The following is a 56,486-nucleotide window of genomic DNA, read 5'->3' on the forward strand; positions in this document are numbered from 1 at the left end:
GCAAAAAAGCTTACTTGGCTGTCAGCGCCGCGTAGCTGTTCATCAGGTTGCGGTAGTTGGGGATGCGCTGCGACAGCAGGTTGCCCAGACCTTCAATGTCGTTGCGCCAGTCGCGGTGCAGCTCACAGGCCACCGCGAACCAGTTCAACATCTGCGCACCGGCCTGGGTCATGCGGTTCCACGCCGCCTGTTGCACGGTATCGTTGAAGGTGCCGGAAGCGTCGGTCACCACGAACACGTCGAAGCCTTCAGCCAGGGCCGACAGGGTCGGGAACGCCACGCAAACGTCGGTCACCACGCCAGCGATGATCAGTTGCTTGCGGCCGGTGGCCTTGATCGCCTTGACGAAATCCTCGTTGTCCCAGGCGTTGATCTGGCCGGGACGGGCGATGTACGGCGCGTCCGGGAACATCTCTTTCAGTTCTGGAACCAGCGGACCGTTCGGACCCTGTTCGAAGCTGGTGGTCAGGATGGTGGGCAGGTTGAAGAACTTGGCGCAGTCGGCCAGGGCCAGCACATTGTTCTTGAACTCGTTCGGCGAGAAGTCCTGTACCAGCGAGATCAGACCGGTCTGGTGGTCGACCAGCAGAACCACCGCATCGTTTTTATCCAGGCGTTTGTAAGGAACGTTGCTCATTTCGAGGCTCCATCGTAGGGAAGGACGCATTGTGGCGCCGGCCGGAACGACCGGCGCCGTGGGGTGGGAAATCAGAAGGCGAAGCAGGAACAGCCGAACGCGCCCCAGAAACCCTGGAAGTCGCTGACCGGCACGTTCGACTGACGGGCCCGCTCATGGCTGTGGGAATGCACGGCACACGGGCCACTGCAAAGGTGAACCTGCGCCTGCAGCGGCGCGCCCGGACGCCAGTGTCCCGGAACCTTGGCCACAGGCGACCAGTCCGGCAGCACCGGCAGGTGGCCCGGACCAAGCTTCTCGAAGTCGTCGGCGGCGTACACCACCTTGCCGCCGACCACGGTCAGCACCGACTCGATCCACTTGATGGCTTCTTCCTCGACACTGAAGAAGTCGGCGCTCAGGGCCGCCAGGTCGGCCAGTTGACCGACCTTGATCTGGCCCTTCTTGCCCTGCTCGGAGGAAAACCAGGCGCTGCCGTGGGTGAACAGTTCCAGCGCGGTCTCGCGGGACAGGCCTTCCTCGTAGAGGGACAAGCCGCCCACGGTACGCCCACTGACCAGCCAGTACAGCGAGGTCCAGGGGTTGTAGCTGGACACGCGGGTGGCGTCGGTGCCGGCACCGACCGGCACGCCTTCGGCCAGCATGCGCTTGATCGGTGGCGTGGCTTCGGCGGCCTTGGCACCGTAGCGATCGACGAAATACTCGCCCTGGAACGCCATGCGGTCCTGGATCGCGATACCGCCGCCCAGGGCACGGACCCGCTCGATGTTCTGCGGGGTGATGGTTTCGGCATGGTCGAAGAACCAAGGCAGACCGTTGAACGGGATGTCGCGGTTGACCTTCTCGAACACATCGAGCATGCGGCTGATGGATTCGTTGTAGGTGGCGTGCAGGCGGAACGGCCAGCGATGCTCGACCAGATGGCGGACTACAGGCTCCAGGTCGGCCTCCATGCTGGCCGGCAGGTCCGGACGTGGTTCGAGGAAGTCCTCGAAGTCGGCGGCGGAGAACACCAGCATCTCGCCGGCACCGTTGTGCCGCAGGAAGTCGTCGCCCTGGTGCAGCTTGACGCTGCCGGTCCAGTTCTTGAAGTCGGCCAGCTCTTCCTTGGGTTTCTGGGTGAACAGGTTGTAGGCGATGCGAACGGTCAACTGTTCTTCCTTGGCCAACTGCTCGATCACCTGGTAGTCATCGGGGTAGTTCTGGAAGCCGCCGCCGGCGTCGATGGCGCTGGTCAGGCCCAGGCGGTTCAGTTCGCGCATGAACTGGCGGGTCGAGTTGACCTGGTATTCCAGGGGCAGCTTGGGGCCCTTGGCCAGGGTCGAGTAGAGAATCATCGCGTTCGGCCGGGCCACCAGCATGCCGGTCGGCTCGCCGTTGCTGTCGCGCACGATCTCGCCGCCCGGCGGGTTCGGCGTGTCGCGGGTATAGCCGGCCACGCGCAGGGCGGCGCGGTTGAGCAAGGCACGGTCGTACAGGTGCAGGACGAACACCGGGGTATCAGGCGCGGCCTGGTTGAGCTCTTCCAGGGTCGGCATGCGTTTTTCGGCGAACTGGAACTCGTTCCAGCCACCCACCACCCGCACCCATTGAGGCGTCGGCGTGCGGTCGGCCTGGTCCTTGAGCATGCGCAAGGCATCGGCCAGGGATGGCACGCCTTCCCAGCGCAGTTCGAGGTTGTAGTTCAGGCCGCCACGGATCAGGTGCAGGTGGGAGTCATTCAGGCCCGGAATCACGCAACGACCCTTGAGGTCGATGACTTGGGTGCCCGAACCACGCAGGGCCATGGCCTCGGCATCGGTCCCGACCGCCACGAAGCGGCCTTCACGGATGGCCACGGCGCTGGCCCGGGGTTTCTCACGGTCAACGGTATGGAATTGACCATTGAACAGAATCAGATCGGCGTTCATCGCGTCTCCTTCGTCAGGGTAGGAATGGAAAAGGCTCGCCAGCGGCTCAGGCAATGCGCCAGATCCCGGCGAAACGATGGTTGAGCGCCAGTCGCCCGGGACCGGCGATGAAAAGGCTGGTGAAGAGGATCAGCAGCAGCCACGCGAACTGACCTTCGGCGAGCGTCCACTCCGGGTGCACGAACACCAGAGCCACCAGCAATACACAGAGAATAGGCAAGCAGGCCAGGCGTACCAGTACGCCGGCGATGATCAGCAGCGGGCAGAACACTTCAGCGAAGATCGCCAGCAGCAGGGTCAGGTTCGCCCCCAGGTGGAAGGGGTCTTCGATGTTCTGCAGCTCGCTGCTGTAGTGCAAAAGTTTCGGCAGGCCATGGACCCACAGCAGAAACACCGCGGCGCTGACGCGCATGAACAGCAATCCGAGGGCCTGCGCCCGTTCATTCCAGCACGAAGCGTTCATGATCCACCTGTCTCTATCAGAATCCACCGGCATCGGGACGCCGGATTGTTGACCGATAATGCGGGGGCGGACGACGGAAAAATTGAATGCACGTGCTCTCTTTCCAGAAGAGCGGCGCCTGCTGGGCAGAGCCGAGCGCTCATGAACACCGCAGCTCCTGTAGGAGCCGGCTTGCTGGCGATAGCGGCGTGACAGGCACCACGGGGTTCAGTGAATGGCCGCCTGCGGCGGATCGCCAGCAAGCCGGCCCCCACAAAGGATCGCAGGCGCCAATGGATTCAGTGAACGACCGCCTGCGGCGGATCGCCAGCCAGCCCCTCTACAGGGTCAGCGCCGCACTTTTTGTGGGGGCGGAATTTATCCGCGAACAGGCCCCCACCTGACCGCTAGGGCACCGGGATATCCAGCGGCGCGGACATGAACTGGGCGATCCGCGAGCGCAGCCAGCGTTCGGCCGGGTCGTTGTCATGCACCCCGCTCCAGGCCATCGACAGTTGCGCCGCGTCGATTTCGAACGGTGGGTCCTCGGCCCGTAGGGCACAGCCTTCGACCAGGGCACAGGCGGCATAGTCGGGCACGGTGGCGATCATCTCGGTGCCCGCCAGCAGCGCCCGCAACCCGCTGAACTGCGGCACGCCCAGCACCACCCGGCGGGTGCGGCCGATCTTCGCCAGGTCCAGATCGATGTTGCCGCTCAGGTCGCCGGAGAACGACACCATCGCATGGGGCCGCTCGCAGTACTCGTCCAGGGTCAGCGGGCCCGGGCGGTCGTCGCCACGCAGCACCTTGCAGGGAATGTCGCGCAACATCTTGCGCTTGGCGTTGGCCGGCAGGTCGGTGGTGTAGCTCACGCCGACGGAGATCTCCCCGGAGGCCAGCAACGACGGCATCAACAGATAGTTGGCCCGGCGCACCACGACGATGATCCCCGGCGCTTCCTCACGCAATTGGCTCAGCAACGGCGGAAACAGGCCGAACTCGGCATCATCGGACAGCCCGATACGAAAGACGTCGCGACTGGTCGCCGGATCGAAGTCCTTGGCCCGGCTGACCGCACCGGAGATGGTGTCCATCGCCGGCTGCAATTCCTTGAGAATCGCCAGGGCCCGCGCCGTCGGCTCCATGGCGCGGCCGTTGCGCAACAGCAGCGGATCATCGAACAGGTCGCGCAAACGCCCGAGGGCGGCGCTCACGGCCGGCTGGCCCATGAAGAGCTTTTCCGCGACCCGGGTCAGGTTCTTTTCAAACATCAGGGCTTCGAAAATCACCAGCAGGTTCATGTCGACGCGGCGCAGGTCGTTTCGGTTCATCGGCACAGTCTCCTCATCGGTCAGCCGGGGGCGATCCTCCAGTATCCATCGGCGCCCGCCCTCGACACTTGAAAGGATGTGCTGAGTTGCCAGCCCTGTGCCCCCGAGTGGCCGGGCAAGGAATTAACAACGTTTAACTCGCCGCTTAACGGCCCTCGCCCAAGAATGATGACCTCAACCCCTACCGGTATTCCCCGTGGGACGGTGCTGGCTCGACGTGCTGTGCGCCAGCGCCCTTCCACCCGACACGGACTTTGGTCATGGTTCAAACACAGCACATCGCCGCTGCGCCCTGTGCCAGCCAGCCCAGAACTTCCACCACCGGCGGTCTGTCGCCCTGGCGGGAAAACCTGGTCAAGCAATTGATCCTCGAGCGACTGGGCGAAACCCTGGAGATCAGCGAGCTGGCTCGTGCCTGCTCGTTGTCGCGCAGCCATTTCTCCCGGGCCTTCAAGTGCAGCACCGGGCTCTCGCCCCAGGACTGGATTCGCCAGCAGCGGATCGAGCGGGCCAAGCAACTGATCCGCGGGACCGACCTGAGCCTGACGCAGATCAGCCTGGAGTGCGGATTCTGCGACCAGGCGTACTTCTGTCACATTTTCACCCGCAGCGAGGGGATCAATCCGTTTGCCTGGCGCTGCCAACAGTTGGCCGGCAGGCCCGCCCGACGGGGCGAGCGTCATTTGTGCTATGTCGAGAAGCCTTGCGCCCGGTAGTTCCGGGCCTCATCACTTGCCGCCCTGCCCCCATGGCTGCCATCCGTCGTGAAACGGATGGCCGTTGCCTCCGCTTCCAGGGAGTCAACCTGCCACCACATTGCACAACCGCCAAAACCTGAGGAATATGCACGGATATTGCGTGATAGACAGGGGCCTTGCGTGCACCCGGATCATCCGCCGCCCCCGTCGCCGAACCGTGGGGGACGATCAGAAGAAAAAGCGAGCAGGAGCGACCCGTTGACCCTTTCACTCGAGCAGGCCGTGCGTTTCGGCCCCTATCGAACCTACCCTGGACAACGCCTGATCATGGAGGGTGAGCGTCCTCTGCGACTGGGCCGACGTGCCATGGACATCCTGCTGATCCTGCTCGAGCACGCCGGGCAACTGGTCAGCAAGCACGAACTGATGGCACGGGTCTGGCCCGACAGCGTGGTCGAGGAGATCAACCTGCGGGTACACATGGCCGCGCTGCGCAAGGCCCTGGGTGATGGTCAGGCCGGACAACGCTACATCGTCACCGTCGCCCAGCGCGGCTACAGCTTCGTCGCCCCCTGCCAGCGGGACATGCTCGAGCAGCAGCCGCAAGGCGATGCACCGGTCAGCCATAACCTGCCCGTGCGGCGCACAAAAATGATCGGTCGCCAGACACTGCTCGCCGGCATGGTCCGGCACTTTCTGCATCAGCGCTTCATCACCCTCGTCGGCCCCGGAGGCATTGGCAAGACCACCGTGGCGCTGAGCGTCGCCGAACAGTTGATCGGCCATTACCGGGACGGCATTCGCCTGCTCGACCTGGCCCCCCTCGACAATCCGGCGATGGTCGCCACTCACCTGGCGACGCTGCTCGGGGTCCCGGTCCCGGAAACCGAGCCCACCGCCAGCATCGTCGCCTTTCTGCGCGAGCGGCAGATGCTGCTGGTGATCGACAACTGCGAGCACCTGCTTGATGCCGTTGCCCCCCTGTGCGAAAGCCTGTTGCGCGGTGCGCCGCAGGTGCACATCCTGGCCACCAGCCGTGAAAGCCTGCGGGCCGAAGGCGAGTTCGTGCAGCGCCTGGAGTCGCTGGACTGCCCGCCCCCCCAGGTGCCCCTGGACCGCAGCCGGGCGCTGGACTTCCCCGCCCTGCAACTGTTCGTCGAACGCGCCATGGCCTGCCAGGACAGCTTCGAACTGACCCAGCAGCAATTGCCGTTGGTCATCGAGATCTGCCGGCGCCTGGACGGCATTCCGCTGGCGCTCGAGCTGGCGGCCGCCCAGGTCGACGACCTGGGCCTGGACGGCCTGCTCGCGCAGTTGCAGGACAGTTTCCGCCTCTTGACCCGGGGCGGACATGCACCGCTGGGTCGCCACCAGACCCTGCGCGCGACCCTGGACTGGAGTTTCGAACTGCTCACCCCTGTCGAACAGACCTGCCTGCGCCGGCTGGCGGTGTTCCGTGGCGGATTCACCCTGGCCTCGGCTGCCGCGGTGATCATGGGCGCCAACGTCGAGGCCACCGAGGTGTTCGCCGCCATCACGCAACTGGTCGCCAAGTCGCTGCTGAACGTCGAGGTCGGCGACGAAGAGGTGTTCTACCGGCTGCTCGACACCACACGCAGCTATGCCCTGGAAAAGCTCGACCTGGCCTGCGAACTGCCAGGCACCCGTCGACGCCATGCCGAGCGCTGCCTGGCGTTGATGGAACAGGCACAGGCCGAATGGGAAGGTACCCCGACCGACCGCTGGATCGAGCGCTATGCCCGGAGCCTGGAAGACTTGCGCGCCGCGCTGGACTGGGGACTGGGAGCACCAGGGTCCGAAAACCTGGCGATCCGCCTCACCGCCGCCTCGACGCCCCTGTGGCAGGAGCTGTCCCTGCCCAAGGAGCACGGCGACCATGTACGCAGGGCGCTCACGCTGCTTGAAGGCATGGCCCGCCCCTGCCCGCACCTGAGCATCACACTCAAGCTGGCCCTGGGCAACGCCTGTTACCACATCCATGGCGGCAGTGCCGAGACCGTTGCCACCTTCAGCAGTGCCCAGGCCCTGGCCGAGTACCATGGTGATCTTGGCGGCCAACTCAAGGCCGTCTCCGGTCACATGACCGCCAACCTCAGCAGCGGCAACTACCGGCTGGCCCTGGAACAGAGCCGGCAATTCGACCGATTGGCGCTGAGTGATACCCCCCTGTCGCTGGGAACCCAGCGCCTGCGGGTGCTGGCCCTGCATTATTCCGGTGAGCAGACGCTGGCCCGGGCGCTGGCCGAACAGGTGTTGCAACGCCTGGCCCATAGCAATCACGTCAACCGTTTCACCCGTGATTTCGGCGTGCAGTACGATCAGGGCGTCGCCGCCCTCACCGTCCTGGCGCGAATCCTTTGGCTGCAGGGCCAGCCACGGCAGGCCTGGCATACGGCCCGCCAGGCGCTGGATCTTGCCCTGCAGGTCAACCATGGCACGTCCATCTGCTACACCCTGGCACTCTCCGGCTGCCTGATCCCCTATTACAACGGTGACACCGAAACCGCCCGGCAACTGCTGCAAATGCTGCTGGAGCAGGCGCAGAAACATGCGGTTCCGCTGTTCCAGAACTGGGGCCTGCAATACGCCCAGGTGATCGCGCAGCAGCCGCCGGCCAGCCTGGTGCCGACCAACAGCGGCCTGGTCAGGGAAACCATGGTCACTCTCGACAGCCGTTTCGTCGACGATGCGTTGTTCGAGCGCGCCGAAAGCGGCGCGGCGGGCTGGAGCAGCGCGGAGATCCTGCGCGCCCAGGCCGAGAAGCTGCTGGCCCAACGTGACCCGGACGCGGCCCAGGCCCTGCTGCTCAAGTCCATCGACGTGGCCCGGGCCCAGGGTGCCCTGACCTGGGAACTACGCAGCGCCACCTCGCTGGCGCGGCTATGGCAACAGCAAGGGCGCTACTGCCCGGCCCATGAACTGCTCGCACCGGTTCATGCAAGGTTCAGCGAAGGCTGTGCCACGCCAGACCTGCTCGGGGCTGCGCAGTTGCTCGACCAACTGGAACCACGCCTGTCAGCCTGAAACCCGTTCAGCCTGGCTCAGATAGTCGGCATGACGCCTCTTCAGCAGGCGCGATTGCCCGCTGTGCTCCAACTGCTCCAGCGCGTAGCTACGGGTGGTGTTGAGCAGGCGGTAGCGCGGCACGGCACCGCCCTGCTCCAGCCCCAGCAACGATTTGTCGACCAGGCTGGCCAGCAATGGCGGCAGTTGCGCCGGCTCCAGCGGGTCAAAGCAGACAACCGCGATGGCCGCCTCCAGGGTAAAGCCCATCTTGAAGACCGCCAGGCGCTGCAACAGGATCCGTTGCGCAGGCACCAGGCGCTCGTAGCTCCAGTCCAGCGCCGCCTTGAGCGTGCGGTGACGCGGTTCGGCCGTGCGGCGGCCCTGGGTCAGCAATGGGACACAATTGTCGAGTTGGGCCTGCAGCCCCACCAGCGCCAATGCACCGATGTGCATGACCGCCAGCTCGATCGCCAGCGGCAGGCCGTCGAGCCGACGACAGATATCGCGGACCGCGACCAGATCCCGCTCACGCAGGGAAAAGCCTTGCTGGCAAGCACGCGCCCGGCTGACGAACAGTTGGACCGCCGAGTAGCCCATGGCTTCCTCGACGCTGTTCAGCGCCGACACCGGCGGCACCGCCAGCGGTGGCAGGCGCCGCACGCATTCATCGCGGGCCGCCAGCGGCTCACGGCTGGTGACCAGGATCGACAGGCGCGGTGCCGTCGCCAGCAACTGCTCGACCAGGGCCCGACAGCCGTCATGCAGGCGATCGCAGTTGTCCAGCACCAACAGGGCATGCCGTTCGGCCAAGCCATTCAGGTCGCTGTCCAGCTCCAGGCTGCATGCCAGTTGCCCGACCGCCTGCGCCGGATCATCGAGCATGGCCAGATCGATCATCCACACGCCATCGCGGTAGTACTGCAGCAGCAGTTCCGCCACCCGCAGCGCCGTCGTGCTCTTGCCGACACCGGCAGGCCCGGTCAGGGTCATGAAGCGGCGTACCGGCAACTGACGCACCAGGCTGCCCACCAGCGAATCGCGGCCGGTCACCGGTGTCAATCGGGCCGGCAGGTTGTGCCGGGGCTTGAGTGCGGCTTCCAGCGAGACCGGCAGCACCGTCTGTTCGCGCCGCACCGGGGCGATGAAACTGTAGCCGCGTTGCGGGATATTGATGATGTAGCGCTGGCCACCCTCACCATCGCCCAGGGCCCGGCGCAAGGCGGCGATATGCACACGCAGGTTGATTTCCTCGACCACCGAGGTCGGCCAGACACGGGCGATCAGTTCGTCCTTGCCGACCACCTGGCCCGCCTGTTCGAGCAGCACCTGCAGAATGTCCAGCGCACGCCCGCCCATGCGCAGCGGTCGCTCACCTTCCAGCACCAGTCGCTGGCGCAGGTGAAAGGCATAGGGGCCAAAGCGCAGCAGCGCATCGCCATCCTGTTGTTTGAGGCTGTTCATGTCCACTCGCGGGCCCGAGCCGGGCCCGACATCGACGCGGCAACAGCCGACACGCGAAGTGATCCAGCGGACCCACGCCTCCCTTGCGAAATATCCGCCTCCATCTTGGCAGGCATGAATGACGGAACAACCGCCTGTAGGGGAGCGTTACGGACTTCCCGGTGCCCTAAGCGGACAAACGCGCCTTAGCTGAACTGCTCGCGGTACTGGAGAGGCGTCAACCCGAGCTTCTCGCCGAACAGGAAGCGCATGTGCCGCACACTGCCGAAACCGCTCTTGTAGGCCACGGTCTTGAGTGGCAGGTCGGTGCTTTCCAGCAGGCTCCTGGCATAGTCGACGCGGGCGCTCTGGACGAACGCCATGGGCGTCATGTTCGTCTCGCGCAAGAACATCCGCGAGAAATGACGTGGGCTCATGTTCACCAGGGCGGCCATGATCTGGACACTGAACGCTTCGTCAAGGTGTTCGAGCACATGGTTCTGTACCCGGGTCACCGATGTCTGCTGAGGTGCGACCGCCGCGGTCAGGGGGCTGAACTGCGCCTGCCCGCCATGACGCTTCATCACCACCAACAGCACTTTCGCCACGTCCTGGGCGACCTTCTTGCCGTGATCCTCGGCCACCACCGCCAGCGCCAGGTCGATACCGGCGGTGACGCCACCGGAGGTCAGCAGCCTGCGGTCGCGCAGGTAGATCCGATCGGTCTCGACCTTGGCGGCGGGAAAGGCCTTGATCAGGCGCTCGGTGTAGTTCCAGTGGGTCGTCACGCGGTGGCCGTCGAGCAGCCCGGCATGCCCCAGCACGAAGGCCCCGGTGCAGACCGAACCATAGCTGCCGGCCTTTTCGGCAGCCTCCCGCAGCCAACTGACCAGTTGCGGGTGGGTCCTGTTGTAGCCGCCCGGGCCGCCCGGCACCAGCAACAGGTCGTACGCCGACGGCGGCTGGTCGATGCCCTGGTCGGCCTGCACCCTTACACCATTGGACGCGCGCAACGCCCCCGGCTCGCTGCCAATGGTCAGCAGTTGATAGTGGTCCGCGGGCTTGAGGTAGCGGTTGGCCATGGAAAACACCTCCATGGGCCCGGCCATGTCGAGCAGGAGAAAGTCAGGAAACAGCACCATAGCCACGGTTTTCATTGCTGGACATCACTTCAGTATCAACGGGGAGCGCCCACGCGTCCGTCAGGGTATGGCTACCCGGCACCGCCGTGGTGAATGAGAAGCATACAGGAGGAGCGACCCAAACTGTCAACTGGAGGGAGACGGTCTTTCAGTTTTCATCTACTTATTGAACCAATGAGTAAACATTAAGCTTCTCCTCACTCGGACGAATCAACGTCCCCCAAGGAGAATTCATCATGCTCACTGTGCGTAAAGCTTCCGACCGCGGCATTGCCAACCATGGCTGGCTGAAGTCGTTCCACACCTTTTCCTTCGCCAACTATCGCAACCTCAACGAGCAGGGTTTTTCCGACCTGCTGGTGATCAACGATGACCGCGTCGCGGCCGGCAAGGGCTTCGGCCAACATCCTCACCGGGACATGGAGATTTTCTCCTATGTGCTCGAAGGGGCCCTGGAACACAAGGACACCCTGGGCACCGGCTCGGTGATCCGCCCTGGCGATGTGCAACTGATGAGTGCCGGCACCGGCGTGGCCCATAGCGAGTTCAACCACTCCCACGACGAGTTGGTGCACTTCCTGCAGATCTGGATCGTGCCCGAGGTCAGCGGCGCCACCCCGCGTTATCAGCAGCAGCACTTCAGCGCAGAACAGAAACGCGGCCGTCTGGCCCTGATCATCTCCCCCGACGGCGACCAGGGCTCGCTGAAGGTGCGCCAGGATACTCGGGTCTATGCCGGCCTGATCGACGGCCAGGAGAGCGCCAGCCTGGAACTGGCCGAGGACCGCTACGCCTATGTCCACGTCGCTCGCGGTAGCGTCGAGCTCAACGGCCTGGTGCTGCAGACCGGTGACGGCGTACGGGTGCGCAAGGAGCGTCTGCTGACCCTGGCCAATGGCGTGGATGCCGAGGTCCTGGTGTTCGATCTGCGTCCCGAAGAATTGCCGCAAATGCCATGAGGCTGACCCGGCCCGGGGGCTTGCCGCCCTCGAGCCGTGCCTGTCGCAATGCCAGGCATTCCCCGCCCTGGAAAGTAAATCCTAATTTATCAATGACCCCCATTGGTTTTTCAAATTGCCCCTATCCCCACGTGATGGCCTAATTGGAGCTTTGTCATGGAAGGCTTCCACATGGAAAACGTTAGAGCTTCAAGCGCTCATGCCGTCTGGCTGATGATCAGCGTGGTACTGGTCGCGCTCAACCTGCGGCCCTCGATGGCCGCTGTCGGTCCGTTGCTGTCGGCGATTCGCGGCGATATCCCGCTGAGTTTCAGTGCCGCCGCGCTGCTGACCATGCTGCCGGTGATGGCCATGGGCTTGGCGATGTTTCTCGGCATGCGCCTGGCCCTGCGCTTCGGCGAACACCGCACCATCGTCCTGTCGCTGCTGGTCATCGGCCTGGCCACCGCTTCGCGCCTGTACCTGAACAGCACCGCCGAGCTGATCCTCAGTGCGGTCCTGGCCGGCCTCGGCATCGCCCTGATCCAGGCAGTGATGCCGGCGCTGATCAAGTCACGCTTCAGCAACAACGTGTCGCTGTTCATGGGCGTTTACGTCACCTCGATCATGGGCGGTGCGGCGATCGCGGCATCGTTCTCCCCCTTCGTCCTGGCCCAGACCGGCAATTGGCGGATCAGCCTGGCGGTGTGGGCAGTACTGGCGCTGGTGGCGCTGGTCACCTGGTACGCCCAACGCTCGGCGGTACCGGCCTTGCCACAGGCGCCCGGCAAGACCCGGCAGGAATCGTTCGTCGGTAACTCGCGGGCCTGGCTGCTGGCGATCTTCTTCGGCCTCGGTACCGCCTCCTACACCTGCGTGCTGGCCTGGCTGGCTCCCTACTACGTGGAGAAAGGCTGGAGCGAGCAGAGTGCCGGCCTGTTGCTGGGGCTGCTGACCGCGATGGAAGTGGTATCCGGTCTGGTGACCCCGGCCCTGGCCAACCGCAGCCAGGACCGGCGCCTGGTGCTGGCCGTATTGCTGGGCCTGATCATCGCCGGCTTCTGCGGCCTGATCCTCAGCCCGCAGCACTTCACCCTGCTCTGGCCCTGCCTCCTGGGCCTGGGGATCGGCGGCCTGTTCCCGATGAGCCTGATCGTCTCCCTCGATCACCTGGAAGACCCGCGCCGCGCTGGCGGCCTGACTGCCTTCGTGCAGGGTATCGGCTACCTGATCGCCGGCCTGTCGCCGCTGATCGCCGGGGTGATCCGCGACCAACTGGGCAGCTTCGAGTGGGCCTGGTGGTCGCTGGCCGCGGTGATGGCCGTGATGATCCTGATGGTGCTGCGGTTCAACCCCAAGCACTACGCCCAGCATATCCGCTAGTCATCGGCGGTCCTTTCAGGCTTGACCGCCAGGCTGCCAGGCCGGCCCTGGAAGGCTCGCCTTTTCTCCTGCGACACCACTCCTGCCCCGTCTGTCCCGGTTCAAACCGGGCACGGGGCATTCGCCCACCCGGGCCACTCACACTCATTCCTGGAGAGACTCATGAAACAAGTCGGTTTCGCTGCCGCGCATTGGGGCATGCTGTTCTGGGCGCTGCTGATCGCCGCGTCGTTCTTCGCTGCCGCCGAGGTCGGCCAATCGATTGATCCGATCCTGCTGACCGGGTTGCGCCTGCTGTTTTCCGCGCTGCTGTTCCTGCCGCTGCTGCTTCTGAACAACAAGTCCCCGCTGACCGCCAGGGGGCTGCTGGCCCACGCCGTGCTGGGCCTGCTGCTGGCGGCGTATTTCGGTTCGCTGTTCGAGGCATTGCGCTATACCACGGCGGTCAACACCGCGACGCTGTACACCCTGGTGCCGCTGATGACACTGGGCTTCGAGGCCTTTCTGCTGCCCAGCGCCAGCCTCAGGGCCCGCCTGCTGCCGATGACGCTCGCGGCGATGGGAGCCGTGCTGCTGATTCTCAAGGGGGCCGCCCCGGGCGAGTTGCCCGCGCCCTACCCGGTGATCGTCTTCATCATCGGCTGCCTGGCGATGGCGCTCTACTCCCCCCTGAGCCAGCGCTTCAAGGGCAATGTGCTGAAAGGACGCGACCCGGTGGCGATGACCTTCTGGAACATGCTCTTCGGCTCGCTGTTCCTGTTGGTGTTCTGTGCGTTCAGCGGGGGATGGCGCAGCGCTACGCTGCTGACGGGACGGGATCTGTTCTGGCTGGTTTACCTGGCGCTGTTCGGCACCCTGGCGACCTTCTGGCTGCTGCATCGGGCCATCGGGGTGATCGCCCCGTCGACCGTGATTTCCTATGTCTACCTCAATACCCTGTTCGTGACGCTGTTCCACTGGTTCTGGCTGAGCCAGCAACCGACGCTGGTGGAAGCCGTCGGTGCCGTGCTGGTCGGGGTCGGCATGGGCGCGTTGGTGCTGAGCAGCCGCAGCGCCAGGCCGGCCCTGGCCTGAACAGCCTCAGTTGAGCACAGCGCCCCGGGGGGCCACCGGGGCCCAGCGTTCCAGCTGACGCTCAAGGAACGCCGCCACCGCCAGCAGCCGATCCTCCTGCCAGTGCGGCCCCACCAGTTGGATGCCGATCGGCAGGCCGGTTTCGGGATCATGGCCGGCGCGGATGACCACCGCCGGCGAACCCGACAGGCTGAACGGGAACACGTAGGCATATCGATCACGATCGTCCAGCGACGCACCGTGGGCGAAGGCCACGTCCGGATACACCGGGCAGATGAACAGGTCGTGCTCGGCGAAGAACTTCGCCAACTGGTAGCGGAAGGTATCGATGGCGATCCAGTCCCGCTTGAGTTCATCCACGCTCAGCTCGACCTGCTCACTGCGCCGGACCAGCTCCGCCGTGGCCGGGGTACAGGCCTGCTTACCCATGGCCTGGAACAGTTTCTGCCAGCCACGACCGGCATCCGCCCCGGTGATGAACACCCGCCAGAGGATGTCGCAGGCCTCGTCGAGCATCGGCGGCACTGCCGGGCTCACGCCGGCGACCACCCCTTGCAGGCAAGCCTCGACACGCTGCAGCACCCGTTTCACCCCAGCGCAGGCCTCGGTCCGGTCGGACACCCAGGACAGCGCCACCCGCAGCTCGGCCAAGGGCTTGCTCGCGGCGAATGGCACATCGACCGTATCCGGGTCCTGGCCATCGGCGCCGCTGATCAACGGCCCGAGCAACGCCAGGTCGTCGACATAGCGACCCATCACGCCAAACGCCGAGGTCAGGTGGAACAGCCCCGAGCGATCGTTGGGAAACTGCCCGGTCAGGGGCACCCGCCCCTGGGTCAGCTTGAGCCCGCAGATACCGTTGAAATGCGCCGGAATCCGCACGCTGCCACAGGCATCGGAGGCCAGTCCGGCCGGTGAACAACCGGCGGCAATCGCTGCCGCCTCGCCGCCGCTGCTGCCACCGGCGGAGCGCCGGGCGTCGTAAGGGTTGAGCGTGCGGCCATACAGCAGGTTCTCGGTCTCGAACGCCATGCACAGCTCGGGCACGTTGGTGATGCCCAGAATGATCGCACCGGCCTCACGCAAACGGGCGACCACCGTGGCATCCTGCTGGCTGGGCTCGCCGAGCAATTCCTCCAGACCGCGTGACATGCGAAAGCCGCGCACATGGCAGACGTCCTTGATCGTCAACGGCACCCCATGCAGAGGGCCAAGCCAGCTACCGCGGCTGGCCAGCTCATCGGCTTCCCGGGCCTGGCGCCGCAACTCGTCGAGGGATTGGAGCTGGATCACGGCGTTGATCGCCGTGTTGCGCTCGGCGATACGTTGCAGATAGAACTCCAGCAATTGGGCGCTGGTCAGCGCGCCACGCCGCAACAGACCGGCCATTTCCCGCAGGGTCAGGGTATCGGGGTTGAACATGCTCATCCCTCCGCCTTGCCGCGCAGCAGCTTGTTGGGAATCTGGTACATGTTGCGCACCACCAGGGAGAACGCCTTGACCCCCAGCTTAGGCCGCCGGGAGATGGCCTCCAGTGCCTCTTCGGTCATGGTCAGCACGTGGCGCAGGGCCTCGGGCGTGATGTTCAACGGCGGGTAGAAACGCAGTACCGGACGCCGGGCCTTTTCATTCATCGAATGCCCGGCATGGATGCCGCGCTTGCCCAGCTCCATGCTCATCAGCGCCTCGTAAACCGAGCCGCGCAGGCGCAGGCCGGTCATCAGCCCCACCCCCGGGACGTCCTCGATGATGTCTGGATAACGCTCGGCCAGACGCTGCAGGCCATGGCGCAGCAGGCCGCCGTTGATTCGCGAACGCTCGACCAGATCGTGCTCCTCGATGTAGTCGATGGCTGCCAGCGCCGAGGCGCAAGCCACGGGATGCCCGCCGTTGGTACGCTGGTCGGGCTCGATTTCGAGCAGCGGGAACTGCTGGGTCAGTCGCTGGCTGTACATCGCGCAGGCGAACGAGGTGTAGCCGCCGGTCAGGCCCTTGGAGAGGATCATGATGTCCGGCACCACCTCGTCATACTGCACGGCGAACCACTTGCCGCAACGGCCGAAGCCGGTCTGGATCTCGTCCGCCACCAGCAGGGTCTCGGTCGCATCGCACAAGGCGCGGATGTTGGCCATGTAGCCCACGGGTGGCACCTGCAGGTGCGCCCCGCCGAGGATCGGCTCGACGTACACCGCGCACACGCCCTCGCCCACCGCCCTCTGCAGGGCGGCGAAATCGCCATACGGCACGTAGGTCACCTGCGGTGCATGGGTGCCGTAGCTGCGGTGGTGCTGTTGCTGGCCGAGGATGCTCATCGCCGCCAGGGTCTTGCCGTGGTAGGAGTCGCCCATCACCACGATGCCGCGGCGGTTGCGCTGAACCTTGAGCACATAACGCAGGCTCTGCTCGATGGCCTCGGCACCCGACACCATGTACTGGATATCGCCCCATTCACCCGGCACCACGTCCCGCAGGCGCTCGGACAACGCATGCTGCAACGGATGGACACGACCCTCCGGAACCCAGGCCATGCGGTTCAGTTGGTTCTGCACCTGCTCGCGGACCAGCGGGTTGCGGTGACCGACGATGAACACGCCATAGCTGCAGGCACAGTCGATGAAACGCTTGCCGGCATGGTCGGTGACATAGATGCCGTCGGTGTGCTGCTCGACGCTGGTCTTGCCCAGGCGATAGAGCTTGGCCGCCGAAGCGCTCCAGTGGCGCTGGCAATCGTCCAGCAGTTGCTCATGCGGCAGAGTTAAGGACATGGCTGAGAGTCTCCTTGATGATCTGGGCGGCACGCTGGATGGGTTCGGGACGCGCGGTAACCGGGCAACGCAGGATCAGTTCGCGCGCCCGTGGCGTGGTGACGTAGACACCACGCTCGTAAAGGGTCTGGCACAATTCGGTCGGTTTGAGATCAGTCGGCAGCGGCAGGCTGACCCAGCCGCCATGGGCCACCGCCCCCAATGGAGCCAGCACCTTGGCCAGCAGTTGGCCGTTGTCCTGGCACTGTCGGGCACACTGGTGCTCACGCACATAGTCGAGCGCGGTCAGCGCCGCCACGCAGGCCATCGGGTTGCCCGCCGTGGTGCTGCCATGCTTGGCCGGGCTGCTGCGACCGTAGACCTGATAGGCCATCTCTTCGCTGCAGGTGTAGGTACCGATGGGAATCGCCCCGCCGCCCAGTGCCCCGCCCAGCACCACGATATCCGGGGTGTTCCGGTAGAGCTGGAAGCCGAACAGTTGGCCGAGGCTGCCCAGGCAGGTCTGGACATCGACCGCGATCACCGGCGCCGAGGCCTTGGCGGCGCGGGCATACAACTGGTCGAGCAGCGCCTGGTCGATCAGCCGCAGGCGACCGCCCTCGTCGATCACCGTGCTGGTGTGGCAAACCGCAAAGCAGTCGGCCCAGTCGACCTTGTCCAGATCGGCGACCTGTCGGATCGCCACCTGCTCGAAACCGAGAAAGCGCTGGATCTCCTGGTAGTCGGCCGACGCATTCAGGCAGCGTCCGTAGCTGAGCGAACCATAGTCACCGCCCTGGATGAAGACGATGGTGTTTCCCCTGGGCTTGAGGCCCTTGCACAGTTTCAGGGCCCCTTCGAAGGCCTCGTCCCCGGAACTGCAGACGTAGGAACTGACCAGCGGCGCCGGCAGCAGTCCGGCCAGGGTACGGCACAGGCCGATCAGCGGCTCGGACATCAGCACGCGGTTGGACAGGCCCATGATGCCCGCCTGGCGACTCACCGCCTCGATCACCTGGGGTACCTGGAAACCGAAACCACCGCTCAGATCGACGATCTTGCGACCGGCGCCATCGGTATAGGTCTCGTACTGGCCGGTGATGATCTGTTTGTCATTGTTCTTCATGAAAAGGTCTCAACGGTAGCTCAGGGCATTGAAGATGCGGCGACGGTCATCGACGATGGCTTCACGACCATGCATGACCCGACGGTTGTCGATCATCACCATGTCGTGGTCGCGCCAGCCGACCGGGTAGGTTTCCTGGGCGGTCACCGCGGCGATCTCGGCGAGGAAGCCGGCCGGGATTGGCGCGCCGGAGACGGTATCGATCACCGGCGCCTCATAATTGAAGGACGGCCCGAGAATGCTGTTGGCAAACGCCGGGCGTTGGCTGAAATCGGAGACCAGGATCGCCGGCGTGCTGAAGGCGTAGTGGATCGAGTCGTCCGCCGGGTTGAAGGTGATCTGCGTACGCGGGTCGTCACCGGTGATCCGCAACAGGTCCTCGATGGTTACCGCGGAGGGATCCGAGAGTGCCGTCGAATAGTGGCAGACCAGCCGACGCCACTTGTCCCCGGCCACGGTGCGGCTGTAGCGGATCGCGTTCTGTTCGAAGAACTCACGGCACTCGGCCGACAGTTTCGCCAAGACCTTCTCGCCATCGCACAGGGTGGTCTGCGACCCCTTGCGCGGTGCTTCCTGGCAGTAGAACCAGGTGATGTCGGGCCAGAACGGCGAGTTGCCGTTCTCGCAGTGCAGCCCGACCGCATCGCGTCCGGCATCCACCAGTTGCGCCGCACCGCCGACCATGACCCGCGCCGGGTCCAGGCTCAAGCGCGAGCTGTTCTGGCGGACAAAGGCGCTGAAGTCTTCGGCACTGTGGATGCAATTGCGAAACAGCACGACACCGTAGTGACCCAGCAGTTCGTACAACTCCGGCTTGCCCAGACTGGTGAAATGACGGGGCTCGATTATCGAGATGGCAGGACTTTCAGAGTGATAGGCAGGCGAGTTCATGGGTTGCATTCCCTTGCAATGTGGAGAAAACGGTGGCGATGTCGGCGCGTTTCGGGCGGCCGGTCACGGTGTAGAGTTGTTCGAGCAGCGGATCGTCCTTGGTCAGCAGCCACAGGCGGCTGGGCCGCTCGATATCGGAGAAGCGGCGGCCCGACCAGCGGGCCAGTTCGGTGCGGTCCGGCAGCGACTCGACGCAGAGCAAGGCCACCAGGCCCTGCCCTTCGTCGAAAAACACCGCGGCGTCGCGTACCCCCGGATACTCGCGGTATTCCAGCTCGACCTGCTCCGGGCTGACATTGCGGCCATTGGGCAGGCAGATCACATTCTTCTTGCGCCCATGGACGTACAGATAGCCATCGGCATCCAACGAGCCCAGGTCGCCGGTATCCATCCAGCCGTCCTCGGACATCGAGCAGGCACTGGGGTCCAGCCCCGAGTAACCGCTGAACAGCGAACTGCTCCTGACCTCGATGGTCTGGTCGGCGCCGATGCGCACCTGAACATGCGCCAGCGGCTTGCCGACGCTGCCCAGGCGCTGGTGCAAGGCCGTGTTCATGCTCACCACCGAGGCGTTCTCGGAGAGCCCGTAACCCTGGAACACCGGGATCCCGTCCTCGGCCAGGGCCTTGAGGATGTCGACGCTGACCGCCGCCCCGCCACAAGTGATGTGCACGCCCGAATGCAGGTAGCGCGACAGCCGCTCACCCGGCTCGTCGCCCCGGGCCAATTGTTCGTAGAAGCGGTTGAGCATCACCGGGGGCACCGTCATCGCCGTCGGCTCGATCCGCAGCAGCCAGTCGATCAACCGTTGTGGCGAGGCCCCCGGCTCACCCAGCAGAGGCTCTTCTTCCGGCAGGAAAAACACCGTACCGCCCGCGAGCAGCGGCAGGTATGCAGCGGTGACCTGTTCAAGCAGCAGACTCAATGGCACCAGCGACAGATAGCGACGGTGGGCATCGACGGGCATGCCCTGGCGCAGCGAAGCCAGCACGGCTCCCACCGCCGCGGTGCTCAGGCGCACGCCCTTGGGCCGGCTGGTGGTTCCCGAGGTATGGATGATCTTGCAGATCCATTCGCCATCGTCCGCCCCCGCCAGCAGGGGTTGCTCGATGGCAGGCCGCTCGATCAGGCGCAGGCGTTCCTCGGGAAAGTCCAGCAGCCAACGCTCGCTCAGGGTACGCAACCCCGCATGATCGACCAGAAAGCCATCACAGCGCGTGGCCAGGTGTTCGGCCTGGGACTGGCTGAAAGCCAATGGCAAGGGCAATGCGGTGATCCCGGCGAACAGGCACGCCAGGTCGGCCACCAGCCAGTCACTACTGTTACGCGTCGCAATCCCCAGCACCACGCGCTCGCCAGCGGTGCCGGCAGTGAAGCGCCGTTGCAGCTCGGCGGCCAGGTTCAGGGCGCGATGCTCCAACTCGCCATACGTGAGGGTAACGCCCTGTTCCGGGCCGTCCGCCGCACAATCGACCGCGCAGAGGGCCTCGCGGTTGACCTGCAAGGCCCGCCGCAGCTCGGCAATGAAGGTGGCGCTCATGGCTGCGCCCTCGCCGGCAGGTCGGTGGGCAACTGGCTGAACAGCGTGTTGAGGGTCAAGGCGGCGAAGCGCGAGCGTTGTGGGTCGACGCGAATGAAACCGGTGACCGGCTGCTTCGAGTAGTAGCTGCCCCAGCTCTTGCCGTCGTCGTTGACCAGACGATCCGGATCGGCGGCCAGCAGCGGCTCGAACACGATCTGGCAGCTCTCCATCATTTCCCGTACCCGCGGCGTGACCGTGCACAACAGGTAATGGGCGCCCATGCACCAGGCCAGCAGCGGGATCATGTTGACCATGATGATGCCCGCGGTCAGATGATGGGAAATCAGGTTGCCAATTTCGGCGATGTTCGCGCGATCGATGGTTTTCTCGAAACGACGTGACAGAATCGCCTCGATCGGCTCCGACAGGTATTGCTCGGAGAACAGCGTCCGATGATCGGCAAAAGTTATACCGGCGCAAGAGAGAATCTGCTCATCGGCATCCTGCGTCAGAGCAAAGTACTGCGGATTGGGTTCCACACTGGCCTTATAAGAGCTTCGAAATTTTTCTTTCACAACTTCCGTCGCCTGTATCCACAAAGGCGTCTGACTTTCCGTGACACGTACCAACATTTCGTCCTCCTCCGTCCCTGTGCAGGGGTAATCAAAATGTGAGACGCGAATATATGGAGGAGGCTTCGCCGAGGCTATTTAAAAAATAAATTGTATCCGCTAATATACAAATAGAATGAATCACTGGAAATGTGACAAAAAAGCTAGCACCAATGGATTTTCATCGAGACGGATCTCTTATGCTCAATAGCAATCTGCTTAGAAAGCTGGACATGCAGGACCTGGTGGTATTTGTCGCGATATATGAACAGAGCAGCGTTACCGAGGTATCCGAAACCCTTTGCGTCAGCCAGTCCACCGTCAGCTACTGCCTGAAAAAGCTGCGTACCAGCTTCGAGGACGAGCTGTTCATCCATACCCGCAATGCCATGTGGCCAACCAGCAAGGCCACCAGCATGTACAGCCATGTCACCAACATCATCAGAAGCATCAACCTCTGTCATTCGGAAACCAAGCCATTCGATCCGGCAAAGAAAGAGATAACCTTCAATATCTGCGCCCCCGAATATTTCGAACTATTGATACTTCCGACACTTTTGAAGAACTTCATAAAAAGCAGTTTCCCGGTCATCATAAACGTTCACAAGTTCAACAAGGACATTCCCGCGGAAAAACTTTCAGACGGCCGCCTCGACCTGGTCATTTGTTCCGGACCAAACTTCCATCGCGACGCCAGGAACTTCAAATCAAAAGTACTACTCGACGATGACCTGGTCTGCGTCGTCGACAAAAACTTCAAACCCGCCGGAAACAAGTTCAACATGGAGAGTTTTGTTTCCCGCCAGCATGTATTTCCCACTCCATGGATATCGGATACCAACATGGTCGATGGTTGGCTGGGCAAACAAGGCTATACCCGACAGATAGTCGCCCGTTCCAACAGTTATGTTGCGGCACTGGAAATGATCAACGGGACGGATCTGGTCCTGACCCTGCCCCGGCGCATCCAGATGCTCATCTGCGACGAGACGAAATTCGCCTTCTGCAAGCCGCCGGTGGGCCTGCCCAGCTTCACCATGGACATGCTCTGGGACCGCAAGAGCGGCCAGAACAGCGCCAGTGCCTGGCTGCGCGAGCAGATCGCCAAGGTCTGTACCTGAACATCCCGTCCCACTTCGGACCAGTGCCCTTGCCCGGCACCGGTCCCGCTTCGCTGGAGTTGCACACATGAGTACGATTGATTAGCAACAGCATATGTACTTTTAAGCAACAGCGAGTATTAGTTGAAAAACGTCGGACAATCTATCCATTACGATACCCAACCACACCGAAACGCGACATCACTGTGCACGGCGCCGGAAGATCGCCTTTTAAGCCTCTTGCGTCGGGTTCGAATCACCTGCCCTTTTTCAAATAGGTTTTCCCCGGTGAACAGGCGATCTCGGCAGTATATTGACGCCACAGCCTTGTTAATAATCCTCGGCAAATACTGCCCGCCCTTGTTGGCCAAATCGTAGGACAACCGTACTCCGATACGGCAGGTTCAATAAGCCTGAACGGACCGGCCTCAGTCCTTCGACCAGCGCTGGGGGGAGGAAACCGTTCCTTTGAACGCAACACGCGAAGTATTTTCTTACACTCACCGGAGAATGAACTGACTATCTCGGCTGGGGGCAGGGTCAATTATGTGATCAGGCTTGTTGTCCAGGGGTAGAACGCCCCTTTAGTGGCTTCAATCTTCGAGGCCAGGATATGAACGACGTGCTGACACCCCGTGCACGCGTCACCAGAAGGACCAGGAGCCATCGCCAGGGCCTGGGAGGCGATATGCAAAATCCCGCATCAAGATCCGCCCTGATTCGTGTCGAGAAGCAGATGAATCAGAAGATTGCCGACCTGGGCCAGAGCCTGCGAGCCTCGATCAGGGAGCTGCAAGGCTCGGTCAGACAGCAAGGTGAGCAGATAGCCACCTTGGCCAAGGCCGTTTCCGTGCAGGGGGGCGAGCTTCGAGCGGAAATCAGGGAGCAAGGCAGTGAATTCCGGCTTGCGATGGAAAGACAAGGCCACGAATTGCGTGGAGAGATGGAAAAGCAGGGGCATGAGCTGCGAGCAGCGGTCAAGGATCAGGGCTTCATGCTGAAGACATCGATCATCGAACTGAAAATGGATACCGAATCCAGGTTCAAACTGGTGTACTGGCAGCTAGGCATTATCTTTGCGGTTCTGATGCTGCCGCTGGGGCGGCTCGCCTTCGACATGATTTTTGGCAAATAGCGCTTCAACCTGACAACCCGATCCTTGTTGGCTGTCATTTTTCCTGCCTGCCCGACGGGTGACAGCCGCGAATCAGGATGTACGCGCTTCGCTGCCTGGAGCGGTCCGGTCGATCAGGCGAATGCTGTCACGCCCACCACGCTTGGACTCGTAGAGTGCCACATCACTATGTTCGATCAGCGCCGCCAGGCTGCTGGGCGGCTGGTCGAACAGATTGGCGCCGATGCTGAGGGTCACCGCCTGCGGCGTGTCGAACGTCCGGCGAACAGCCTGGTGAAACTGGTCACGCAGCGTGCTGCCCAGGCTCACGACCTGCTCGTTCGACGTGCCGCACAGCAGGATGATGAACTCGTCCCCCCCCAACCGGGCAGCCAGCGCCCCTTCGGGCAACACGGAACGGATCATCTCGCTCAATGTCACGAGCAGGCGGTCGCCGGCAGTATGCCCATAGAGGTCGTTGATCAGCTTGAAGTTGTCGACATCGATCAGCAGCAATGCCCCCGGCCGGGCACCCGAGACCTCTTCAAGCAGGCGCGGCGCACGCACTTCGAGGGCGCGGCGGTTGTACAAGGCGGTCAATGGATCGCGAGCCGCGAGCCGGGCAATGCGTTTCTCCCGGCGATAGCGTTCGGTGCCGGTCATCGACAGGGCAATCAGCATGATTGCCATCGCCCCCTCGACCAGCGAGATCTGGATGATCTCGCCACGAAATGCGGCGAGGTCGATCAAGGTCCCGGGGATGATCGTCGACAGGGCCTTGACCAGATAGAAAACCCCATGGATCAGCAGCACATAACGCAGCTGCACCGCCCCCACGCTCAACGATTTGCCGTGGGGACGCAGCAGGAAACTGGCACGCAAGGTCACCAGGGAAACCATCAGCGAGTTGACCAGCATCATGATCTTCGAGCACGACGGATCATTGGGCAGAAACAGCATGGCGAACCAGGCCACGACAACCAGGAACCAGTTACGGGAGAGCCGCGTTTCGGTGAATCGCGCAACCCCCATCAGGAAAAGCCAGTGCGCGGTCACCAGCAGGCCGTTGGCGAACCAGATACCCAGCAGCAGAAAACCGCTCCCACGCAGCAAGGCGAGGCTCGAGCCGATGCTGATCGTTGCGAAGCCCGCACTCCAGAACAGCAGAGATGGCTCACGAACGCTGCGCCACTCGACCGCCAGATACAGCGCGGCCGCGGCCGCCAGGGCGATCGTGAGTACCAACAACGTGAGGGGGTCAAGCGACATATACGGGCTAGCCTTTCTGACTTACGGGACAAAAGTGTCAATCATAATGCTTTTCATTGCAGCCAGCCCTCCCATAGATGGCTTTTTGCCAACTTTCTGACGGACAGGCTAGATCGGAAAGCCTTCGATGACTTGCCGGACCCGCGCCAATACCGCTGGCAACTGTGCCGAGGGCACCGAACCCAGCCCCAGACGCAAAGCATGCGGCGCATGCCGGGTACTGGCATAGGCCTCGGCCCTGGAGACGGCAATGCCGTTTTCGGCCAGGGCAGTGGCGATCCGGTCCATGCGCAACTCGTCGGGCAAACGTAGCCAGAGAAACAACGAGGCCGGATGAGCGACGATCTCCATCCCGGCCAGTACCTCCCGGGCGAGGACCTGCCGACGGCGGGCCTCACCACGCAACCAGCTTTCCTGGCGGGCGGCGGTGCCATCGGCGATCCAACGGGTGGCCATGGCGGTGACCACACTCGGCATGCTCCAGGAACTGGCACGAATCACTTCCTTCACCCGACCGGCGAAAGCCGCGGGCACTACCACGAAACCGAAACGCAGCCCGCTGGCCAGGCTCTTGGACAGGCTGGAGACATACAGGGTGCGCTCCGGGGCCAAGGTCACCAGCGCCGGCGGCGCCTCTTCAGCCAGGTAGGCATAGCCGGCGTCCTCGATCAGCAGGCAATCATGCCGACGGGCAATCGCCACCAGCCGCTGACGCTGGCGCGCATCCAGCACCCAGCCCAACGGGTTGTGCAGCGTGGGCATGGTGTAGATCGCCCGAATCCGTTGCTGGCGGCACAGACCATCGAGAGCGTCCAGGTCCGGTCCGTCGCGCAAACCCGGAACAGGGTGCAGAACCAGCCCGTGGACACCGGCCAGCATCCTGAAGCCGGGATAGGTCAAGGCATCGACGGCCACCTCGTCATGCGTCCGGAGCAAGGCTCGCACACAAACATCCAGCCCCTGCTGCGCGCCGTTGACCAGGAACACCCGCTCCACGTCGACCGTCAGGCCGCGTGCGCTGGCCAGGAAATCACCGACGATGCGCCGCTCATGGCGGCGCCCGCCCGGCGGTTGCTGGTGCAACAACGCCGCCAGGTCGCCACTGTTCGCCAGCTCGCGCAGCAGGCTGCGCAATTGTTCCGCCTGGCCCGGCCAGACGGGATGGTTGAACGACAGATCGATCGCACTGGCGCTCAGCCGGGCCTCATCGCCACTGTCCCATTCACGCTGCTGGGGCCGATCACGCACGAAGGTGCCCCGCCCCGTCTCGCCGACGACCAGCCCCATGGACTTGAGCCGGGCGTAGACCTTACTGGCCGAAGCGATCGCCATGCCGTGCTGCCTGGCAAGCTGGCGATGGGTGGGCAAGGGGCTACCGGGTGGCAGACGCCCGCTGCGGATATCCGCGACCAGCGTTTCGAATGCCAGGGAAACAGGAGAAACCGCCATGGAGATGTCCCTAGGACAATTTTTTGATTGTTCCATTCTAGGCACACACACTGCCAATACCCAATCGCTGACATTCATTCGACAGGAGGTTGCATGACCACACCCGTTCCTCCACTCCCGGTACTGGAATACCTGCGGCGCCAGCTCGACGGCACGTTGGCTGCCGGCGACATCACCCACATGCACTACCCCACGGCGATTTCCCGCCTGCTGGGCTTTCGCCTGGTCGCCATCGGCGAGGCCATGGCTACCCTGGAACTCGATGCCGATGCGGCGTTGCACGGCAACCAACAGGGCACGGTGCACGGTGGGCTGCTCTGCGAGTTGGCCGACGCGGCCATCGGTACGGCCCATTCGACGTTGATGCAACAGACGCAAAGTTTTACCAGCATCGACCTCAAGGCGACCTTCCTGCGTCCGGTCTGGCAGTCGCGGCTGCGCGCCCGTGCCAGGGCGACTCACCTGGGTCGGACGATCAGTCATTATCTGTGCGAAATCGAACGCGAAGACGGCAAGCTGGTTGCCAGTATCACCAGTGCGGTGATGACGCTGCGCGACGAACAGGCCAGGGGCCGCTGAACGCGCGCAGCTCGGGGATCGAGGCCGCTGGCCTCAGAGATGATCCGCGTCGATCACCGCCTTGGCGAAGGCCTCTGGAGCCTCCTGTGGCAGATTGTGACCGATGCCGCCGCTGATCAGGCGGAACTCGTACTTGCCGGTGAAGCGCCTGGCATAGTCCTCGGGTGCCGGATGCGGGGCACCGTTGGCATCGCCCTCCAGAGTGATGGTCGGCACACTGATCGACGGTGCCGTGGCCAGCTTCTGCTCCAGCGCCTCATAGCGTGACTCGCCCTGGACCAGCCCCAGACGCCAGCGGTAGTTGAACACCGTGATATCGACGTGATCAGGGTTTTCCAGCGCCTTGGCACTGCGGTCGTAGGTGGCATCGTCGAACGCCCATTTCGGCGAGGCCGTCTGCCAGATCAGCTTGGCGAAGTCATGGGTGTTCTTCTCGTAACCGGCACGGCCGCGGTCGGTGGCGAAGTAGAACTGATACCACCATTGCAGCTCGGCCTTGGGCGGCAGCGGGTTCTTGCCTGCCGCCTGGTTGCCGATCAGGTAACCGCTGACCGAGACCAGTGCCTTGACACGCTCCGGCCACAGGGCCGAGACGATGTCCGCCGAACGCGCGCCCCAGTCATAGCCGCCGAGCACGGCCGTCTTGATCTTCAGCGCATCCATGAAATCGATCACATCGCTCGCCAACGCTGCGGGCTGACCATTGCGCAAGGTTTTCTCGGACAGGAAATGGGTGTCGCCGTAACCGCGGGCATAGGGCATCAGGACCCGATAGCCCTTGGCAGCCAGCAAGGGGGCGACTTCATCGTAGCTATGAATGTCGTACGGCCAGCCGTGCAGCAGGATCACCGCCGGGCCGTTGGCCGGACCGGTTTCGGCATAGGCCACATCGAGCAGCCCGGCCTTGATGTGCTTGAGCGGGCCAAAAGGCGAAGATGCGGCATGGGAAGTACTGGCACTGCTCGTATCGACCTGTGCGGCGGCGGCCGTTTGCGTCTGGATCGCCCCGACAATGCCGAACAGGGCGAGAGCGAGCATCGACGAACCGGCCAGGCGGCGGCCCTTGCCATTCTTGTTGTTGTGCAGTGCCTTCTTCATGGTGATCTCTCCGTTGCCAGCCATTGGTCAGGGGTCTGGATGACGCCCTTCAAACCTTGGAGGCATTTGACCCCCTTGAGGTATCCGGCCTGTGTCGACTTCCCGGTCGTTGGGAAAGCCTGTGTATCGGACATGGCGCCAGATACACTCTGATACACAGCCGCCTACAAACCGCCCCGCTCGCGCGGCCCCCGGAAACGCCGCATGCAACACCCGCAAGCTATGCCCAACGCTTGAACAGCACGCTCGCATTCACCCCGCCGAAGCCGAAGCCATTGGACAGCGCGTAGTCCATTGCCAGCTGTCGGGCCCGACCACGGATCAGATCAAGCCCCTCGGCAGCTTCATCGGGGTTATCCAGATTGAGCGTCGCCGGCGCCACCTGATCGCGCAATGCCAACACCGTGAAGATCGCCTCGATTCCCCCTGCCGCGCCCAGCAGGTGCCCGGTGGATGCAGGCCTCCGCCCCACCACAGACCGCCACGTCGATCTCCCCGGCGCGGATCAGCCGCGCCGCGTCGCCAATGGCCTGGACGCCGGCGGCACAGGCGGTCACCGGCGTGCCGAGCGGCCCCTTGAATCCATGGCGGATCGAAACGTGTCCGGCCGCCATGTTGCCGAGAAACGAAGGGATGGTGAACGGCGACAGGCGGCGCGGGCCTTTGCTGTCGGTGGCGCGCACCGCCTCGGCGATGGCCGGAAAGCCGCCCACCCCGGTGGCGATGATGGTACCGGTACGGGCCTGTGCCTGCGGCGTGTCCGGAGCCCAGCCGGCCTGGGTCAGTGCTTGCTCGGCGGCCGCCAGCGCGAACAGGATGAAGCGATCCATCTTGCGCTGCTCCTTGGCCGCCAGCAGTGGGTCAGGATCGAAGCCGGCCTCCGGGTCCAGGAGGCGGTCTGGCACCTGGCCGCCAATGCTGATCGGCAGGTCACCGACCAACTCCCGGGACAGCGGTCGTATACCCGACTGACCGGCCAGCAGACGCGCCAGACCGGTTCCACGCCACAGCCCAGTGGGGTCAGTGCGCCCATGCCCGTGACAACGATACGTTTATTCATGACAATCCAGCTCCTTCAGGTTATTGAGCAAGGTAATGGCCTGTGGACGTTACTATCATAATGAAAGTAACATGCAACCTGACAAAAAGCAGATCTCCCCGCAGGAGCCGCCATGCAGCGCAAAACCCTGATCCATGCCGAATGCCCGATCGCCCGCAGTCTCGAGCGGGTCGGCGAGTGGTGGAACATCCTGATCATGCGTGACGCCCTGCAGGGCCTGAAGCGCTTCGACGAATTTTCCCGCAGCCTGGATATCGCCCCCAACATGCTGACCCGCCGCCTCAACGGCCTGGTGGAGGACGGTTTGCTCGAGCGCGAGGCCTACAGCCAGCGCCCCCTGCGCTACCAGTACGTACCGACCGCCAAGGGCCGGGATTTTCGCGTCGTGCTGATGGCGCTGGTGGAATGGGGCAACCGCCATTACGCGCCGGAAGGTGAAAGCGTGCAGATCGTCGAGCGCGACAGCGGACGCCGGCTGCATTTGATGCTGGCGGACGATGCCGATGGCCGGCCGGTAGCGCTGGAGAAGGCCACCGTGAAACCCGGCCCGGCCGCCAGCGAACAGATACGTGAACGCCTCTCGGGTTGTCGCAACGACGCCTGAAGGCTACTTGAGGCGCAGACGCCGGGCCAGCTTGTGCAGATTACTCGGGTCGACTTGCAGCAGGCGCGCGGCCCCGGCCCAGTTCTCCCCGCTCAGGCTCAGGGCCTGCAGCACCTTCTGTCGCTGACAGTCGTCGACAGCATCGGCCAGCGCCTGGAACGGTACCGTCGCAGGTTTTTGCAACGGCAGCTCGACGTCAGTCGGTGACATGGTCATCGCACCGTCCAGATCGAGGACATCCGGCTCCAACGTGATGATTGCCGTGCGGCTGCCACCGCGACTGAGCCGCTTCAGCGCGGCGCGACTGATGACGTGCTCCAGTTCACGAACGTTTCCCGGCCAGGCATAGGCCAGCAACACCCGCTCGGCGGCTGGCGACAGGCGCAATCCGCGCAGGCCGAGCCGGGCCCGGTTGAGTTCGAGAAAATGCCCGGCCAGTACCAGCACATCCTGGCCACGCTCACGCAACGCCGGGATCGGCACCGGGTACACCGAGAGCCGGTGATACAGGTCGGCACGAAACAGCCCGTCGCGGATGCTGTCCGGCAGGTGCCGGTTGGTGGCGGCGATGATGCGCACATCGACATGCAGCGGCCTGTCCTCGCCCAGGCGCTGGATCTCGCCATTCTGCAAGGTACGCAGCAGCTTGGCCTGGACGCTGAGTGGCAACTCGCCGACCTCATCGAGAAACAGCGTGCCACCGCTGGCAGCGTCGAAACGACCGGCGCGGTCGCTGGTGGCCCCCGAGAAGGCCCCCTTGACGTGCCCGAACAGCTCGCTTTCGGCCAGGGACTCGGGCAAGGCCGCGCAGTTGACCTGAATCAGCGGCTTGTGGCTGCGCCGCGACAGCCGGTGCAGGCGCCGGGCAAACAACTCCTTGCCAACCCCGGTCTCGCCCAGCAGCAATACCGGCAGGTCGGCATCGGCCAGTACATCCAGCTCGTCGAGCAACTGTTGCAACACTGTGCTCTGCCCGAGGATTTCAGCGTCTTCCACGGCTCCGCCCGGGTCGCGCAAGTCATTACGGGACAGGCGCAGGCCTCGATTGTCCTGTTCGAGCCGGGTGACCCGCACGGCCGCTTCGATCTGCAGAGTGCAACGCTTGAGTTCGGCCTGGGCTCGCGGGTCGAAGGTCCCGGGCTGCAACGCATCGAGGGTGATCGCTCCCCATGGCCGCCCCTCCACATACAGACTCACGCCCATGCAGTCGTGGACCGGCAACGAATCGCCGACCGGATTCTCCAGCAGGCCGTCATAAGGGTCAGGCAGGCGGCTGTCGGGCTCGAACCAGGTCGGCTCGCGGGAAGCCATGATCGCCGCCAGGCGCGGATGCTGGGCGATCAGGAAGCGACGCCCCAGGGCCTCGTGAACCAGTCCGACCGTCGCCACCGGCCGGAGGCTGTCACCATCCAGACGCAGCAGACACACCGCGCCACTGCCGAAGTATTCGTGCAGGGTCTGGACCAATCGTTGTAACCGCACGGCATTGGGCAGCTCGACGATCAGGTCGGCGGCCAGGCTTTCACGCAGCATGGTAATCATCACCCTCAAGGGTGGAATCGACCCGAAAAGATCCGGGTCGATTCCACCACGACCAAAAACAAACCCAACAAAATCAAGCCATCGCCCCTGGCATACGGGATGCAACGGCCTGGCAGATCGCTGAACGGACAAACGAGGAAATCCGATGAGCCTGACCCTGCTGGAACAAAGTTGGCGCGATGAACCGGCGCCCCAACTGATCTCCCACCTGTTGACGCGCTATCACGCCCGCCACCGCGAACAACTGCCGGAACTGATCCGCCTGGCGCGCCGGGTCGAGCACGTGCATGGCGCACATGCCGACTGCCCCACCGGCCTGGCCGACTTGTTGACCGACATGCAACAGGAGCTCGAAAGCCATATGTGCAAGGAGGAGCATGTGCTCTTTCCGCTGCTGCAACACGGTTTCGGAGCGCGGGCCGCGCCACCGATCCAGGTGATGCTGTTCGAGCACGACCAGCACGGCCAGGCCTTGGACAGGTTGCGGGCACTGACCCATGAATTCACCCCACCGGCCGACGCCTGTCACACCTGGCGCACCTTGTATGACGGACTGCAGGCGTTTCACGACGACCTGGTGCAGCACATCCACCTGGAAAACAACGTGTTGTTCGCCAATGCCCTGAACCCTGCCCATTGATGTTCCCGGAACCCTGCCAGCCCGACGCCGGGCAGGGTTCTTCCCACCTGCCTCAGCCATGCCAGAAGAACATGGCCTTGGCCAGAATCACGATCAACACCATGTGCCCGAGAATGCTGCGACGGATCCGCAAGGCCCGAGCGGACGTGATACGCCCGTTTTTCAACCCGCGAGCCAACAGCAGGTAGTGACCGATGATGCTCAGCGCCAGCAGGACCTTCAGGCTCAACAACAGGCCGAACCGGCTGTCCAGGGGGTGCCCGAGTACGTCGCGGTAGTGCCACGCCATACCGAGACCGGCGCCATACAACAGCACGACCACGCCATGCAGCACCTTGCGCGAACGCGCGGCAATCGCCTGATCCGCCCTCGAGCGGGCCGCATCCGTCAACTGCTGGCGAGCAGGCGGCCAGATCAGGACTTCGAAGAACAACGTCCCGATAAAGGCAATCGCCGCCAACAGGTGTGTCACCAGCAGATAGGGATACATCTGCGCCCTCCCTTGGCCATGAACCGTCAATTCATCCCGGGTGGCCATCGACCCGGGCCCGCAGCAGCATCGGCCCGTAGCGCCAGGCATACAGGGCAAAGGCCAGGGCCCAGCACAAACCGGCCAGCCAGAGTGCCGGCAGCGGGAAGAAACCGATCAGCACGACACGACTGAAACACGCCAGGTTCAGCAACACGAACGCCATGGTCATGCCCGACGGCGGCTGCAGTGCACGCCCGGTATGCCCGAGGCTGACCCGCGCGATCATCGCCAGGATCAGGCCACTCATGGCACCGACCGTCAGACAGTGCACGGCCAGGCTCGGGTTCAATGCCACGCCGAACTGCCACAGCGCGACGACCAGGCAGGCCAGCGCCAGCCAGCCATAGGCCAGGTGCAACGACCACAGCAACGGCACGCGCCAGAGCCCCCGGTCCTGCCAGCGCACCAGACGTACCCCATGCCCCGCCGCCAGCATCGCGAACAACCCGCCGATCCAGGCGTTGGGCGACAGTGCCACTCCCGAGGCATAAGCCAGCGCCGCCAGTGCCGAGCCGCCCAGCAACAGCCAGTCCAGCCAGGGCCAGGCGGCAACACCCGCAGTACGCCCCAGGCCTCGCTGGGTGAAGAACGGAATGACCCGCCCGCCGATCAGGCTCATCATCGCCGCCACCAGCCAGAGCCCACCCAGCACGCCCTGGCGCTGCCAGCCCTCGTGCCCCTCGGACAGACCGTACAAGGACACGGCGTCGACCCCGGCCAGCAACAGCAGGACCACCACGATCGGGTAGTTGCGCTGCTGTCGCACCGCCCACAACGTGCGCCCCATGACCCCGGCCACCGCCAACGGGAAGGCCAGTTCCAACGGCACCAGCAGCCACCCCGGCGCGTTGGTCAACCAGGCCAGCCGTGCGCCCAGCCACAGTAGCGCCAACGCTGCCAGCGGCTTGCCGCACAGTCCGGGGCGACCGGCCCAGGTCTGCACGGCGGTCAGCAGGAAGCCGGCAATGATTGCCAGACCAAAGCCGAACAGCAGTTCATGTCGATGCCAGCCCAGCCAGCCACCGGCCGGTGTCCAGTCACTGATCGAGCCGCCAAGCGCTGTCAGCCACAGCGGCATGACCAGCGCCGCCAGCACGCAGCCCGCCAAAAAGAACGGCCGGAAGGCCAACCGGAACAATGGTGTGATCGCCAGCGCCTTGCTGCGCTCAAGCACTTGCATAAAGCCACTCCTCTACCTTGCCGCCGACCTGACACTCATCCGCAAGCACAGGGTGAATCCAGGTGGCAATCATCGGGCATTCGCGACTGAACACCCTTGTCACAAATCAACAGTGCAAACGGCATGCCCCGCCACGCGATGTCGCCAACGCCGGCCCGCCGGGACGTGGCACCTGACGATGGCGGTCATTTCGACCCATGACGGGTCATTTCGACTCACTTTTTCAGGGTCATTTCGACCCTTTTCGCCGCAAATCCCCAGCCCTGCGACAACCCGCCCCAGCACACCGGCAACAAACTTGATCGCCGTCAAACGGCCATCAGTCCGCCACGGCATAGCCTTGCTGGCAACCGGAGCCGGCACTGCCATCGCAGCGCATCGAAAGGCCCTGCCTGAGGAGAAATGGAATGCTGACCAGCCCTAGAAGTTTATTCACCCTGACCGCCGCCGCCCTGAGTTCGGCGCTGGCCCTGGTGCCAGGCCAGGCCGCCGGTGCCGCCGAAGCCGCCAGTGTTCCAACCATGGTCAAGACCGCCGGAGCACCCGACCTGAGCCAGGCCGAGTTCGACTCATCGAAGGAGATCTACTTTCAGCGCTGCGCCGGTTGTCATGGCGTGTTGCGCAAGGGCGCCACCGGCAAGCCGCTGACTCCGGACATCACCCAGGCACGCGGCCAGGCCTACCTGGAGGCCCTGATCACCTACGGCTCGCCGGCCGGCATGCCGAACTGGGGCACCTCCAATGCCCTGACCAAGGAGCAGATCACGGCCATGGCCAAGTTCATCCAGCACACACCGCCGACGCCGCCGGAGTGGGGCATGGCCGAGACGCTGAAAACCTGGAAACTGCTGGTCAAGCCCGAGGATCGTCCGAAGCGACAACTGAACACGCTCAACCTGCCCAACCTGTTCTCGGTGACCCTGCGCGACGACGGCAAGATCGCCCTGATCGACGGCGACAGCAAGCGGATCGTCAAGGTCATCGAGACCGGCTACGCGGTGCACATCTCGCGCATCTCCGCCTCCGGGCGCTACCTGCTGGTGATCGGCCGCGACGCACGCATCGACATGATCGACCTGTGGCCCGAGGAGCCGACCAAGGTCGCCGAGATCAAGGTGGGCATCGAGGCACGCTCGGTGGAGACCTCCAAGTTCAAGGGCTACGAAGACAAGTACGCCATCGCCGGTGCCTACTGGCCGCCACAGTTCACCCTCATGGACGGCGAGACCCTGGAGCCCAAACAGATCGTTTCCACCCGCGGCATGACCGTCGACAAGCAGGAATACCACCCCGAACCCCGGGTCGCGGCGATCATCGCCTCCCACGAATGGCCGGAATTCATCGTCAACGTCAAGGAAACCGGCAAGGTCATGCTGGTCAACTACAAGGACATCAAGAACCTCACCATCACTTACATCGACGCCGCGCCATTCCTGCATGACGGCGGCTGGGACAGTACGCACCGCTACTTCATGACCGCCGCCAACAACTCCAACAAGGTCGCGGTGATCGACTCCCGGGAACGCAAGCTGAGCGCCCTGGTGGATGTCGGCAAGACCCCGCATCCGGGGCGTGGCGCCAACTTCGAGCACCCGCAGTACGGCCCGGTCTGGGCCACCAGCCACCTGGGCGACGACGCCATCTCGCTGATCGGTACCGACCCGGTCAAGCACCCGCGGTACGCCTGGAAACAGGTGGCTTCGCTCAAGGGCCAGGGCGGTGGTTCGCTGTTCATCAAGACCCATCCCGCCTCGCGCCACCTGTACGTCGACACCACCTTCAACCCGGCCCCCAAGCTGAGCCAGTCGGTGGCGGTGTTCAACCTCGACAAGCTCGATGCCGGCTACACCTCGCTGCCCATCGCCGAGTACGCCGGTCTCAAGCAGGGCGCCATGCGCGTGGTGCAACCGGAGTACAACAAGGCCGGTGACGAGGTCTGGTTCTCCGTCTGGAGTGGTCAGTCGGACGAATCGGCGCTGGTGGTCATCGATGACAAGACGCTCAAGCTCAAGGCGGTGATCAAGGATCCGCGACTGATCACCCCGACCGGGAAATTCAACGTCTACAACACCCAGAACGACATCTATTGAGCCCCATCAATACAAGGAATCGTCATGAAAAGTACGCTGTTTTCACTGCTCGTTCTGGGGGCCGCACTGAGTGCCCAACCCACCGTCGCCCAGGACGCACAGGAACTGTTCAAGAGCAAACCCTGCGGCGCCTGCCATGCCATCGACAGCAAGCTGGTCGGTCCCTCGCTCAAGGAGGTCGCGGCGAAAAATGCCGGGGTGAACGGCGCGGTGGACACCCTCGCCGGGCACATCAGGAACGGTACGCAGGGTAACTGGGGGCCGATTCCCATGCCGGCCAACCCGGTCACCGAGGAAGAAGCGAAGACCCTCGCCAGTTGGGTGTTGACGCTCAAGTAGCCACCAGGAGGGCGCATGAAGCTCCACCACATGACGATTGCCACCGCCCTCCTGCTCATGTCCATCACCTCGGTCGCGGCGCCGGACAGCCGGCGCCAGGCCCAACTCGAACACCTGCTGACCCAGGACTGCGGTGCCTGCCACGGGCTGCACATGACCGGCGGACTCGGCCCCGAGCTGACCCGTACGGCCCTGGCCGGCAAGTCCCGTGACAGCCTGGTCGCCACGGTCGCCCTCGGCCGCCCCGGCACCGCGATGCCCGGCTGGGCTCCCCTGCTCAGCGACGCCGACATCCGTTGGCTGGTCGATCTTCTTCTGAAGGGATACCCCGCACCATGATCCGTTCCATCCTGTTTTCCACCACGACCGCCCTGCTGCTGTCCGCCTGCACCCAGGTTGCCCCGCGAGGGACTGGCGACCTGGGCGTGGTGGTGGAGCGCGCCAGCGGCAGCGTACAAATCATCGAAAGCAGCCACCAGAGCGCGCTGGCTCGTATCGAAGGACTGGGCGATCTGTCCCATGCCTCGATGGTGTTCTCCCCCGACCAGCGCTACGCCTATGTATTCGGCCGGGATGGCGGGCTGAGTCGGATCGACCTGCTCGAACGCCGACTCGACCGCCGCATCATCCAGGGCGGCAACAGCATCGGCGGCGCCATCAGCCAGAACGGCAAGCTGATCGCGGTCTCCAACTACGTGCCCGGCGGCGTCAAGGTCTTCGACGCCGCGACCTTGCAGCAGGTCGCCGACATTCCCGCCACACCGTTGGCCGATGGCGGCAAACGTTCACGGGTGGTCGGCCTGGTGGACGCGCCCGGGCAACGTTTCGTGTTCAGCCTGTTCGACACCGGCGAGATCTGGAGCGCCGATTTCAGTCAGGGCAACACACCGCGGATCGAGCGCTACCAGGACATCGGCCGGCAGCCCTACGATGCCCTGATCACCCCGGACGGCCGCTACTACATGGCTGGCCTGTTCGGCGAGGACGGCATGGCCCAGCTCGACCTCTGGCACCCGGAACGTGGCGTGCGGCGGGTGCTCGGCCACTACGGCCGTGGCCAGGAGAAGCTGCCGGTCTACAAGATGCCACATCTGGAAGGCTGGGCACTGGCCGCCGACCAGGCCTTCGTGCCCGCCGTCGGTCACCACCAGGTGCTGGTCATGGACCCGCGCACCTGGCGGCAGACGGCGACCATCGCGGTGGCCGGCCAGCCGGTGTTCGTCACCGCACGCCCGGACGGCCGCCAACTGTGGGTCAATTTCGCCTACCCGGACAATGATCGGGTGCAGGTCATCGACACCGAAACCCATGCCCTGGTCGCCGATCTGCGCCCGGGGCCGGCGGTGCTGCACATGGAATTCACCGCCCGTGGCGACCAGTTGTGGCTGTCTGCACGCGACGGTGACCAGGTGCAGGTCTGGGATCCGTACCGCCTCGAGCGCCTGGCCAGCCTGCCGGCCAGCTCGCCGAGCGGCATTTTCTTCAGCAGTCGCGCGCAAAGAATGGGGTACTGAGATGGACATGGATTCGCTTGCCCGTCAGTTGATGAACCGCTTCCAGCACGGCATGCCGCTGTGCCCGCAACCCTACCGGGAGATGGCCGACACCTTGGGTTGCACCGAGGAACAATTGCTGGAATGCCTGCGGCACCTGGACCGCAGCGGCCGCCTGTCCCGTGTCGGCCCGGTGTTCGAACACAGCCGCGCCGGGGCCAGCACCCTGGCAGCCCTGGCCGTTCCTGCCGAGCGTCTGCTGCAGGTCGCCGAACGCGTCAGCCGGTACCCCGAGGTCAATCACAACTATGCCCGCGAACATGCCTACAACCTGTGGTTCGTGCTGACCGGCCCCGATCGTGCACACATCGACCAGGTTCTCGACGAACTGCAGCAGGACACCGGCCTCGCGCCCCTGGACCTGCCGATGCTGACCGCCTACCGCATCGACCTCGGTTTCGCCCTGGGAGACGCACCATGAAGCCTGGACTCAGCCCGATACAGACCCTGATGCTACGCCGGCACCTGGAAGCCGGACTGCCACTGGTCTCGCGACCCTACCGCGCCCTCGCCGATCGGATCACGGCCAGTGAACAGCAGGTGCTCGAGCAGATGCGGCAGTGGCAGGAGCAGGGCCTGTTCCGCCGCCAGGGCCTGGTGCTCAATCACCGCGCCCTGGGTTTTACCGCCAACGCCATGCTGGTGCTGGACATTCCGGATGCCCTGGTCGACGAGGTCGGCCGGCGCCTGGGCCAGGCCGCCGGTGTCAGCCTCTGCTATCAACGCCCCCGGCGTCTGCCGCAATGGCGCTACAACCTGTTCTGCATGATCCACGGTCGCCAGCGCGAACAGGTCGAGGCGCACATCCAGGCCTTGCTCGACGAGCAGCAACTGAGTGACCTGCCCCATCAACTGTTGTTCAGCACCCATGCCTTCAAGCAGTGCGGGGGACGCTTCACCGCCTCGACACGGGTACAGCGCCATGGATGAACTCGATCGCCGCCTGATCAACCGCCTGCAACGGGGCCTGCCACTGGTGCGCCAGCCCTGGCGGGCGCTGGCCGAAGAGCTGGGCAACCACGGCAGCGAACTGCTCGAACGCGTCCAGGCGTTGCTCGACGACGGCACCCTCAGCCGCTTCGGCCCGATGTTCGACATCGAACAACTGGGTGGCGCGTTCACCCTGGCGGCGCTGGCGGTCCCGGAAGAACGCTTCGACACGGTGGCCGAACAACTGCACGCCCTGCCCGCCGTGGCCCACAACTATCGACGCGAACACGCCTGGAACATGTGGTTCGTCCTTGCCTGCCCGACCCCACAGGCCATCACCGAAACCCTGCAGCGGATCGAAAGCCTGACCGGCCTGACGCCACTGAACCTGCCCAAGGAGCACACCTACCATGTCGGTCTCTATCTCCCGGTCTGACTCGGTCCTGGCCCAACGGCTGGTCGAGCTGACCCAGGCCGGCCTGCCCCTGCTGGAAGACCCCTGGGCCTGGCTCGCCGAACAGCTTGGGCTGAACGTCGACGCCACGCTGGACCTGCTCAGTCGCCTGCAGGCACAAGGGGCGATCCGGCGCATCGGCGCCGTCCCGAATCACTATCGCCTGGGCTATCGCCACAACGGCATGACGGTCTGGGACGTGCAGGATGAGCAGATGCCGCGACTCGGCGCGCTGATCGGTGCACAGTCCTTCGTCAGTCACTGCTACCGACGTCCGCGCCAGGATGGCTGGCGCTACAACCTGTTCGCCATGGTCCATGGCCGCAGCCGCGAGGAGATCGAGCTTTATCGCACGCAACTGCGCGACCTGCTGGGAGGTGCCTGCATGGCCGACGAGATGCTGGTGAGCAGCCGCATCCTGAAGAAAACCGGCTTGCGGCTACCGCCCGTACAACGCTGAACACCCGCCGAGCCGAGGAGACCGACATGTTGAGGATCAGCCAATACCTGCGCGCCCTGGCCGACCAGGGAGCCGCACCCAGAACCCGCCCGCCGGGCAGCCCGCGGCCGCCGGTGGTGATCTGGAACCTGCTGCGCCGCTGCAACCTGACCTGCCGGCACTGTTATGCGACCTCCGCCGACAGCGTCTTTCGCGATGAACTGGATACGGCCGCCGCACGAGCGGTGATCGACGACCTGCACCAGGCCGGCGTGAAAGTGCTGATCCTGTCCGGCGGCGAACCGCTGCTGCGTGACGATCTGTTCGAGCTCAGCGCCCATGCCCGCAGCAAGGGTCTGTTCGTCGCCCTGTCCAGCAACGGCACACTGATCGATGAACACAACATCGGGCAGATCGCCGAGGCCCACTTCGATTATGTCGGGATCAGCATCGATGGCCTGGAGCAGACCCATGATGCCTTTCGCCAGCTCAAGGGCAGCTTCGCAAGCTCCATGCGGGCGATCCGGCTGTGTCGCGAGCAGGGCATTCGCGTCGGGCTGCGCACCACCTTGACCCAGGCCAATCATGCGCAACTGCCAGGGTTGCTGGACCTGATGCGCGAGTACGACGTGCAGAAGTTCTACCTGTCGCACCTCAACTACAGCGGCCGTGGCAGGCGCAGCCGCCGGCTCGACGCCCATCGGCAGATGAGCCGCGACGCCATGAACCTGATCTTCGAGCGGGCCTGGAAAGACATCCGGCAAGGCCGCGACAGCGACTTCGTCAGCGGCAACAACGATGCCGACGCCATTCTGCTGCTGCACTGGGTAGGCCGGCGCCTGCCGGAACACTACCAGGCGCTGAGGGAAATGCTGCTGGACTGGGGCGGCAACGCTTCGGGCAGTGGCATCGCCAACATCGACAACACCGGCGAAGTGCACCCGGATACCTACTGGTGGCAGCACTCGGTGGGCAATGTACGGCGTACGCCCTTTCGTACCCTCTGGCTGGAGCAGCCCGATCCCCTGCTGCGGCGCCTGCGTGAGCACCCCCGCCGCATCGGTGGCCGTTGCGGGCAATGCCGCTGGCTGGCGATCTGCAATGGCAATACCCGGACCCGCGCCTGGGCCGAAGGCGACCTCTGGGGTCAGGACCCCGGCTGTCACCTGAGCGATGAAGAGATCGGCCTCGAGCCCGTGCCCCTCATCCCCTGCGTCATGCATTGAAACGCCAGCCGGCGAGCCGTCCGACAGAGCACGGCAGCCGGCCCACCTGATGAAGCCCAAGGATTTTCCATGCCAGCCTCCATTACCCTACCGCCCACGCTTGAGTCCTCGTTCCGCGCGGGTGAAGTCGCCCTGGTCGGCGCCGGCCCCGGCGATCCGAGCCTGCTGACACTGCGGGCCTGGAGCCTGTTGCAGCAGGCCGATGCCGTGGTCTATGACCGCCTCGTCAGCCACGCGCTGCTGGGCCTGCTTCCCCTCGCTTGCGCCCGCCACTACGTCGGCAAGGCCAACGGTTGCCATAGTCTGCCCCAGGAGCAGATCAACGCACTGCTCGCCGAGCTCGCCAACCAAGGGCAACGGGTGGTGCGCCTCAAGGGTGGCGACCCATTCATCTTCGGCCGTGGCGCCGAAGAACTCGACTACCTGCTGCAACGAGGCATTGCCTGCCAGGTGGTGCCCGGTGTCACCGCGGCCTCCGGCTGCAGTGCGTACGCCGGTATCGCCCTGACCCATCGCGACCTGGCCAACTCCTGCCGTTTCATCACCGGCCACCTGCAGAAGGACAACGAGCTGTCATTGCCCTGGAACAGCCTGGCCGACGGCAGCCAGACCCTGGTGTTCTACATGGGCCTGTCCAACCTGGCGGTCATCGCGCGGCGCCTGATCGAAGCCGGCTTGCCCGCCCGGACACCGGCGGCGCTGATCAGCAACGGCACCCTGCCCGACCAGCAGGTCATCCGTGGCAGCCTGTACCAACTGCCCGAGCTGGCGCGTGGCTGCCCACCCGGAATACCGACACTGACCGTGATCGGCCAGGTGGTCGACCTGTTCGATGGTCGGCCACTGGAGCATCCGGCGCGTGTTCAGCCCGGTCATGCACGACAAGGCCAACCGTAGCGATCTTCCGGTTATCGAGCCGATGCCCCTGGGACCGGCTCACCAACCCGGATAGAACATCCATTTGGCCAGCAACACGATCAGCACCATGTGCGTGAACACACTGTAGTGAATGAAATGCTGGTGGCGGTCGGTCATGCGAGCACTCCTGAGCAGGAACAGGGCCACCAGAAAATGCCCGAGCACGCTGAAGGCAAGCAGTATCTTCAAGCTGAGCAGGGTGCCGAAGGAAGACGCCAGTGGATGCTCGAGGACCGGCAGATAGCGCAGCCAGACCATGCCCAGCCCGGCACCGAACAGCACCAGCAGCACTCCTGGCATCAATGTCCGGGCGCGTCGACCGACACCCTGTTCGAGCAGCAGCATGACCTTGGCCGGCAGTTGTCGGCGGATGTTCTCCAGGAACAGGACTTCGAAGAACACCGTACCGATGAAGACCAGCGCGGCAAACAGGTGCAAGGTGAGCAGCAGCGGGTAGATCATGAAATCCCCGGTCTCGACGATAGACACAATGGAGTGGCCCGTCGCCTCGACGATACGGGACACCGGCTTGCAGGCAGGCTAGCGTGACCCTCCGCGACCGCCGTTGATATCGATCAAGGCATCCGCCTCCGGGACCGACGACGACCTCACGCCATCGCGCTGAAAAAAGCATTGTGCTATCTCGAGAACCAATGTTATGTTCATAACACGATAAAGATAAATGACACCTACATAACAAACCCAACGCTGGCCCGCCGACATGCCCACGGAAAAAAACAGCTTTCTGCAGCAACTGGAGCAACAGTTCTCCAGCCTGACCCCGACCGGCAAGCGCATCGCCAGCTACCTGCTGGGCAATCCGGAACAGCTGCCGTTCGAATCGGCCGACAGCATCGCCCAGCATGCCTCGACCACCGGCATTTCCGTGGGGCGCTTCCTGCGTTCGCTGGGTTACCAGAACATCGACGACGTGAAAAAGAGCCTGCGTGGCGAAGCGTCGACGTCCTGGCTGATTACCGACCGGATCGGTGCCTTTCGTGCCGAGTCCAACCAGCAAGACGCCCTCGACCGCTCCATGCACCGCGAAATCGAGGCCATCCAGCACGCCTATGGCCTGGCCCGCAGCGACGCCTTCGCCCGGATCGTGCAGCGGATCCATGAGGCCGACGCCGTGTTCATCCTGGGGATCCAGTCGACCCGCGGGATTCTCACCGCCTTCCACAGCCACTTGGAATACATCCGTCCCAAGGTCTATTACGTCGACGGTCTCTCGGGTATCTACGCCGAAACGCTGAACTCGGGCTTTGCCAATCCCTACGCGATCATCGCCGACTTCCGCGCCTACTCCAGCGTGGCCCAGACCTTCTGCCAGGTGGCCCGGGACAACGACCTGCCCCTGGCGCTGATCACCGACCTGCAATGCCCCTGGGCCCGTGACCATGACCTGGACCTGCTGCAACTGAAAACCGATGTCGGCCAGTTCTGGGACTCCCTCGCACCACTGACCTGCCTGCTCAACCTGGTGGTGTCGGCGGTGGCGGAGCAGTACGGCGATCGTCTCGACGAACGCCTGACCCGTAACCGCCAACTGCAGAAAGCCTTCGGCCAGTTCGAAGGTTGAAACATCGCCCCAGCAAGTCCCAACCGGAGTGTTTGTGTGAACGACAACCCCCTTGTAGAGATCGATGCCCAGCGCTACCAGGTGCAGATCGACATGATCTACGCCAGCGCGGACAACCTGGCCGGGAAAGTGATCTACCCCACCGCCCGCTGCCGGCTGCACCGTGAGGCGGCCGGGCGCCTGGAACTGGCCAGCCGGCTGGCCCGCCAGGCCGGCTACACCCTGCGCATCTATGACGCCTACCGCCCTCCCTACGCCCAGCACCTGCTGTGGGAGGCGTTACCGAACAACGACTACGTACGCGACCCGCACCTGGGTTCGCACCACAGCCGTGGCGTGGCGGTGGACCTGACCCTGGTCGACAGCGACAACCAGCCGCTGGACATGGGCAGTGCCTTCGACACCATGGAGGAACGCTCCCATCCGTTCTACCCCGACCTGCCCGTCACGGTGCAGCGCAATCGCCTGCTGCTGCTCGGGGTGATGCTCGCCGCCGGGTTCCAGGCCATCGCCACCGAGTGGTGGCACTACGAATTGCCGAATGCCGACGACTACCCGCTGCTGGAGGACGAATAAGCCACCGCCTGAACCGCAAGACCTGCGCAAAGGGACCTGAGAGTCTCGAAAGCCACACAGCACAGCCGCTTCGAAGGGGCTGAGAACAACAATAACCCGCGCCACTTACGCTTCACCTGCAACTGCCCGGTTATAGCTTTTATAAAAAACCTGACGAACTTCCATACATCGAATGATCAAGGAAACCGGCATGAACCCTATCGACACCGTGACCCGCAAGACCGCCCCCGGCACCGGCAAGCTGCTGCTGACCCTGCTGTGCAGCGCCCTGAGCCTCGGCGCCTGGCAGGCCGCCAGCGCCGCCACGCCACCCGACACGCTGGTCATCGGCAAGCCCGCCGACCCGCAGACCCTCGACCCGGCGGTGACCTTCGACAACAACGACTGGACCATCACCTACCCGTCCTACCAGCGCCTGGTCGGCTACAAGGTCGAAGGCGACAAGAGCAGCACCGAAGTCCAGGGCGACCTGGCCGAAAGCTGGACCGTCTCCCCCGACAACCTGGTCTGGGAGTTCAAGCTCAAGGCCGGCAACAAATTCGATGACGGCGCACCGGTGGACGCCACGGCCGTGAAGTTTTCCTTCGACCGCCTGATGACCCTCAAGCAGGGGCCATCCGGGGCGTTCCCCGAAGACATGGTGGTGTCGGTGGTCGATCCGCAGACCATCCGCTTCACCCTCAAGACCCCGTTCGCGCCGTTCCTGTTCACCCTGGCCCACAACGGCGCCTCGATCATCAACCCGGACGTGGTGAACAAGAGCAGCGACGTCAACGCCTGGCTGTCCAGCCACACCGCAGGCTCCGGCCCCTTCCGCCTGAGCAACTGGCAGAAGGGACAGTCGCTGACCCTGGAGCCCAACAGCTATTACGCCGGGGCCAAGCCGGCCCTGAAGAGCGTGATCATCAAGATCATCGCCGAGCCGTCGGTGCGTCGCCTGCAACTGGAAAAAGGCGATCTGGACATCATCGAGGACATGCCCGAAGACCAACTCGGCGTGCTCGCCAAGAAGCCTGGTGTAGCAGTCAGGGAGTTCCCGTCGCTGCGCGTGACCTACCTGTACCTGAACAACAAGAAGGGCCCGCTGACCAGCGTCGACGCCCGCCGTGGCATCACCGAGGCGGTGGACTACAGCGGTATCGTCAAGGGCATCCTCAAGGACAAGGCCAAGCTGATGAACGGCCCGATCCCGGATGGCATGTGGGCCTACGACAGCTCGCTGCCGCCGATGAAACAGGACCTGGCCGCCGCCAAGGAGAGCCTGGCCAAGGCCCCGCAGAAGGTCACCCAGCTCAGCTACCTGTACTCCGACAAGGACCCGAACTGGGAACCGATCGGCCTGACCCTGCAGGCGGCGCTGGCCCCGCTGGGGGTCAACCTGAAGCTGGAAAAGCTCGCCAACGCGACCCTGCGCGAGCGCGTCGGCCAGGCCGACTACGACATCGCCGCCGGCGCCTGGAGCCCGGACTTCGCCGATCCGTACATGTTCATGAACTTCTGGTTCGACTCCAAGATGCAGGGCCTGCAGGGCAACCGCTCGTTCTACAGCAACCCCGAAGTCGACAAGCTGATTCGTGAAGCGGCGGCCACCAGCGACACCGCCAAGCGCGTCGAGCTGTACCAGACCGCCCAGAAAGCGGTACTCAAGGACAGCGTCTACGCCTACCTCTACCAGAAGAGCTACACCCTGCCGATGCGTGATTCGGTCAAGGGCTACGTGTTCAACCCGATGCTCGAACAGGTCTTCAACCTGGGCAGCATGAGCAAGTAAGCCTGCTCCCCCGCGCCGGCCGTTCGCGGCGGGCGCGGCGTTCCCGTCGTTCGTGTGACTGAGGTGCCAGATGGCCTTCCTGACTCTGTTGCGCAAGCGCCTGCTCGGCCTCGTATTGGTCGTGTTCGGTGTTTCGCTGATTACATTCGCAATTTCCCACCTGATTCCCGGTGACCCGGCCCGGCTGATCGCCGGCGACCGCGCCAGCGATGAACTGGTGGCCGGCATCCGCCACCAGTTGGGCCTGGACCTGCCGCTGTATCAACAATACGGCCGCTACCTGATGGACCTGCTGCACGGTGACCTCGGCACCTCGATCCGTACCAACCGGCCGGTGCTGGAAGACCTGCAGGCGTTCTTCCCCGCCACCCTGGAACTGGCCCTGGTCGCACTGCTGCTGGCGATCCTGGTCGGCGTGCCGCTGGGCGTGCTGTCGGCGGTGTATCACAACCGCGCCATCGACCAGATCGCCCGCACCCTGGCGGTGACCGGCATTTCCACCCCGGCGTTCTGGCTGGGCCTGGGCACCATCGTGCTGTTCTACGGCCAACTGGGTTGGCTGCCGGGTGGCGGTCGTTTGTCGGAAGGGCTGACACCGCCGCCGACCTTCACCGGCTTCTACCTGATCGACGCGCTGATCGCCGGCGACGGCAGCCTGTTCGTCGATGTGCTGCGGCACTTGATCCTCCCCGCCGCCACTCTCGGTTTCGTCACCCTCGGCGTGGTCGCCCGGCAGATCCGCTCGGCCATGCTCGATCAACTGGGCGAGGACTACATCCGCACCGCACGGGCCTATGGCCTGTCGCGCTGGACGGTGATCCTGCGCCACGCGCTGCCCAACGCGCTGATCCCGTCGGTGACGGTGCTCGGCCTGACCCTCGGCGACCTGCTCTACGGCGCGGTACTGACCGAAACCGTGTTCGCCTGGCCCGGCATGGGCGCCTATGTGGTCAAGTCGATCCAGTCGCTGGATTTCCCGGCGGTGATGGGCTTCGCGATCCTGGTGTCCTTCATCTATGTGTTGCTGAACATGGCCATCGATCTTCTGTACCGCGTGATCGACCCACGCATCGGCGAGGTGAGCTGAAATGTCCGTACCCTTGAGTGCAACCCGCACCCCGCGCTGGGGCGACAAGTTCGCCTACCTGGCCTACCAGATCCGCCGCAGCCCACTGACCATGGCCGGGCTGACAATCACGTCCATCGTCCTGCTGTGCATGATCTTCGCACCGTGGCTCGCCAGCCACGATCCCAATGCCCTGAACCTGGCCGAGCGCCTGGCAGAGCCCTCGGCCGAGCACTGGTTCGGTACCGATGAAGTCGGCCGGGACATCTTCAGCCGTGTGCTGTTCGGCAGCCAGCAGTCGGTCGGGGTCGGCCTGTTCGTGGCCTTTGCCTCGTGCCTGATCGGCGGCCTGCTGGGCTGCTTCTCCGGGGTGATCGGCGGGCGTTTCGACGCCCTGGTCATGCGCCTGATGGACATCATGCTGTCGGTGCCCTCTCTGGTACTGATCATGGCCCTGGCCGCCGCACTGGGCGCCAGCCTGTTCAATGCCATGCTGGCGATCACCCTGGTGCGGATCCCGTCCTATGTGCGCCTGGCCCGCGGCCAGTCCCTGAGCATCCGCCAGATGGGGTACGTCAAGGCCGCGCAGACCTTCGGCGCCGGGCGCTGGCACATGGTCCACTGGCACGTCGCGCGCAACGCCATGCCGCCCTTGCTGGTGCAACTGAGCCTGGATATCGGCAGCGCCATCCTCATGGCCTCGGCCCTGGGCTTCATCGGCCTCGGTGCCCAGCAACCGACCGCCGAATGGGGCGCGATGGTCGCCACCGGGCGCAACTACATCCTCGACAACTGGTGGTATTCGACCTTTCCGGGCCTGGCGATCCTGATCACCGCCACCGGCTTCAACCTGCTGGGCGATGGCGTACGCGATCTGCTCGACCCACGGCAACAGGGGAAATGACCATGAGCACCGCCACACCCGTCCTGGCCATCGACAACCTGAGCCTGGAATTCCCGGCCTACAAGCACAACGTCAAGGCGCTCAACGGCGTCTCCCTGCACGTCAACCCCGGCGAGATCGTCGGCGTGGTCGGCGAGTCCGGCTCGGGCAAGTCGGTCACCGCCATGCTCAGCATGCGCCTGCTGCCCGAACGCAGCTACCGCATCACCGCCGGCAGCCTGAGCATGCTCGATCGCGACATGCTGGCCGCCTCCGAAAAGGACCTGCTGCACATTCGCGGCCGTGATGCGGCGATGATCTTCCAGGAACCGATGACCGCCCTGAACCCGACCCGGCGCATCGGTCGGCAGATGCTCGACGTGATCATCCATCACCAGAAGATCAGCGCCGCCGAAGCCCGCCAGAAGGCCATCGACCTGCTGCGCGACATGCACATCGCCAGCCCCGAGCAGGTGCTGGACGCCTACCCGTTCGAGCTGTCCGGCGGTATGCGCCAGCGGGTGATGATCGCCCTGGCGTTCTCCTGCGAACCGCAGTTGCTGATCGCCGACGAGCCGACCACCGCGCTGGATGTGACCGTACAGCGCCAGGTGCTGCTGTTGCTGCGCGAAAAGGCCCGGCAGAAAGGCACCGCGATCCTGCTGATCACCCACGACATGGCGTTGGTTTCGCAGTTCTGCGACCGGGTCTATGTGATGTACACCGGTGCGGTGGTCGAGCAAGGCAGCACCGCCGAAGTGATGGGCAACCCGCAGCACCCGTACACTCGCGGGCTGCTCAGCGGCCTGCCGGAGATGGTCGAGCCGGGGCAGCCGCTGCAGACCATTCCCGGGCAGGTGCCGAACCTGGCCGCCCTGCCCGAGGGCTGCACCTTCGGCGAACGCTGCCCGCATCGCATGCCGGCCTGCGCCCAGCGTCCGTCCCTCACCCCCATCAACGGCAACGAGCAACGCAAGAGCGCCTGCTGGCTGCCGGCCAAGGAGCTGTCGCAATGAACAGTGCCGTCATTCATCCGCAACCGCAAACCGCGCCGGAAATCCTGCGACTCGACGACGTTCGCGTGCGCTTTCCGGTGAGCAACGACTGGCTTGGCCGTCCGCGGGGCTACGCCCATGCGCTGAACGGCATCGACCTGCAGGTCCGGGCTGGCGAAACCCTGGGCATCGTCGGCGAATCCGGCTGCGGCAAGAGCACCCTGGCGCAGTTGCTGATGGGCCTGATCGCCCCCAGCAGCGGTACCCTGAACTGGCCCGAACACGCTCACGGCCAGAGCGGGCGCAACGTGCAGATCGTCTTCCAGGACCCGCAATCGTCCCTCGACCCGCGCCTGCCGATCTGGCGCATCATCACCGAACCGCTGTACGCCCGAGGACACCCGTCCCGTGAGCAGATGCGCGCGGTCGCCGCCAAGGTCGCTTCCCAGGTCGGGATACGCCCGGAATACCTGGATCGCTTCCCCCACCAGTTCTCCGGAGGTCAGCGCCAGCGGATCGCCATTGCCCGAGCGCTGTCATCGGACCCGGACATCATCGTCCTCGACGAGCCGACCTCGGCCCTGGACATCTCGGTGCAGGCGCAGATCCTCAACCTGCTGGCCGAACTGCAGCGGGCGCGCAAGCTGACCTACATCCTGATTTCGCACAACGTCTCGGTGGTGCGGCACATGGCCGACCGGGTGGCGGTGATGTACCTGGGGCAGATCGTCGAACTGGGCAGCGCCGCCCAGGTGCTGGACACGCCGCTGCATCCTTACACTCGCCTGCTGTTCGAGGCGGTGCCGCGTCTGGGTGTGCCGCTGCAGGACGACCAGGTGGCCGCGCCCACCGAGCTGCCGGGCAACCGGCGCCTGCCGCGGGGGTGTTTCTTTCGCGAACGCTGCCGGCTCTGCACCGTGGGCTGTGAGCAGCCCCAGGTCATGGTGGGCTCGGAACAGCAAAGGGTCCGGTGTCATATCCAGCGCTAATCGCGGCACCAACTGGACCGATCGGCACCTCTTGCCAAGCACGCCAGCCATCGGTTACGAGAATTGACCTAAGGGATTGAATGGCAATCGACTGCAGCATAGAGATCGGCGGTTACCGTACGCTTATGTCAGCCAGGATGGCAAACCGATATGTGTTTTGGCATGGGTTTGCCAAAAGACACGGCAGATATCAGATGCCTGCGCGAGGGTTTGCAGTTCAGCCACCCCGTGTTGGCACTGCTCCTACTTGCCACCGCCTCTAGCGTGCGCAAGTGGGAGCAAGGCGATACACGCCCTGCCGGGCCGGCCCTCAAACGCTCAACACCATTACGGACAAAGGATTGCAAGCAATCCTCTGACCGTTTGAGCGTCAGAGACGCTGATCCCTCGAAAGGGGATCAGCGAATTGATTCGACGATGGGCTCGTTGGCAGCCCTGAACCTCACTTTTTGAGATACTCGAGTTGAAGGGCCACAAAATCAGCTGTTGCCGTACCGTAACGACTGGCAATGCCTTTCAGCGCAACATCCAGCGCCCCCGCCGCAGCACCGGTAGGGAGGGCAAGCGTTGTGTGGCCGGCATCTGCAATCGCGTCAGGCAGCAACAGCAGACCATGTCTTGAATGAACGCTTGTGCGGGTACTGCTCGCCAACGCATGGGAACGATAGGTACGTGACCAGGCATCTGCGGTCAGCGCCAGTGCGATCTCATCGTAGCCCTCCTCGACCGACACCTCGACCGCCTCATCCCTCCAGAAGGCGAGCAGGTTTGCCAACGCGACAAAACCACGCCCCGTCGTCAACCTGAATTGGCTGCTGTCGTGGGCAGGCCCCCATGAATCCACACCCAGGCGCCTGGCCGTAACATCGGCGGTCGAGTGACCCGCGACAGCCTCGACCAGCGCCAAGGACGCGGGAATCGACGCACTGACCCCCGTGGTCGTCATCACGTTGCCATCGGCCACGTAACGGCGATCTTGCACCCAGCGGGTATTGGGGTACCGCCTCTTGAGCGAGGCCAGCGAATACCAGTGTGAAGTCGCAACCCGGTCGCGCAACAGTCCGGCATTGGCCAACACCCAGGCGCCATCGCAAATCGAGACGACCAGCGCACCAGCGCGTGCCTGTTTGCGCACCCAGGCAAGCAGCGCCGGGTCATCCGCGCGGTGCATGGCTGGCACCACAAGAATATCGGCGCCCTCCGGCGTGGCAAGGTCGAACTCGGCTGTGCTCATCTTCGCCTGGATCTCGAGTGCCGGCATCAACCTCACCCTACCGGGCCGAGTCGATACGGCGACCACCTCCATCACTCCGGACTCCTTGAGCACGCCATAGGGCACCAGAAAATCGGTGGTCTCGGTACCCGCGTTGTCAGCCAGTACCACCACAAGCGGGCGACTGCGCCCCGACTTGGGCACCGGCACCTGGATCAGGCTCCCCATATCATTGCGAACCACCTGTTTCGAAGACTCGGAAAGCGACGGAACGGCGCAGGCCACCAGCAGCAATAATCCCAATACGAGTACCACGATTGCGCTACGGTGGGCGTGTGTCATGAAGCGTCTCTTCTGCCTGATTGCTCGCCAGGAAAATTACCCGCACCATGGCGTGACCAAAAGGTCAATTCAGTCGCATTTTCCGCCATGACTTATCTGCAACGAAAAACCCGCACGGTCGCCGTCGTCGGCTTCGACGGTGTTCAGTCACTGGACGTAGTCGGGCCGATGGAAGTATTCGCCGTCGCCAATCGCCACAGCACTGCCGAGGTGACTCCATATGAGGTCGTACTGGCCTCGACCGATGGCCATGAGATCGCCACCCACGCCGGTTTTCGACTCGCTGGAGCCATCGCACTTGCTGACCTGCCCGCAGAATTGGATACGATCATCATTGCCGGAGGGAGTGAGGATGCGCTGCGTAGTGCAGCTTGCGAAGACGGAGTTTTGCCCTGGTTACGCGAGCGCTCCACCCAGACAAGACGTATCGCCAGTGTCTGTACAGGCGCCTTCGTACTGGCGGCAGCGGGCTTTCTCGACAATCGTCGCGCGACCACCCACTGGAACGCCTGCGAGTTGCTGAAGGCACTCAGACCCGCGATTCAGGTCGAGCCGGATGCGATCCATGTCGCCCAACCCCCTTTTTACACCTCGGCCGGTGTCACGGCGGGGATCGACTTGTGCCTATCACTGGTGGAAGCCGACTGTGGGGCGGCAGTCGCCCTGGCTGTTGCCCGTGAACTGGTGCTCTATATGCGTCGACCAGGCGGACAGTCGCAGTTCAGTGCCGGACTGAAGGTTCCTGCGAACGCAACACCGCGCTTGCGCTCGCTGATAGCCGACATCATCGACGACCCCAGTGGGGACCTCAGCGGTCCGGCGCTGGCTAAACGGGCCGCCATGAGTGAAAGAACGCTGTCGCGGATGTTCCGCAAGGAAACAGGCCATCCACCGGGCTACTTCATCGAAACCGCTCGCGTCGACCGGGCCAAGCTATTGCTCGAAACATCGGAATGGCCACTGGCGAGAATTGCCGATCGCGCCGGTTTCGGCAGCCTGGACGCCCTGCACAGGGCTTTTCTCAAACGTGTCGGCGCAACGCCAGGCTTTTATCGTGAGAGATTTGGAGCACAACGCGCTGACCGGGACCAACCCGACTGAGGCTCTAGCCCTGGGCACCATTGCGTGAGTAGCGGTACAGCGACACGCAGTAAAGCACCAACGCCACTCCCGCCAACGCACCGCCGACCACGCCGATACAGGAAAACCCGAGCTGGCGCCCCACCCAGCTCCCGACCAGGGCCCCGCCGCCGATACCGATATTGTAGATCCCCGAAAACATCGCCATGGCCACGTCGGTGGCGTCCGGCGCCAGCTCCAGCACCTTGCGCTGCAGCGACAGGCCAAAGCCCATGATGGCGATACCCCAGAAGATGCTCAGCACGCTCAGTGCCGAAACATTGCCACTCAAGGGCAACAGCAGGAGCAGGCAAACAGTCAGCAACGAGGTCACCACCAATAGAAACGGCTGCGGGTGTTGCCGATTGAACCTGCTGAACAGCCACGAGCCCAGGACTCCGGCACCACCGAACAGCAACAGGATCAGGGTGACCACCTCGCCGCTCATGCCCGCCACGGTCTTGATGAACGGTTCGACGTAGCTGTAGGCGGTGAACTGTGCGGTGATCACAGCCGCCGTCAGGCAGTAGACCGCCACCAGTGCCGGGCGCTTGAACAACACCGGCAGGCTTCTCAATGAGCCGGAGTTCTGGCTCGGCAGCAGCGGCAGGGTTTTCCCGAGCCAGAGCACCAGGCCGCCGGCCAATACGGCAATCACCAGGAAAGTGGTGCGCCAGCCCATGGCTTCGCCCAGCAACCGACCCAGCGGAATCCCCAGCACCATCGCCATGGACGTACCGGTCGACAGCAGGCCCAGCGCCTGTACCTGCTTGCCCGGTGGCGCCACCCGCACCGCCAGGGACGCAGTGATGGACCAGAACAGCGCATGGGCCAGGGCAATACCGATCCGGCTCACCAGCAGAATGCCGAAGCTGCTGGCGATGCTCGACAGCACATGGCTGGCAATGAACAACCCGAACAACACGATCAGCAACTTGCGTCGCTCGACGTTACGGGTCAACAGCATCATCGGCAGCGAGGTCAGGGACACCACCCAGGCGTAAATCGTCAGCATCAAGCCGACCTGGGCGCTCGACATGTCGAAGCTCTCGCCGATGGCACTCAACAGTCCCACCGGCACGAACTCGGTGGTATTGAAGACAAAGGCAGCCAGGGCCAACGCGATCACCTGTTGCCAGTTGCCCGTGTGTTCAGTTGCTGGGGTGGTCATTTGCAAATCCGTCTTACGCTATCGAGGATCGGGCCATCGACGGCTCTGGGGCCGGATGTCCGAAGAAAAAGCAGGTGAAAGTGAAATGGGTGACTCACAGGATGCAAGTGTCGCTCCCCGGGGCAGCCCGACTGTTGGAAAATGGCCAGCCCGCTCAAGTCACGTTGAAACATAGCAGGTGTGGCGCCCTGCAGATATGACAGGGGAAACAACGGTCAGCCGCCTCACGCATACCAGGCATTGAGCAGCAACAGTTCTACAACGGCCACACACGCCGCGAAAATCAGGAATCCCGGCGAAAACACGCGTTTTCGCCGATGGCTTGCAGCGTCCGGCAGATTCAGAATCCCGGCGATCAGATCAAGTAGCTCGCTCATGTGCATCCATAGCGCGAGTTCCTCCTGTTTTCAGTGCAGCGTCGCCGCGCGACGACTCTGGCCGATCCGGATACGGTCCAGTGCACGATTCAAGGCGTCCAAGGCATTGAGGAGCGCCTGGGCCTCTGCTTCCCGACCATCACCCCAAAGGCGTTCCGCCATTTTGTTCAGGGCCTGGATCGACTTTTCGATATCGGCCGCTGTCGCTGCCGAGCTACCTGCCAGCTGTGTCTTGGGCATTTTTCGAACTTCGATTGAGGAGGGATGGAGTTTTTTACCATGTCGGGCCCGCCACTGAAAGCAAGACACGTTTGTCTTCCTGGCGCCCCGAAAGACATCTCTCGCCACGGCGGCTTCACAAGCAGCCGTTCGCCGCCAGGCTGCGATGCGTTCGTGGCTATCGTCAGGAAACGCACCCAGCCCCCCAGCCAGCATGGGTAACCGCGGGAACGACACCAGGTAATTGGCCATGTTGAAGAAACCGAGGAATCTCACTTGCGACGAGAACCAGCAGACCAGCCCAAGCCAGACCAGCATGAACGCCTGCAACGCGAGATACTTTTCATGGAACCAGGCGGTTTTCCTGAGAAAGTCCAACCGTCCGTGGTCAACGAAATAATCCTCCGCCCTGGCGATGACCGGCAGCCAACGGTGCGGCTCGCTGTCGAGCGCAATGTCGCTGTAGAAAATGCCAAGGCTGGTCAGCCAGGACACAAGCAAACAGCCGCCTCACCCGCACAACCGTATTCCTGTCGCCATTCGTGGACTCTTTTTTCCTCATTTTTCAGACACCCGCGCATTTCTCTGCGACAGTCCGGCATAGAGAGAACACAGCCCTCGCTGCCTGAAAAAATGTATTAGGGGTCCAGGGCCGGACACTCAAGGCCTGGCAGGTCGGAAAACGAACGCCGCCGCCCCCCAGAGCAACCCGAGCAACGCCGCACAGCCGGAAGCCGACAGCACGCCCAGCTTGGCAATCCCCAGCAGGCTCTGGTCGGTGTAGGCCAGGCCGGCAATGAAGATGGACATGGTGAAACCGATACCGGCCAGCAGGCCGATCAGCACCACGCCACGCCACTCCACGCCTTCCGGCAGTTGGCAAAGCCGTGTCTTGACCAGCACCAGGCAGGACACCGCCACGCCCACCGGCTTGCCCAGGACCAGGGCCAGAAACACGCCGATCATGACCGCCCGGGTGGAGCCGGAATCCAGCGACAGATGGCCAATCTCGACCCCGGCGTTGGCCAGGGCGAACAGCGGCATGATGCCGTAGGCCACCCAGGGATGCAGGGCAACCTGCACGCGCTTGACCGGTGCCAGCAGTTCACGGTGGGCCTGGCGAATCCGATTGAGCGGCTGGTGTACCGCATCGTGATCCGGGCGTTCGCTGACATGCACGACCAACTCGCGAATGGCGTTGCTGAGAGTCGCCAGCGGACGCTCCGTGGCAGGTCGGGAATAGACCGGCGTCATCAGCCCCAGCACCACCCCGGCCAGGGTCGGATGCACGCCCAGGATGGCAAAGCCCGCCCAGAGAACGGCCCCCGGAATCAGATACAACCAGGCATTGGCGATCCCCATTCGCTGGAACAGCAGCACCGCCAGGATCCCCGCCACCGCCACCACGGCGCCCAGCGGATTCAGTGAACTGGTGTAGAACAGGGCGATGATCAGTACGGCCACGATGTCGTCGATGATCGCCAGGGCGAGCAGGAACACCCGGACCCCGGAAGGAATCGTTTTCCCGAGAAGCGCGAGCACCCCGACGGCGAAAGCGATGTCCGTCGCCGTGGGCACGGCCCAACCGCTGATGGACTCATGCCCGGCGTTGAAGAACACATAGACCAGAGCCGGCACTGCCACCCCGCCCAGGGCCGCCATGACCGGCAGTGTCGCCATACGCATGTTGGACAGCGAGCCGTCCTTCATTTCAGAGCGGATCTCCATCCCGACCACCAGGAAGAAGATCGTCATGAGCCCGTCATTGACCAGATAGTGCAAGGTCGCTCCAGCGGAAAAACCGCCCAATGAAATGCTCAGGCGAGCATGCCAGAAGGCCTCATAGCCGACAGTTGTCGGCAGGTTGGCCCAGAGCAAGGCAGCGATGGCGGCAATGAGCAGCACGATGCCGCTGACGGCTTCGATATGACTGAAACGCTCAATGGCGGCCAGCGCCTGATGGGTGAGTCGCTGAACTCGAGGGATAGAGTGGGATGCGGGTGTGTTGGGTGCGGGCATGAGCCATCCTCACCAGCGGCCCGACCGGCGTAAGTCTTTAACCTGCGCCTTTCGATTGAAAGCCACACCCCCGTATATCCTAGGGTGAATGCCAATGTCGCTGCAACCCAATCAAGCCGATGAGCCAGGTCCGCCGCTGCGAACCGATCGGCAAGGGCCCGCTACCCCTCGATACCCGAGGCCCAGCCAGGCCCCCCGCACGGTAGCCAGACCTTCAGAGCAGGATCTCGACATCTGCCGTAGGGAAAGCGACACAGGAATAGATCCAGCCGAAGTCCCGATCGGACTTGCGCAGATGGGCCTCCTGGGGATTGAACACCGTGCCGCGCAGCAGCTTGACCCGGCACAGGCTGCACTCGCCGGAACGGCAGGCGTTTTCAGTGCCGTAGCCGTTGCGTTCCAGTGCGTTGAGCAAGGGCTCGCCAACACGGCTGCGGAATTGACCACGCCCACTGACGGTCACGGTGACCTCATCGTCCAGTGAAACCCCTTCAGGCCATCCCGCCTGCTCGTCCGGTGCCTTGGGCGCGCCGTTGGCCTCGACGCGAATACGTCGACGCTTGGCGCCCAATGCCGTGAGCAGCTCGATGCAACTGTCGTTGAACGGCGTCGGACCGCACACGTAGAACATCTTGTCGCCAATCTCGCCGAGCAGTTGCTGCAGCAGTGGCTGCGTCAGGCGACCGGCATGGCCCCGGTAGCCGGCCGGAGGACGCGAGATCACTTCGCTCAGGGTGAAGTTCGCATGGCGATCGGCCAGGCCACGGAATTCGTCATCGAAGATCACGTCATCGACGTAGCTGTTCACATAGATCAGGTGGAAACGGTACGGCAGGCCACGTTCGAGGATGTCCAGCAGGATGCTGCGCGCCGGCGCGCCACCCGAGCCGCCGGCGAGGAACACCAGGTCATCGCCATGGAACAGCGGATTGTGGTGAAAGCTGCCCATGGGACCGGAACTGAGCAGGCGTTGACCCGCCACGACCTTGTCGAGCAGGTGATTGGACACGAAACCGCCTGTGGCCCGCTTCACCGTCAGGTCGTAATGGGAACGCTGCGAGGGTGAGGAGGACATGGCATAGGGACGAGCGGTGGCGACGCCATCGATGTCGACGAACAGGTTGATGTACTG

General features: G+C 63.9%; 52 protein-coding genes and 2 pseudogenes (1 of these 54 running past the window's edge). 28 read left to right on the forward strand and 26 right to left on the reverse strand.

Features of this window, described 5'->3' with window-relative positions; translation table 11 throughout:
• Nucleotides 1-10 precede the first annotated feature (10 nt).
• The 4 genes from ycaC to K675_RS0119365 form a co-directional block, all read right to left on the reverse strand.
• Nucleotides 11-637 carry an isochorismate family cysteine hydrolase YcaC gene (gene ycaC, locus K675_RS0119345; protein WP_017905130.1) on the reverse strand — a complete coding sequence of 209 codons (627 nt, stop codon included), beginning with the start codon at nt 635-637 and terminating at the stop codon, nt 11-13.
• A 71-nt stretch (nt 638-708) separates the two neighbouring features.
• Nucleotides 709-2,547, reverse strand: coding sequence for an amidohydrolase (locus tag K675_RS0119350; protein WP_017905131.1), 1,839 nt, complete (start codon nt 2,545-2,547; stop codon nt 709-711).
• A 46-nt stretch (nt 2,548-2,593) separates the two neighbouring features.
• Nucleotides 2,594-3,010, reverse strand: coding sequence for a DoxX family protein (locus K675_RS0119355; protein WP_017905132.1), 417 nt, complete (start codon nt 3,008-3,010; stop codon nt 2,594-2,596).
• Between the two features lie 386 nt (nt 3,011-3,396).
• The gene (locus K675_RS0119365; protein WP_017905134.1) at nt 3,397-4,320 is read right to left on the reverse strand and encodes a LysR substrate-binding domain-containing protein; all 924 of its coding nucleotides are present in this window, start codon (nt 4,318-4,320) and stop codon (nt 3,397-3,399) included.
• 260 nt (nt 4,321-4,580) lie between these two features.
• Here K675_RS0119365 and K675_RS0119370 point away from each other — a divergent pair, with 260 nt between their 5' ends.
• Entirely contained in the window at nt 4,581-5,036 is a 456-nt protein-coding gene (locus tag K675_RS0119370; protein ID WP_017905135.1) for a helix-turn-helix domain-containing protein, read from the forward strand.
• A 240-nt stretch (nt 5,037-5,276) separates the two neighbouring features.
• Nucleotides 5,277-8,063, forward strand: a complete 2,787-nt coding sequence (locus K675_RS0119375) for an ATP-binding protein (protein ID WP_017905136.1) — start codon at nt 5,277-5,279, stop codon at nt 8,061-8,063.
• On the opposite strand, the gene K675_RS0119380 is transcribed toward K675_RS0119375, so the two are convergent.
• Nucleotides 8,055-9,506, reverse strand: a complete 1,452-nt coding sequence (locus tag K675_RS0119380) for an ATP-binding protein (RefSeq protein WP_017905137.1) — start codon at nt 9,504-9,506, stop codon at nt 8,055-8,057. The genes K675_RS0119375 and K675_RS0119380 overlap by 9 nt on opposite strands.
• Before the next feature lie 185 nt (nt 9,507-9,691).
• Entirely contained in the window at nt 9,692-10,642 is a 951-nt protein-coding gene (locus K675_RS0119385; RefSeq protein ID WP_026145355.1) for a GlxA family transcriptional regulator, read from the reverse strand.
• Nucleotides 10,643-10,863: 221 nt separating this feature from the next.
• On the opposite strand from K675_RS0119385, the gene K675_RS0119390 reads away from it, so the two are divergent.
• The 3 genes from K675_RS0119390 (at nt 10,864) to K675_RS0119400 (ending at nt 14,022) form a co-directional block, all read left to right on the forward strand.
• The gene (locus K675_RS0119390) at nt 10,864-11,586 is read left to right on the forward strand and encodes a pirin family protein (RefSeq protein ID WP_017905139.1); all 723 of its coding nucleotides are present in this window, start codon (nt 10,864-10,866) and stop codon (nt 11,584-11,586) included.
• Nucleotides 11,587-11,757: 171 nt separating this feature from the next.
• Nucleotides 11,758-12,948, forward strand: coding sequence for a cyanate transporter (locus tag K675_RS0119395; protein ID WP_026145356.1), 1,191 nt, complete (start codon nt 11,758-11,760; stop codon nt 12,946-12,948).
• Between the two features lie 162 nt (nt 12,949-13,110).
• Nucleotides 13,111-14,022, forward strand: a complete 912-nt coding sequence (locus tag K675_RS0119400; protein ID WP_017905141.1) for a DMT family transporter — start codon at nt 13,111-13,113, stop codon at nt 14,020-14,022.
• A gap of 6 nt (nt 14,023-14,028) precedes the next feature.
• Here the strand turns inward: K675_RS0119400 and K675_RS0119405 are convergent, their stop codons facing one another.
• From K675_RS0119405 to K675_RS0119430, 6 genes are read right to left on the reverse strand one after another with little or no spacing between them, the layout of a single operon-like run.
• On the reverse strand, nt 14,029-15,444 hold the full coding sequence (locus K675_RS0119405; protein ID WP_037006870.1) for an amidase: 1,416 nt from the start codon (nt 15,442-15,444) through the stop codon (nt 14,029-14,031).
• A gap of 2 nt (nt 15,445-15,446) precedes the next feature.
• Nucleotides 15,447-16,787 carry an aspartate aminotransferase family protein gene (locus K675_RS0119410; protein WP_017905143.1) on the reverse strand — a complete coding sequence of 447 codons (1,341 nt, stop codon included), beginning with the start codon at nt 16,785-16,787 and terminating at the stop codon, nt 15,447-15,449.
• Nucleotides 16,765-17,892 carry an aminotransferase class III-fold pyridoxal phosphate-dependent enzyme gene (locus K675_RS0119415; RefSeq protein ID WP_017905144.1) on the reverse strand — a complete coding sequence of 376 codons (1,128 nt, stop codon included), beginning with the start codon at nt 17,890-17,892 and terminating at the stop codon, nt 16,765-16,767. The genes K675_RS0119410 and K675_RS0119415 overlap by 23 nt, the downstream gene beginning before the upstream one ends.
• A gap of 9 nt (nt 17,893-17,901) precedes the next feature.
• On the reverse strand, nt 17,902-18,783 hold the full coding sequence (locus K675_RS0119420) for a TauD/TfdA family dioxygenase (protein ID WP_017905145.1): 882 nt from the start codon (nt 18,781-18,783) through the stop codon (nt 17,902-17,904).
• Entirely contained in the window at nt 18,758-20,323 is a 1,566-nt protein-coding gene (locus K675_RS0119425; protein ID WP_017905146.1) for an AMP-binding protein, read from the reverse strand. The genes K675_RS0119420 and K675_RS0119425 overlap by 26 nt, the downstream gene beginning before the upstream one ends.
• Nucleotides 20,320-20,937, reverse strand: coding sequence for a thermostable hemolysin (locus K675_RS0119430; RefSeq protein WP_026145357.1), 618 nt, complete (start codon nt 20,935-20,937; stop codon nt 20,320-20,322). The genes K675_RS0119425 and K675_RS0119430 overlap by 4 nt, the downstream gene beginning before the upstream one ends.
• Nucleotides 20,938-21,116: 179 nt before the next feature.
• On the opposite strand from K675_RS0119430, the gene K675_RS0119435 reads away from it, so the two are divergent.
• Both K675_RS0119435 and K675_RS0119440 read left to right on the forward strand, forming a co-directional pair.
• The gene (locus tag K675_RS0119435; RefSeq protein ID WP_037006867.1) at nt 21,117-22,037 is read left to right on the forward strand and encodes a LysR family transcriptional regulator; all 921 of its coding nucleotides are present in this window, start codon (nt 21,117-21,119) and stop codon (nt 22,035-22,037) included.
• A gap of 592 nt (nt 22,038-22,629) precedes the next feature.
• Nucleotides 22,630-23,151: a hypothetical protein gene (locus K675_RS0119440; RefSeq protein WP_157383961.1), complete on the forward strand. Its 522-nt coding sequence runs from the start codon at nt 22,630-22,632 to the stop codon at nt 23,149-23,151.
• 72 nt (nt 23,152-23,223) lie between these two features.
• On the opposite strand, the gene K675_RS0119445 is transcribed toward K675_RS0119440, so the two are convergent.
• Together K675_RS0119445 and K675_RS0119450 are read right to left on the reverse strand one after the other, a co-directional pair.
• Nucleotides 23,224-24,399 carry a GGDEF domain-containing protein gene (locus K675_RS0119445; RefSeq protein WP_017905150.1) on the reverse strand — a complete coding sequence of 392 codons (1,176 nt, stop codon included), beginning with the start codon at nt 24,397-24,399 and terminating at the stop codon, nt 23,224-23,226.
• A gap of 108 nt (nt 24,400-24,507) precedes the next feature.
• Nucleotides 24,508-25,848: a PLP-dependent aminotransferase family protein gene (locus K675_RS0119450; RefSeq protein WP_026145358.1), complete on the reverse strand. Its 1,341-nt coding sequence runs from the start codon at nt 25,846-25,848 to the stop codon at nt 24,508-24,510.
• Nucleotides 25,849-25,941: 93 nt separating this feature from the next.
• Between K675_RS0119450 and K675_RS0119455 the strand changes: the two genes are divergently transcribed.
• The gene (locus tag K675_RS0119455) at nt 25,942-26,427 is read left to right on the forward strand and encodes a PaaI family thioesterase (RefSeq protein WP_017905152.1); all 486 of its coding nucleotides are present in this window, start codon (nt 25,942-25,944) and stop codon (nt 26,425-26,427) included.
• Nucleotides 26,428-26,460: 33 nt separating this feature from the next.
• Here the strand turns inward: K675_RS0119455 and K675_RS0119460 are convergent, their stop codons facing one another.
• On the reverse strand, nt 26,461-27,525 hold the full coding sequence (locus tag K675_RS0119460) for an alpha/beta fold hydrolase (RefSeq protein ID WP_017905153.1): 1,065 nt from the start codon (nt 27,523-27,525) through the stop codon (nt 26,461-26,463).
• A 220-nt stretch (nt 27,526-27,745) separates the two neighbouring features.
• A pseudogene (locus K675_RS31050) lies at nt 27,746-28,585 on the reverse strand (beta-ketoacyl synthase N-terminal-like domain-containing protein).
• A gap of 112 nt (nt 28,586-28,697) precedes the next feature.
• Between K675_RS31050 and K675_RS0119470 the strand changes: the two are divergent.
• On the forward strand, nt 28,698-29,189 hold the full coding sequence (locus tag K675_RS0119470) for a winged helix-turn-helix transcriptional regulator (protein ID WP_017905155.1): 492 nt from the start codon (nt 28,698-28,700) through the stop codon (nt 29,187-29,189).
• Nucleotides 29,190-29,192: 3 nt separating this feature from the next.
• Here K675_RS0119470 and norR read toward each other — a convergent pair whose 3' ends face one another.
• Nucleotides 29,193-30,722, reverse strand: a complete 1,530-nt coding sequence (norR, locus tag K675_RS0119475; protein ID WP_026145359.1) for a nitric oxide reductase transcriptional regulator NorR — start codon at nt 30,720-30,722, stop codon at nt 29,193-29,195.
• Between the two features lie 172 nt (nt 30,723-30,894).
• Between norR and K675_RS0119480 the strand changes: the two are divergent.
• Nucleotides 30,895-31,371: pseudogene (locus K675_RS0119480) on the forward strand (hemerythrin domain-containing protein); the annotation flags it as partial.
• A 52-nt stretch (nt 31,372-31,423) separates the two neighbouring features.
• Here the strand turns inward: K675_RS0119480 and K675_RS0119485 are convergent.
• Together K675_RS0119485 and K675_RS0119490 are read right to left on the reverse strand one after the other, a co-directional pair.
• A complete protein-coding gene (locus K675_RS0119485; RefSeq protein ID WP_017905158.1) occupies nt 31,424-31,861 on the reverse strand; it encodes a membrane protein in 438 nt (145 codons plus the stop codon).
• A gap of 31 nt (nt 31,862-31,892) precedes the next feature.
• The gene (locus tag K675_RS0119490) at nt 31,893-33,083 is read right to left on the reverse strand and encodes an NnrS family protein (protein ID WP_017905159.1); all 1,191 of its coding nucleotides are present in this window, start codon (nt 33,081-33,083) and stop codon (nt 31,893-31,895) included.
• A 407-nt stretch (nt 33,084-33,490) separates the two neighbouring features.
• Between K675_RS0119490 and K675_RS0119495 the strand changes: the two genes are divergently transcribed.
• The 10 genes from K675_RS0119495 to cobA all read left to right on the forward strand — a co-directional run bounded on the left by K675_RS0119495 (nt 33,491) and on the right by cobA (nt 41,011).
• Nucleotides 33,491-35,173, forward strand: a complete 1,683-nt coding sequence (locus K675_RS0119495; RefSeq protein ID WP_017905160.1) for a cytochrome D1 domain-containing protein — start codon at nt 33,491-33,493, stop codon at nt 35,171-35,173.
• A gap of 24 nt (nt 35,174-35,197) precedes the next feature.
• Entirely contained in the window at nt 35,198-35,512 is a 315-nt protein-coding gene (locus K675_RS0119500; RefSeq protein ID WP_017905161.1) for a c-type cytochrome, read from the forward strand.
• 15 nt (nt 35,513-35,527) lie between these two features.
• Nucleotides 35,528-35,851: a c-type cytochrome gene (locus K675_RS0119505; protein ID WP_017905162.1), complete on the forward strand. Its 324-nt coding sequence runs from the start codon at nt 35,528-35,530 to the stop codon at nt 35,849-35,851.
• Nucleotides 35,848-37,026 (forward strand): cytochrome D1 domain-containing protein, encoded by a 1,179-nt coding sequence (locus tag K675_RS0119510; protein ID WP_017905163.1) that lies wholly within the window; start codon nt 35,848-35,850, stop codon nt 37,024-37,026. Before K675_RS0119505 ends, K675_RS0119510 begins: the two co-directional genes overlap by 4 nt.
• A 1-nt stretch (nt 37,027) precedes the next feature.
• Complete coding sequence (locus K675_RS0119515) at nt 37,028-37,486, forward strand: Lrp/AsnC family transcriptional regulator (RefSeq protein WP_017905164.1); 459 nt, start codon at nt 37,028-37,030, stop codon at nt 37,484-37,486.
• The gene (locus tag K675_RS0119520) at nt 37,483-37,995 is read left to right on the forward strand and encodes an Lrp/AsnC family transcriptional regulator (protein ID WP_017905165.1); all 513 of its coding nucleotides are present in this window, start codon (nt 37,483-37,485) and stop codon (nt 37,993-37,995) included. Before K675_RS0119515 ends, K675_RS0119520 begins: the two co-directional genes overlap by 4 nt.
• The gene (locus tag K675_RS0119525) at nt 37,988-38,431 is read left to right on the forward strand and encodes an Lrp/AsnC family transcriptional regulator (RefSeq protein ID WP_017905166.1); all 444 of its coding nucleotides are present in this window, start codon (nt 37,988-37,990) and stop codon (nt 38,429-38,431) included. Before K675_RS0119520 ends, K675_RS0119525 begins: the two co-directional genes overlap by 8 nt.
• Nucleotides 38,406-38,909, forward strand: a complete 504-nt coding sequence (locus K675_RS0119530; protein WP_017905167.1) for an Lrp/AsnC family transcriptional regulator — start codon at nt 38,406-38,408, stop codon at nt 38,907-38,909. Before K675_RS0119525 ends, K675_RS0119530 begins: the two co-directional genes overlap by 26 nt.
• 26 nt (nt 38,910-38,935) lie before the next feature.
• Nucleotides 38,936-40,114 (forward strand): heme d1 biosynthesis radical SAM protein NirJ, encoded by a 1,179-nt coding sequence (gene nirJ / locus K675_RS0119535; protein WP_017905168.1) that lies wholly within the window; start codon nt 38,936-38,938, stop codon nt 40,112-40,114.
• 69 nt (nt 40,115-40,183) lie between these two features.
• Nucleotides 40,184-41,011, forward strand: coding sequence for a uroporphyrinogen-III C-methyltransferase (cobA, locus tag K675_RS0119540; protein WP_017905169.1), 828 nt, complete (start codon nt 40,184-40,186; stop codon nt 41,009-41,011).
• Nucleotides 41,012-41,050: 39 nt separating this feature from the next.
• Here the strand turns inward: cobA and K675_RS0119545 are convergent, their stop codons facing one another.
• Nucleotides 41,051-41,494, reverse strand: coding sequence for a CopD family copper resistance protein (locus K675_RS0119545; RefSeq protein WP_026145361.1), 444 nt, complete (start codon nt 41,492-41,494; stop codon nt 41,051-41,053).
• A gap of 259 nt (nt 41,495-41,753) precedes the next feature.
• Here K675_RS0119545 and K675_RS0119550 point away from each other — a divergent pair, with 259 nt between their 5' ends.
• From K675_RS0119550 to K675_RS0119580, 7 genes are all read left to right on the forward strand, one after another.
• Nucleotides 41,754-42,614 carry a MurR/RpiR family transcriptional regulator gene (locus K675_RS0119550; protein ID WP_017905171.1) on the forward strand — a complete coding sequence of 287 codons (861 nt, stop codon included), beginning with the start codon at nt 41,754-41,756 and terminating at the stop codon, nt 42,612-42,614.
• Between the two features lie 36 nt (nt 42,615-42,650).
• Nucleotides 42,651-43,190 carry a D-alanyl-D-alanine dipeptidase gene (ddpX, locus tag K675_RS0119555; protein WP_017905172.1) on the forward strand — a complete coding sequence of 180 codons (540 nt, stop codon included), beginning with the start codon at nt 42,651-42,653 and terminating at the stop codon, nt 43,188-43,190.
• Nucleotides 43,191-43,380: 190 nt separating this feature from the next.
• The gene (locus K675_RS0119560) at nt 43,381-44,961 is read left to right on the forward strand and encodes an ABC transporter substrate-binding protein (RefSeq protein WP_017905173.1); all 1,581 of its coding nucleotides are present in this window, start codon (nt 43,381-43,383) and stop codon (nt 44,959-44,961) included.
• A 70-nt stretch (nt 44,962-45,031) separates the two neighbouring features.
• The gene (locus tag K675_RS0119565) at nt 45,032-46,048 is read left to right on the forward strand and encodes an ABC transporter permease (protein ID WP_017905174.1); all 1,017 of its coding nucleotides are present in this window, start codon (nt 45,032-45,034) and stop codon (nt 46,046-46,048) included.
• 1 nt (nt 46,049) lies between these two features.
• Complete coding sequence (gene ddpC, locus K675_RS0119570) at nt 46,050-46,931, forward strand: D,D-dipeptide ABC transporter permease (protein ID WP_017905175.1); 882 nt, start codon at nt 46,050-46,052, stop codon at nt 46,929-46,931.
• A complete protein-coding gene (locus tag K675_RS0119575) occupies nt 46,928-47,926 on the forward strand; it encodes an ABC transporter ATP-binding protein (protein ID WP_017905176.1) in 999 nt (332 codons plus the stop codon). The genes ddpC and K675_RS0119575 overlap by 4 nt, the downstream gene beginning before the upstream one ends.
• Nucleotides 47,923-48,894, forward strand: coding sequence for an ABC transporter ATP-binding protein (locus tag K675_RS0119580; protein ID WP_017905177.1), 972 nt, complete (start codon nt 47,923-47,925; stop codon nt 48,892-48,894). Before K675_RS0119575 ends, K675_RS0119580 begins: the two co-directional genes overlap by 4 nt.
• Before the next feature lie 442 nt (nt 48,895-49,336).
• On the opposite strand, the gene K675_RS0119585 is transcribed toward K675_RS0119580, so the two are convergent.
• The gene (locus K675_RS0119585) at nt 49,337-50,449 is read right to left on the reverse strand and encodes a DJ-1/PfpI family protein (protein WP_017905178.1); all 1,113 of its coding nucleotides are present in this window, start codon (nt 50,447-50,449) and stop codon (nt 49,337-49,339) included.
• Nucleotides 50,450-50,536: 87 nt separating this feature from the next.
• Between K675_RS0119585 and K675_RS0119590 the strand changes: the two genes are divergently transcribed.
• On the forward strand, nt 50,537-51,550 hold the full coding sequence (locus K675_RS0119590) for a GlxA family transcriptional regulator (RefSeq protein ID WP_017905179.1): 1,014 nt from the start codon (nt 50,537-50,539) through the stop codon (nt 51,548-51,550).
• Nucleotides 51,551-51,554: 4 nt separating this feature from the next.
• Here K675_RS0119590 and K675_RS0119595 read toward each other — a convergent pair whose 3' ends face one another.
• The 5 genes from K675_RS0119595 to K675_RS0119615 form a co-directional block, all read right to left on the reverse strand.
• Nucleotides 51,555-52,739: a sugar transporter gene (locus K675_RS0119595; protein ID WP_017905180.1), complete on the reverse strand. Its 1,185-nt coding sequence runs from the start codon at nt 52,737-52,739 to the stop codon at nt 51,555-51,557.
• A gap of 224 nt (nt 52,740-52,963) precedes the next feature.
• Nucleotides 52,964-53,116, reverse strand: a complete 153-nt coding sequence (locus tag K675_RS33430; protein ID WP_198291662.1) for a hypothetical protein — start codon at nt 53,114-53,116, stop codon at nt 52,964-52,966.
• A 30-nt stretch (nt 53,117-53,146) separates the two neighbouring features.
• Entirely contained in the window at nt 53,147-53,356 is a 210-nt protein-coding gene (locus tag K675_RS0119605) for a hypothetical protein (protein WP_026145362.1), read from the reverse strand.
• Nucleotides 53,357-53,995: 639 nt separating this feature from the next.
• Nucleotides 53,996-55,354, reverse strand: a complete 1,359-nt coding sequence (nhaA, locus tag K675_RS0119610; RefSeq protein WP_017905183.1) for a Na+/H+ antiporter NhaA — start codon at nt 55,352-55,354, stop codon at nt 53,996-53,998.
• A gap of 214 nt (nt 55,355-55,568) precedes the next feature.
• Nucleotides 55,569-56,486, reverse strand: partial view of an FAD-binding oxidoreductase gene (locus K675_RS0119615; RefSeq protein WP_017905184.1) — the 3' portion only. 246 nt of this gene lie beyond the right edge of the window; only the last 918 of its 1,164 coding nucleotides appear in the window; its start codon lies beyond the right edge, outside the window; the stop codon is at nt 55,569-55,571.

The organism is Pseudomonas fuscovaginae SE-1 (assembly GCF_000364705.1).
GTDB classification, from domain to species: Bacteria; Pseudomonadota; Gammaproteobacteria; order Pseudomonadales; family Pseudomonadaceae; genus Aquipseudomonas; species Aquipseudomonas fuscovaginae_A.

What these genes read in the sequence shown, in the direction of transcription:
- K675_RS0119590 (WP_017905179.1), top strand. Translation starts at nt 50,537, where the DNA reads ATGACTTATCTGCAACGAAAAACCCGCACGGTCGCCGTCGTCGGCTTC.
- cobA (WP_017905169.1), top strand. Translation starts at nt 40,184, where the DNA reads ATGCCAGCCTCCATTACCCTACCGCCCACGCTTGAGTCCTCGTTCCGC.
- norR (WP_026145359.1), bottom strand. Translation starts at nt 30,722, where the DNA reads ATGCTGCGTGAAAGCCTGGCCGCCGACCTGATCGTCGAGCTGCCCAAT.
- K675_RS0119405 (WP_037006870.1), bottom strand. Translation starts at nt 15,444, where the DNA reads ATGTTCAACCCCGATACCCTGACCCTGCGGGAAATGGCCGGTCTGTTG.
- K675_RS33430 (WP_198291662.1), bottom strand. Translation starts at nt 53,116, where the DNA reads ATGAGCGAGCTACTTGATCTGATCGCCGGGATTCTGAATCTGCCGGAC.
- K675_RS0119595 (WP_017905180.1), bottom strand. Translation starts at nt 52,739, where the DNA reads ATGACCACCCCAGCAACTGAACACACGGGCAACTGGCAACAGGTGATC.
- K675_RS0119460 (WP_017905153.1), bottom strand. Translation starts at nt 27,525, where the DNA reads ATGAAGAAGGCACTGCACAACAACAAGAATGGCAAGGGCCGCCGCCTG.
- K675_RS0119515 (WP_017905164.1), top strand. Translation starts at nt 37,028, where the DNA reads ATGGACATGGATTCGCTTGCCCGTCAGTTGATGAACCGCTTCCAGCAC.
- K675_RS0119500 (WP_017905161.1), top strand. Translation starts at nt 35,198, where the DNA reads ATGAAAAGTACGCTGTTTTCACTGCTCGTTCTGGGGGCCGCACTGAGT.
- K675_RS0119455 (WP_017905152.1), top strand. Translation starts at nt 25,942, where the DNA reads ATGACCACACCCGTTCCTCCACTCCCGGTACTGGAATACCTGCGGCGC.
- K675_RS0119355 (WP_017905132.1), bottom strand. Translation starts at nt 3,010, where the DNA reads ATGAACGCTTCGTGCTGGAATGAACGGGCGCAGGCCCTCGGATTGCTG.
- K675_RS0119565 (WP_017905174.1), top strand. Translation starts at nt 45,032, where the DNA reads ATGGCCTTCCTGACTCTGTTGCGCAAGCGCCTGCTCGGCCTCGTATTG.
- K675_RS0119510 (WP_017905163.1), top strand. Translation starts at nt 35,848, where the DNA reads ATGATCCGTTCCATCCTGTTTTCCACCACGACCGCCCTGCTGCTGTCC.
- K675_RS0119545 (WP_026145361.1), bottom strand. Translation starts at nt 41,494, where the DNA reads ATGATCTACCCGCTGCTGCTCACCTTGCACCTGTTTGCCGCGCTGGTC.
- K675_RS0119450 (WP_026145358.1), bottom strand. Translation starts at nt 25,848, where the DNA reads ATGGCGGTTTCTCCTGTTTCCCTGGCATTCGAAACGCTGGTCGCGGAT.
- K675_RS0119580 (WP_017905177.1), top strand. Translation starts at nt 47,923, where the DNA reads ATGAACAGTGCCGTCATTCATCCGCAACCGCAAACCGCGCCGGAAATC.
- K675_RS0119370 (WP_017905135.1), top strand. Translation starts at nt 4,581, where the DNA reads ATGGTTCAAACACAGCACATCGCCGCTGCGCCCTGTGCCAGCCAGCCC.
- K675_RS0119390 (WP_017905139.1), top strand. Translation starts at nt 10,864, where the DNA reads ATGCTCACTGTGCGTAAAGCTTCCGACCGCGGCATTGCCAACCATGGC.
- K675_RS0119400 (WP_017905141.1), top strand. Translation starts at nt 13,111, where the DNA reads ATGAAACAAGTCGGTTTCGCTGCCGCGCATTGGGGCATGCTGTTCTGG.
- K675_RS0119520 (WP_017905165.1), top strand. Translation starts at nt 37,483, where the DNA reads ATGAAGCCTGGACTCAGCCCGATACAGACCCTGATGCTACGCCGGCAC.
- nhaA (WP_017905183.1), bottom strand. Translation starts at nt 55,354, where the DNA reads ATGCCCGCACCCAACACACCCGCATCCCACTCTATCCCTCGAGTTCAG.
- K675_RS0119440 (WP_157383961.1), top strand. Translation starts at nt 22,630, where the DNA reads ATGAACGACGTGCTGACACCCCGTGCACGCGTCACCAGAAGGACCAGG.
- K675_RS0119605 (WP_026145362.1), bottom strand. Translation starts at nt 53,356, where the DNA reads ATGCCCAAGACACAGCTGGCAGGTAGCTCGGCAGCGACAGCGGCCGAT.
- K675_RS0119530 (WP_017905167.1), top strand. Translation starts at nt 38,406, where the DNA reads ATGTCGGTCTCTATCTCCCGGTCTGACTCGGTCCTGGCCCAACGGCTG.
- K675_RS0119415 (WP_017905144.1), bottom strand. Translation starts at nt 17,892, where the DNA reads ATGAAGAACAATGACAAACAGATCATCACCGGCCAGTACGAGACCTAT.
- K675_RS0119395 (WP_026145356.1), top strand. Translation starts at nt 11,758, where the DNA reads ATGGAAAACGTTAGAGCTTCAAGCGCTCATGCCGTCTGGCTGATGATC.
- ycaC (WP_017905130.1), bottom strand. Translation starts at nt 637, where the DNA reads ATGAGCAACGTTCCTTACAAACGCCTGGATAAAAACGATGCGGTGGTT.
- K675_RS0119490 (WP_017905159.1), bottom strand. Translation starts at nt 33,083, where the DNA reads ATGCAAGTGCTTGAGCGCAGCAAGGCGCTGGCGATCACACCATTGTTC.
- K675_RS0119385 (WP_026145355.1), bottom strand. Translation starts at nt 10,642, where the DNA reads ATGAAAACCGTGGCTATGGTGCTGTTTCCTGACTTTCTCCTGCTCGAC.
- nirJ (WP_017905168.1), top strand. Translation starts at nt 38,936, where the DNA reads ATGTTGAGGATCAGCCAATACCTGCGCGCCCTGGCCGACCAGGGAGCC.
- K675_RS0119470 (WP_017905155.1), top strand. Translation starts at nt 28,698, where the DNA reads ATGCAGCGCAAAACCCTGATCCATGCCGAATGCCCGATCGCCCGCAGT.
- K675_RS0119495 (WP_017905160.1), top strand. Translation starts at nt 33,491, where the DNA reads ATGCTGACCAGCCCTAGAAGTTTATTCACCCTGACCGCCGCCGCCCTG.
- K675_RS0119420 (WP_017905145.1), bottom strand. Translation starts at nt 18,783, where the DNA reads ATGAACTCGCCTGCCTATCACTCTGAAAGTCCTGCCATCTCGATAATC.
- K675_RS0119505 (WP_017905162.1), top strand. Translation starts at nt 35,528, where the DNA reads ATGAAGCTCCACCACATGACGATTGCCACCGCCCTCCTGCTCATGTCC.
- K675_RS0119350 (WP_017905131.1), bottom strand. Translation starts at nt 2,547, where the DNA reads ATGAACGCCGATCTGATTCTGTTCAATGGTCAATTCCATACCGTTGAC.
- K675_RS0119560 (WP_017905173.1), top strand. Translation starts at nt 43,381, where the DNA reads ATGAACCCTATCGACACCGTGACCCGCAAGACCGCCCCCGGCACCGGC.
- K675_RS0119410 (WP_017905143.1), bottom strand. Translation starts at nt 16,787, where the DNA reads ATGTCCTTAACTCTGCCGCATGAGCAACTGCTGGACGATTGCCAGCGC.
- K675_RS0119550 (WP_017905171.1), top strand. Translation starts at nt 41,754, where the DNA reads ATGCCCACGGAAAAAAACAGCTTTCTGCAGCAACTGGAGCAACAGTTC.
- K675_RS0119575 (WP_017905176.1), top strand. Translation starts at nt 46,928, where the DNA reads ATGACCATGAGCACCGCCACACCCGTCCTGGCCATCGACAACCTGAGC.
- K675_RS0119445 (WP_017905150.1), bottom strand. Translation starts at nt 24,399, where the DNA reads ATGTCGCTTGACCCCCTCACGTTGTTGGTACTCACGATCGCCCTGGCG.
- ddpC (WP_017905175.1), top strand. Translation starts at nt 46,050, where the DNA reads ATGTCCGTACCCTTGAGTGCAACCCGCACCCCGCGCTGGGGCGACAAG.
- K675_RS0119435 (WP_037006867.1), top strand. Translation starts at nt 21,117, where the DNA reads ATGCTCAATAGCAATCTGCTTAGAAAGCTGGACATGCAGGACCTGGTG.
- K675_RS0119365 (WP_017905134.1), bottom strand. Translation starts at nt 4,320, where the DNA reads ATGAACCGAAACGACCTGCGCCGCGTCGACATGAACCTGCTGGTGATT.
- K675_RS0119430 (WP_026145357.1), bottom strand. Translation starts at nt 20,937, where the DNA reads ATGTTGGTACGTGTCACGGAAAGTCAGACGCCTTTGTGGATACAGGCG.
- K675_RS0119380 (WP_017905137.1), bottom strand. Translation starts at nt 9,506, where the DNA reads ATGAACAGCCTCAAACAACAGGATGGCGATGCGCTGCTGCGCTTTGGC.
- K675_RS0119585 (WP_017905178.1), bottom strand. Translation starts at nt 50,449, where the DNA reads ATGACACACGCCCACCGTAGCGCAATCGTGGTACTCGTATTGGGATTA.
- K675_RS0119485 (WP_017905158.1), bottom strand. Translation starts at nt 31,861, where the DNA reads ATGTATCCCTATCTGCTGGTGACACACCTGTTGGCGGCGATTGCCTTT.
- K675_RS0119525 (WP_017905166.1), top strand. Translation starts at nt 37,988, where the DNA reads ATGGATGAACTCGATCGCCGCCTGATCAACCGCCTGCAACGGGGCCTG.
- K675_RS0119425 (WP_017905146.1), bottom strand. Translation starts at nt 20,323, where the DNA reads ATGAGCGCCACCTTCATTGCCGAGCTGCGGCGGGCCTTGCAGGTCAAC.